The following is a 55,686-nucleotide window of genomic DNA, read 5'->3' on the forward strand; positions in this document are numbered from 1 at the left end:
CTAGCTCCCCCGGCTGTTGTGGGCACAGGGGGGGGTATTTGGCCCGGGGGGCCGCGGCCCGGGGGGCCCCCCCCCCCCCCCCCCCCCCGGGGGGGGGGGGGGCCCCCCCCCCCCCCCGCCCCGCCCCGCTCCGGACACGGATCGCACACGATCCCCGATCCCCGGAGCGTCCCCCGGCGGCCGGACGGGCGGGGTACCCGGGGCACCCCGCCCGTTCCAGCCGCCGGAAGCCGCCCCGCCCGCCGGCCACATGCCCCGCCTGCCTGCTGTACGTCGCCCCGCCCGCCGGCCACATGCCCCGCCTGCCTGCTGTACGCCGCCCCGCCCGCCGGCCACATGCCCGGCCCGCCCGCCGGACGGCCGCCTCACCCGCCGGCCACAGGTACCGCCCCCCACCCCCTCCGGATCCACCCCCACGCCCCGGGCGGGACGCCCAGGGGGACAGCCCACCCTCCGATCATGGGAGACTCGCCCCCATGAACGGCAAGGCGACGACGACCCGGACACGGCTCGACAGGGGGCGCAGCGCGCTCGGCCCCGCACTGGAGCTCGTGCACACCGGAAGGGCACCGACCCGGGCCGTCCTCACCGCCGAGCTCGGTGTCACCCGGGCCACCGCCGGCGCGGTCGCCGCCGAGCTGGAGGCCCTCGGCCTCATCCGCGTCGACTCCAACCCCGGTGCCGCCGCCGGTTCCCAGGGGCGCCCCTCCCACCGGCTCGCCGTCGACGAGAAGGGCCCCGTCGCCCTCGCCGCCCAGGTGCACGCGGACGGCTTCCGGGCCGCGCTCGTCGGCCTCGGCGGCACCATCGTCGCCACCGCCCCCGGCTGCGTCACCGTCTCCGCCGACCCGGCCCAGGTCCTCGGCGCCGTCGTCGACGCGGGAGCCGCGCTGCTCCGGGAGAGCGGCCGCCGCTGCGTCGGCGCCGGACTGGCCGCGCCCTCCGCCGTGGCCGAGCCCGAGGGCACCGCGCTGAACCCGCTCCACCTCGCCTGGCCCGCCGGCGCCCCGGTCCGGGAGATCTTCGCCGAGCGCGTACGGGCCGCCGGCATCGAGGGCCCCGCCTTCACCGGCAACGACGTCAACCTCGCCGCCCTCGCCGAGCACCGGCACGGCGCCGGGCGCGGCGCCCGCGACCTCCTCTGCGTGGCCACCGGCCACCGCGGTGTCGGCGGTGCGCTCGTCCTCGACGGGCGCCTGCACACCGGCAGTGCGGGCCTCGCCCTGGAGGTCGGCCACCTGACGGTCAATCCGGAGGGGCGCCCCTGTCACTGCGGCAGCCGCGGCTGCCTCGACGTCGAGACCGACCCGCTCGCCTTCCTCACGGTCGCGGGCCGGGACCCCGGGCCCGAGGTCTCCCTGCTCCAGCAGGCCCGCGACCTGCTGAGGACCAGCCGGGACGACCCGGGCGTCCGCGTGGCCGTCGGGGAGCTGATCGACCGTCTCGGCCTCGGCCTCGCCGGGCTGGTGAACATCCTCAACCCGGACCGGATCATCCTCGGCGGCCTCCACCGCGAGCTCCTCGACGCCGATCCCGAGCGCCTCCGCGCGGTCGTCGCCGACCGCAGCCTGTGGGGCCGCAGCGGCGGCGTCCCGATCCTGCCGTGCACCCTGGACCACAACAGCCTGGTGGGCGCCGCCGAGCTGGCCTGGCAGCCGGTGCTCGACGACCCGCTGGCGGCGCTCGGCCGGGAGTCCGTCTGAGCGAACCGGCCTCCGGGCGGCGCCCTCCCGGCGCGTCCCGGTCCGGCGGCCGAAAACCGGTCGCGCGGCGGAAAACCGGTGGGCGGCCGACCTCGTACCGCGTAGCGTTCGGCATCATGATCACTTCCGACTCCGGTCTCCCCCCGCGCCTCGGCAGCCTCACCTTCCACGGGCCCCTCTCCGAGGCCCGTGCCACCCGCATGATCGAGCGGCTCGCCGCCGAGGCTCCCGCGGACGTCCTCGACATCGGCTGCGGCTGGGGCGAGCTGCTCCTGCGCGTGCTGGAGAGCGCCCCGGGTGCCAAGGGGATCGGCGTCGACATCAACGCCGAGGACCTGGCCCGCGGCCGGGCGCTCGCCGAGGAGCGCGGTCTCGCCGACCGCGCGCTCTTCGTCGAGGAGTCGGCCCGCGGCACCGACCGTGGACCCGTCGACGCGATCCTCTGCCTCGGTTCGAGCCAGGCGCTCTGCGACCCCGAGCTGCCGCACGACCCCGCCGCCGCCCTCCGCGAACTGCGCCGGCTGGTCCGGCCCGGCGGCCGGGTCGTGCTGGGCGAGGGCTTCTGGGAGCGCACGCCGACGGACGAGGAGCTGGCCGCGATGTGGCCCGGCGCGAGCGCCGGCGACCACTTCTCCCTCGGCGCCCTGGTGGACCTCGCGATCGATGCGGGCTTCCGGCCCGCGTGGATCGAGACCGCGAGCGCCGACGAGTGGGAGGACTTCGAGTCCGGCTACCGGTACGACACCGAGGTCTGGCTCGCGGCCAACCCCGGCCACCCGCTCGCCGCGGAGACCCGCGAGCGCGCCGACCGCCAGCGCTCGACCTGGCTGAACGGCTACCGCGGGGTCCTCGGCATCGCGTACCTCACGCTCGTCGCCGTGGCCTGAGGCCGCGTCACCACAGGCGCCGTCCGGCCCCCAGCACTCCACGGCCCGGGGCCGAGAGGTGCAGGACCCGGAAGCGCTCGCCCTCGTCGGCGGGCGCTTCCGCGCCGGCCCACAGGGTGAAGGCGAGCAGCTCCCAGTGGCGCGGATCCACGGCCAGGGCCGAGGCGACCACCCCGTCCCGGCGCGCCTCCCGCGCGTGCCGGGCCACCGCCTCCGCCACGGCCTCGCCCGGCGGCACCGTCTCGCCGAGCGGCGTCCTGCGGCGCGTCGCTGCGAGCGGAGCCGACGCGGCCGCCGGCCCCTCCTCGTACGCGAGGCCCGTCCAGTGCTGCACCACCGGCCGACCGAAGTCCTGCACGATGCCCTGGAACCCGGGTCCCCAGAGGAAGCTGTTCATGCCCTCGGGGGTGGCCCAGAGATAGAACGGCGCGTACTGGTTGACCGGCGATCCGGCCTCCCGCTCCCGGATCAGATAGGCCTTCAGCCCGAGCCCGGGGAAGGCGTCGAGGAGATGGCCCCGCGTCGCGACCCGCTCGCGGACGATTCCCATGTCGTAGTCGGCGGGCAGGGTGATCTCGTACTGCATCGCGTGCACGGAACGGCCTTTCGGAGCGGGGGTCAGGGAGCGGACAGCAGCGAGAGCAGGCCGCGTACGGCGCTGTCGAACGGCGCGCGCGAGCCCGTGGCGCGGGCCAGGACGTAGCCGCCCTGGAGGGTCGCGACGACGCTCGCCGCGATCTCCTCGGGATCGAGGCCGCTCCTCAACTCGCCGCTGTCCAGGCCCTCCTGGATCACCTCGGCGATCCGGCCGCGCAGCCGGCCGAGCGCCTCCTCGACGGGCGCGCGCAGTACGGGGTCCGCGATCACCTCCGGGTCCATGGTCAGCCGCCCCACCGGGCAGCCGCGCAGGACCTCGCGCTCGCGCAGCAGGTACGCCTCGATCCGGGCGTACGCCGAGCCCTCGCCGCCCAGCACGGCCTCGGCCGCCGCGCCCGTCTCCTCGGCCGTGCGCCGGATCGCCGCGAGCGCCAGGTCCTGCTTCCCGGCGAAGTGGTGGTACATGCTGCCCTGGCCCGCGCCCGCCGCCTGCTGCACGGCCTTGGGGCTGGTGCCCACGTAACCGCGCTCCCACAGCAGCTCGCGGGTGGCCTCGACGAGCCGCTCGGACGTGGTCTTCGGAGTGCTCATGACCGCACTGTACATACCAGTAGGTACAGAGTGGAAGATCCCCGCACCCGCCCGCCGTACTCCCGCTGTCGTACACGCGAAGCCGCTGCCCGTACGACGCCCCGGACCCCCTCCCGGGGCGAGTCTCGAACCACGGACACACCACCACCGCGCACCGAGGAGCTGAACCCTCATGAACACCCTCGCCCACGCGGGCCCCGGCCCGTGGATCCTTCTCTTCCCCCTCTTCTGGGCCGCCGTCGTCGTCGGGATCGTCACCCTCGCCCGCCGCGCCGGACGGCTCCCGGGACGCGGCGGGCGCCCGTACCGGGACGGCCGCCCCGACGAGCACTCGCCGATCGCCCTGCTCGGCCACCGGTTCGCCGCAGGGGAGATCGACGAGGACGAGTACTGGCGCCGGCTCACCGTCCTGGAGGAGCAGTTCGGCCGCAGCGCGACCGGCAAGGAGCGCCGGGCATGACCACCGCCACCCACGCCCCCGCGGGGTACGCCGAAGCGCCCTGGTCCTCGACGCCGTCAAGGTCCACGGGCGCGGCGACACCGAGGTCAGGGATCTCGACTTGGAGCGGTGCCGGCCGGGGCCGTGCCCTGACCGTGACCGACCCGGCCGCGCTCGCCCGCACCCCCGGCCTCGGGGAGGTACGGGGCTCGCTCGCCGCACTCGGTACGGCGGCCTCGTCGCCGCCGTGGCGGCCCGGCGTCCGGCGCGCCGCGCCGCGCGGCCTGCCTGGAGATCCTCCGGGCCATCGCCCAGGAGTGACCGGGGCACGCCCCGGCGGAGTCAGCCCGGGTGGCCGGCGAGGACCGGGAACGGGTCGTACTCCGAGTACGCGCGCTCGGTCGGCGGGACGTGCACGAGGCGGACGCACTCCTCGACCGGCGGGGCGGACGGCGGCGCCGAGAGGGTGAACCAGACGACCTTGCCGTCGGCGCCGCACGGACGGACGCCCCAACTCTCGCTGACGGCGCCGACGATGGCGAGGCCCCGGCCGGAGGTGGCGAGCCCTTCGAACTCGTCGGCCCCGTCGCCGTACGCGGCCTCGTCCACCTCGTCGAGGGGGCCGGCCTGCGGTATTCGGGGATCGTGGTCCCTGACCGACACGGTCAGCCGGTCGAGCAGCAGCTCGATCTCGACCGTGCACCGCTTGTCCGGCTGCGCGTGCCGGTGGACGTTGGTCAACAGCTCGGTCACCCCGAGCACGGCATGGTCGACCAGGGTGTCGAGATGCCACTGGCGCAGATGTGCGGAGACAATCTTGCGGACCTGACCGATCCGCGACGGCAGGGCATGGAGCTCCACCGCGTAATACCTGCTCGGCTCGCTGATCACGGCTGCGACTCCCCGAAGTAGTCCGGAAGAAGACGAAGATTCGGATCTCACATGCGGTACTGCGGCACTGCGGTACAGAGGTGCACCGACCCACCGGACGAGGACCGTCGCGTGACGTCACCACCGGTGGACCCTCGGTGAGGTGGTTCCAGCGTGAGCCAGCGGTGACCGCCCCGCAACTCGCGGCGAGCCGTGGCAGGTCAGCGCCCCGCGGCCCGCTTCAGCGCCGCGAGGAAGCGCCCCGACTCCGCGGTCCCGTCCCCGCCGCGCCCGTCCTCGTCCCCGTGGTGCAGGGTCAGCCGGTACCGGGTCCCGTTCACCGTCGCCACCGTCTCGTCGGCCTTGGCGAACCACGGCCGCCCGGCCCGCACGGCGGTCACCGGCGCGCTGTCGATCTCGCTGCCGTAGCTCGTGAGCAGCGCGAGCCGGCCGTCCTCGATCCGTACCTCTCCGGCGCGGGTCAGGGAGCGCGGCCAGCGTGCGATCCGTACACCCCTCGCGCTGAACTCGGGTTCCGACATGCCGTCCGCCCCTTTCACCCGGTTGCCGTCACCAGTGTGCCGGGCTGTCCGCGAACGCACCAGTAGCCTCCCCACAAGGGATGCCTATGGAACGTCAAAGGGAACGTTTGCCCAGGTGGGAGGGGTATTGTCGAACTCGCGAAGCAGTGGCAGTGAACGAGGAGCGGTACGGATGAGCACCACCGAGAACAGTGTGAACGCCGCGCCGGCGACCGTGGACGTCGACCGCAGTGACGCGGCCTACCGGGCCTGGCTGAAGGAAGCCGTCCGCAAGGTCCAGGCCGACGCCAACCGCTCCGCCGACACCCATCTGCTGCGCTTCCCGCTCCCCGAGAAGTGGGGCATCGACCTCTACCTCAAGGACGAGTCGACCCACCCCACCGGCAGCCTGAAGCACCGGCTCGCCCGCTCCCTGTTCCTCTACGGGCTCTGCAACGGCTGGATCCGGCCGGGCAAGCCCGTCATCGAGGCCTCCAGCGGTTCGACCGCCGTCTCCGAGGCGTACTTCGCGAAGCTCGTCGGCGTCCCCTTCATCGCCGTCATGCCCCGCACGACCAGCCCCGAGAAGTGCCGGCTCATCGAGTTCCACGGCGGCGAGTGCCACTTCGTCGACGACTCGCGGACCATGTACGAGGAGTCCGCCGCCCTCGCCGCGCGCACCGGCGGCCACTACATGGACCAGTTCACCTACGCCGAGCGGGCCACCGACTGGCGCGGCAACAACAACATCGCCGAGTCGATCTACCAGCAGCTGAGGCTGGAGCGCTACCCGGAGCCCGCCTGGATCGTGGCCACCGCCGGCACCGGCGGCACCTCGGCGACCATCGCGCGCTACGTCCACTACATGCAGCACGACACCAGGATCTGCGTCGCCGACCCGGAGAACTCCTGTTTCTTCGACGGCTGGACCCACAACGACCCGGGCGCGACGGCCGACTGCGGCTCGCGCATCGAGGGCATCGGCCGCCCCCGCATGGAGCCGAGCTTCGTGCCCGGCGCGATCGACCGCATGATGAAGGTCCCCGACGCCGCGAGCATCGCCGCCGTCCGCGCCCTGGAGACCGCCATCGGGCGCAAGGCCGGCGGCTCCACCGGCACCGGCCTGTGGAGCGCCTTCAAGATCGTGGCCGAGATGGTCCGGCAGGAGCGCACCGGCAGCGTCGTCACCCTGATCTGCGACCCCGGCGACCGCTACCTCGACAAGTACTACTCCGATGCCTGGCTGGCCGCCCAGGGTCTGGACATCGCCCCGTACAGCGCCGCTATCGAGCGGTTCCTGGAGACGGGGGTCTGGCCGGAGTGAGCCGCTGGTCCAGGCGGCGCGCCGCGCCCTGGAACGACAGTCCGAGGCCGGGGCGGGCGAGACGGAACCCCAGCCGTATCGCCGCCGGGCCGTCGACGGCCATGGTCCACCGCAGCCGGGTGCCCCGCCCGGCGGGGAAGAGTGTCCATTCCTCCGCCATCGCCGTGATGCCGGGCGCGTTCGTGAGGTCCACCCGGTAGCCGTACCGGGTGTCGGGCTCGGTGGCGAGGATCGTCTCCTCGAAGACGATCCCCCCGCGCAGCCGGACGGTCCGCCCGGCCCCGTCCCCCGTCGGGACGGCGGAGGAGACGGCGGTGAACCAGGCGGGCATGCTGCCCACTTCGACGGCCAGCGACCGGTAGACGGCCGCCGGCGGTGCGGCCAGGTTCGCCGAGTGGACGAGACGGACGGGCGCGGTTGCGGTGAAGTCGAGCTCCACCGGCCTCAGTCGGCGTGCCATGGACCGGACCTCCCAGGACGGACGCGGAAATGAACCCTAGCTGACAGGATGTCAATGGCACAGGGGCCCGACGACCCCCGTCCATGATGGACTCCGCAAGGATCTTGCCACGTCGGAAGGGGAACTCCCTTGTCCATCAAGCCCACCGCGTCCCGCACGCCCACCACTGCGCCACACCGGTCCCGCCGCACCGTGCTCACGCTCGGCGCCGGCACCGCGCTCGCCTCCCTCCTTCCGCTCGCGGGGACGGCACACGCCTCGACAAGCCGTATCACCGGCCGACTCCGAGAACTGGAGCAGGAACACTCCGCGCGATTGGGCGTGTTCGCACACGACGTCCGCACCGGCCGGTCGGTGGCGTACCGCGCCGACGAACGCTTTCCGATGTGCTCGGTCTTCAAGACCCTGGCCGCCGCGGCCGTCCTCCGCGACCTCGACCACGACGGCTCCTTCCTGGCGAAGCGCATCCGGTACACGGCGGCGGACGTCGAACGGTCGGGCTTCTCGCCGAGGACCGGGCTCCCCGAGAACCTCGCCGCCGGGATGACCGTCGCCGGACTCTGCGACGCGACCCTCCGCCACAGCGACAACACCGCTGCGAACCTGCTGCTGCGGGAGCTGGGCGGGCCCACCGCCGTCACCCGGTTCGCCCGGTCGATCGGGGACGGCGTCACCCGGCTGGACCGCTGGGAGCCCGAGCTGAACTCCGGTGAGCCCTGGCGCGACACCGACGTCACCACCCCCCGTGCCATCGGCCGGACCTACGGGCGCCTCGTCCTCGGCGCCGCGCTGACGCTCCGGGACCGCGACCGGCTGACCGGCTGGATGCTCGCCAACACCACCAGCGGCGAACGATTCCGCAAGGGGCTGCCCGCCGACTGGATCCTCGCCGACAAGACCGGCGGCGGGCGGTACGGCGGCAACAACGACGTGGGGGTCGCCTGGCCGCCGGCCGGCGGTCCGGTCCTGCTGGCCGTCCTGACGGCCAAGCCCGAGGAGGACGCGGAGGCGGACAACCCGCTCGTGGCCGGGGCGGCGGCCCTGGTGGCGGCGGAACTCCGCCCGTAGGACGACGACAGGACCTAGAGGCGGAGCAGGCCGTCCAGTGCCCGGCCGAACAGGAACCGTCCCGCGCGGGCCAGGAGGGGGTCGAAGGCGCGCGGGAGGCCGCGTACCGCGAGCTCCTCCGTCCACTCCACCCGGCAGCCGCCGCCCGGGGCAGCCGTCACCGCTACCTCCGCCCAACCCAGCACGACCCGGCCGGACTTGTGGAGCCGGCACACGCCCGGTCGGCCGTCCGACGGGGGCTCCCAGCGCACGACCTCCATCGGGTCGTCGAAGGACAGCCGGCCCAGCCCGGTCCGCGCCGTGAACCGCGTCCCCGGCCCGTTCGGGCCGGGCGTCAGGACCTTCGTCCGGGTCAGCGGCACCTGGCGGCCGTGTGCCGGCCAGTCCGTCAGCCGCTGCCACACCTCGGGCGGCGGCAGCGGGACGGTCCGCTCGACCCGGAAGAGGGTCACGCGGGCTCCTCGCCCGCCACCACGAGACCGGGCAGGTGCTCGGTGACCTCGCCCCGCACGCTCTCGCCCAGACCGCGGTCCGTCACCCAGGTGTCCACCTCGCCCAGGTCGGCGAAGGAACTCAGGCCCACCGTCCCCCACTTGGTGTGGTCGGCGACGACCACCACCCGGCGCGCCGACCGCATCAGGCACCGGTTGGTCTCCGCCTCCGCGAGGTTCGGGGTCGACAGGCCGGCCTCGACCGAGATGCCGTGCACACCGAGGAAGAGCAGGTCGAAGTGGAGCGAGCGGATCGCGCGGTCCGCCACCGCACCGACCAGCGCGTCGGACGGGGTGCGCACCCCGCCCGTCAGGACGACGGTCGGCGCCCCGCGCCGCACCTCGCCCGTGCCGCCGGTCAGTTGCGCCTCGTGGAACACGTCCGCGACCCGCACCGAGTTCGTCACCACCGTCAGGTCCGGTACGTCGAGCAGCTGCCGGGCCAGCGCGTACGTCGTCGTCCCGCCGGACAGGGCGATCGCCGTGCCCGGCGCGACCAGCGCCGCCGCGGTCCGCGCGATCTCGTCCTTGGCGCTGGGTTCGAGCACCGACTTGGCCTCGAAGCCCGGCTCGTGGGTGCTCGCCTCGACCACCGGAACGGCCCCGCCGTGCACCTTCGCCAGCATGCCCTGCCGGGCGAGCGCGTCCAGGTCGCGGCGGATCGTCATGTCCGAGACGTTCAGCCGGCGGGTCAGTTCGTTGACCCGTACACCACCGCGCCGCCGCACCTCGTCGAGGATCAGGGCGCGCCGCTGCTCCGCGAGGAGGTTCTGGTTGTCAGTCACCGCCGGGGCCGGTCCTTCCGCAGGGGACGAGGGGATCAGTGTCGGATTCGGTGAGAGACCGTGCGCGGGCGCACGGACGTCAGCGATCCTGTTTCCGACGTCGCATCCTCCCACTCAGAGAGGAAGTCCCCTAAGTGTCCCCTGCCACACCCGCCCCGGAGACCGGGGGAGCGGCGCTCGAACTCCTCGTCCACGGAGTCGGCGGAGCCACCCCGCAGTCCATGCTCGACGACCCCAGGACGGTACGTGTCACCGGTGACGCGACCGCCGCCGTGTACCGGCGGACCGAGGACCTCGACGCCGAGAAGCACCCGGAGAGGTATGCCGCGGGGCCGGTGCCGGAGGCGTACTGCTGGTCCAACCTCACCTCGGGCGACGGAACCCGCGCCTTATGGCTGCTGCTCCTGCCGTTCATGGTGGCCAACCTGGCCCACTGGATGCGTCCGCCCGCCCAGGGCATGCCGGGGCTCGTCCGGCTGTACGGGGTCCTCGTCCGGCTCGTCGCCCTCACCCTCACCGTGCTCCTCACCGCCGCGGCCTGCGAGGTCGCGCTCGATCTGACGGCATGGCAGTGCGCGGGCGCCGCGGCCTGTTCCGACGCGTACTCCTGGCTCGGCTTCCTCGCCGCCGACCGGGGCGGGTGGTGGTCGACGCCCGGGCGCCGGCTCGCCCTCGCCGCGCTGGTGCCGACGGCGCTCGTCGGGCTCCTCTGGTACCTCTCCAACCGGACCTGGAGCGCGTACGAGGCCCAGCGCCCGCCCACCGGCCACGACGCCCCCGCGCCCGAGACGGCCCCGGCAGGACCCGCCCCGGCCGGACCCGCCCTGGCCGGACCCGCCCCGGCAGGGCTCGCGGACGACCGGACCGCGCCCACCCCGCACGGGCTCATCCCCACCCAGGGAGGGCCCGGGTCCGCCCCGGACGCGGCGGGGGCCACGCCGGCGGCTCCCGCGCCCCACCCCGTCGTGCTCCGCCCCGCGCTCGGGCGCCCCGGCTTCTGGTACGGGCGGCGACTCGTCGCCCGGCTCCGGGGCGCGCACACCGCCGCCGGGTTCCTCACCGTCGCCGCGGCCCTCACCACCGCGACCTCCCGCCACGACACGGGGGCCCGCGCGGCCCTCGGCCTCGCCCTCCAGGCCGTCCTGGCCGGCCTCGGCGCCGTCGTCCTCTGGGTCGTCTGCCGACGGGGCCGCAGCGAGCGCCGCGTCGACCTGCGCGTCGAGCGCGCCCTCGTCTCAGGGCTGCCCGCCGCCGCGCTCGGCGTGCTCGTCCTCACCGCCCTGCACGCCGGCTGGTCCCGCCCCGGCTGGGTCTCCACCGGCACCCTCCCCGGAGACGCCGCCTTCGGCGCCCTCACCCTCGCCCAGGGCGCCCTCGTCGTCGCCCTCGGGGTCGTCGCCCTGCTCCTCCAGCGGCCCCGCCGGGACCCGCGCACCGCGCTGCGCGGCCTCGGCGGCCCCGCCGTCGCCATGCTCGCCTGCGCCCTCGCCGGCGTCATGTCCGGAGGCGTCGCCCAGCGCGTCGCCGACTGGCTCGACGGCCCGGGGGCGGGCCACGGGCCCCGGATCGGCCCGCCCGTCCTGCTCAGCTGGCAGGCTTCCGTGATCCCCGTCCTGCTCCTGATGCTGCTCGCGCCCGCCGCCCTCCTCGCCGTACGGACCGTGCTCGACGCCCGGCGGCTGCGGCCCGCCGTCGAGGCCGACTACGACGCCGAGGACGAACCGGACCCGGTCCGCACCGGACAGATCGCCGCCGGCCGGGCCCGCGCCGGCCTCACCGACTCCGCGCCCGTCCTCGTCGGCGTCGTCTCCGGAGCGACCCTGCTCCTCGGGGCCGCCTCCGTCGCCGGCGCCTGGGCCAGCGGAAACGTCCCCGGCCGGGCCTTCGACGGCGCCCACCCCGCCATCGCCTCCGCCGCCTCCGCCGCCCAGGCCCTCGGCTCCTGGATGATCGGCTTCGGCTTCCTGCTCTTCGTCACCTGGGGCCGCCGCGCCTACAAGGACGCCTCGGCCCGCCGCACCATCGGCATCCTCTGGGACGTCGGCACCTTCTGGCCGCGCGCCGCCCACCCCTTCGCCCCGCCCTGCTACGCCGAACGGGCCGTCCCCGACCTCACCTGGCGCATGAGCTCCTGGACCCGCCGCACCGGCGGCCGGCTCGTCATCTCCGGACACTCCCAGGGCAGCGTCCTCGCCGCGGCCGCCGTCTGGCAGCTGCCGCCCGCCACCCGCGGCCGGGTCGCGCTGCTCACCTACGGCTCACCCCTGGAGCGGCTCTACGGACGCTGGTTCCCCGCCTACTTCGGCCCCGAGGCGCTCCGGGCCCTCCACCGCACGGTCCACTGCTGGAGCAACCTCCACCGCGCCACCGACCCGATCGGCGGCCCCGTCCGCGTACCCGCCGAGGCGGACCGGCCGGCCGTGGACGCGGAGGTGCTCCTCGACCCCGTCGCGTACGGCCGCACGCGCGAACACCCGCTGCCGGAACCGATCCTGGGCCACTCCGACTACCAGGCCGACCCGGAGTTCGCCCGGCGGCGCTCCGCCCTCCTCGACCGGCTGCCGTCCGCCGTCCCCCGCCGGCGCGACCCGGACGGGCCGGGCCTTCAGGGGAGTTCGGGCAGGTCCTCCGGGTAGAGCAGGGTCAGGTCGTCCGTGCTCGGCTCGGCGAGCGCGGCGACCCGGCCCGCGTGCCGCTCCACCATCGACTCGAAGGTCTGCCGCGCCGTCCGGCCGTTGCCGAAGGCCGGGCCCTTCGGCAGCTTCGTGAAGTACGTGAGGAGCGCCTCGTCCGTGCCCGGCACGAGCCGGTACTCGTGCTCGTCGGCCTGCTGGCCCACGATCCGCAGGAGCTCCTCCGGTTCGTAGTCGCCGAAGCTGATGGTCCGTGAGAAGCGGGACGCCACACCGGGGTTGACCGTGAGGAAGCGCTCCATCTCGGCCGTGTACCCGGCGACGATGACGACCACCGCGTCCCGGTGGTCCTCCATCAGCTTCACGAGCGTGTCGATCGCCTCCCGGCCGAAGTCCCGGCCGGAGTCCTCCGGCGACAGGGCGTACGCCTCGTCGACGAACAGCACGCCGCCGCGCGCCCGGTCGAAGGCCTCCTGCGTGCGGATCGCGGTCGAGCCGATGTGCTCGCCCACCAGGTCCACCCGGGAGACCTCCACCAGATGGCCCCGCTCCAGGACGCCGAGGGACGCGAGGATCTCTCCGTAGAGCCGGGCCACGGTCGTCTTGCCGGTGCCGGGGTTGCCGGTGAAGACCAGATGACGGCGGACCGAGGCCGCCTTCAGGCCCGCCTCCTGACGCCGACGCCCCACCTCGATCATGTTGGTCAGCGTCCGCACCTCGTGCTTGACGCTCTCCAGGCCCACCAGGGCGTCCAGTTCACCCAGCACGTCCTGCGAGGACCGGGCCTCCGGGACGGGCGCCGGGGCCACCGGAGGGACGGCGGAGGGCTGGGTACGGGGCACGGGAACCGACCCGAGGAGCCCCGCCGGCTGCGTGGCCGTCAGCACGGTGCCGCCGTCGGGCACGGAGGAGCGGACCGAGCTCTCGTCGCTGGTGCAGTCCTCCGCGACCGCGCCCTCCTCCGGGAACTCGTACCCGCCGCGCGCGCACCGCTCCGTGCGGCACTTGCGCAGGCTCGTCCGGCAGCCGTCCGTGACGTGGAAGCCGTATCCGCCGCTGCCCGTGACCCGGCAGCCGTGGAAGGAGCCGCGGCCCTCGGCCGACACGTAGAAACCCGCCTCGGCGGGCGAGGTGACCGTGCACCGGTCGATCGTCGGGTCGGCGCCCTTGGTGACGATGACCCCGGTCTGCACGGCGTCGATCGTGCACCCCGCGAGGGTGCCGCCGCTGCCGTGGTCCCGGAACCAGGCGCCCGTGGACGCCTCCCGGATCCTGCAGTCGTCGAGCTGCGCCGTCGCCCCGTCGCTCACCGACACCGCCGTGTTCCGCACCTGCGACAGATCGCTGTCGACCACGTCCACGCGCGAGCCCCGGTCGAGGACGAAGAGCGCGTCCGGCACGTCGTGCACCCGGCACGCGTCCAGGACCACGGTGGCGCCGTCACTCACCCACACCGCCGGGTAGTCGCCCGTGCTGTCGTGGATCTCGCACTGGTTGGCGTCCACCCGCGTGCCCGGGTCCCACACCGACAGGCCGTTGCGCCCGAAGCGGCGGACGGTCGAGCGGGTCAGCGTCAGCACCGAGCGGGAGCGCAGGTCGACCGCGTTCTCCGGGACGTCGTGGATGTCGCAGTCCGAGAGCGTGAGGACGGCGTCCGTGTCGAGCGTGATGCCGTCCGCCGACGTCCGGTGCACCGAGGAGTCGGTGAGGTGCGCGGTGGCGCGGGCCGCGATCTGCAGTCCGGCACCCTTGATCTCGTACACCTCGCAGCCGAGGCCCTCCAGGCCGCTGCCCTCGCCGGTGACCGCGATCCCCGCCCCGGACGCGTGGTGCACGCGGCAGCGCTCCAGGCGCGGATGCGCCCCGCCGCGCACCGAGACGCCGGCCTGACCGGCCGAGACCACCTCGCACTCCTCGAAGACCCCGCCCGCGCCGTCGACGACGGCGATGCCGACCCCGGCGGGGTTGTCGATCGTGCAGCGGCGGACCGTCGGGCGGGCGGCGCCCCGCACCTCGATCCCGGCGGCCGAGCGCGTCATGATCCGCAGGTCGAGCAGTTCGGGCGTGCCGTCCTCGACGAGGAGCGCGGGCGCGGCGACGTCCTGCCCCTCGATGTGCAGGTCCTGGACGGTGACGGAGGCGCGGACGGTCAGCGCCACCCCGTCCGGCGGTGCGATCCGCACCGAGCCGACCGAGCCCTCCGGGCCGCGCAGGGTGACGGCCCGTCGTACGACGAGGTTCTCCCGGTAGGTGCCGGGGGCGACGGTCAGGACGTCCCCGTCGCTCGCGGCCTCCAGGGCGGCGGCGAGGGAGGCGTACTCACCCGTGCGGCGCCGCCACCGCGATGTGCCGGTGTGCGTCACCTGGACCGTGCCCTGTGCCATGGGTGTGCCCTGCCCCCGCCTGATGCCTTGCCGCTGAACCGATGCCCCACCGTAGCGCGCGCGGCGGCTCGGGGTTGACGGGTCGTGAGGGCTTCCCCCTACGGGGACCGGGGGAGGGGGTACGGGTCAGCTGCCGGTGTCCGCGCGGCCCCAGTCCGGCCCGGCCGCCGCCCACGCGCGGTCCAGGCGCGCGTACCGCCGCAGGACGAGCCGGCGGACGACGAGACGGCGCACGGTCTCCACCGTCAGACCGGTGAGGAGCGCGGCCATGAGGCCGGCGATGAGTGCGTGCGCGCGGGCCGTGCCCGGCGGCATCGGCGGCGACACCGGGCGCCCCGCCCGGTCGGTCCACAGGGCGAGGGTGTCGCCCGGCGTGGCGTGCCGCCTCGCCGTGGGCAGCGTGCCCGTCCGGGTCGTGCCGTCCGGGGCGGTCCAGCGCGCCAGCACGGCCCGGCGCAGCCGCTGCTCCCCGGCTGTCTCGGTCGTCCGGGGACCGCTCGCCGGTACATCGACGAGCCGCAGGACCCGGGCCGCCGTCGGCAGCCGCTGCTCCTGCTGGGCGCGGACCGCGCGCTGGAGCGAGCCGTGCGCGGACGAGCCCGCGGCCCAGCCGGTCAGGGGCACGAGGAGGCAGAGGAGGCCCGCCGCCGTGAGGGCGACCCAGGCCTCGACCAGGTCCGTGGTCCGGCGCAGGGGATTGCGCCGCCAGCGCCAGACTCCGGTGGCCGCACGCACGTCAGGACCCCCTCGTTGCTCGCCGCTGCTCCGACGAGTCTGCCCCGGGCGGGCGTTCCCCGCCTGTCGGGCGCCCCGGCGGCGCCACCCGGCGGGGGATCCTCAGTCGAGGATCTTCACGGGGTCGCCGACCCGGACCGTGCCGCGGTGCTCGGGGACGAGGTTCTGGCCGAAGATCGCGCGGCCGTCGCGCCTGCGGTGCAGGGCGAGGGAGCGCAGCGGCTCCTTGCCGCGCTCGGCGGTGGACTGGTCCGTCGTGGTGACGACGCAGCGCCCGCAGGGCCGCGCGACGCGGAAGGTGACCTCGCCGACGGCGAGCCGGGTCCAACCGTCCTCCGCCCACGGCCCGGTCCCCTCGATCACGAGGTTCGGGCGGAACCGGTTCATCGGCAGGGGGCCCTCGTGGGCGTGGTCGCCGGCCGCGATCAGGGCGTTGAGGGCGTCGAGCGAGGCGGTGGTGGCGGCGAGGAGCGGATAGCCGTCGGCGAAGCTCACGGTCTCCCCGGGCAGCGCGTACGCGGGGTCGACCGGCCGCCGGTGCTCGGGTGCGTCCATGTGGAAGAGCCGGGCGTCGGTCTCCAGGAAGGCGGAGAGCCAGGCGGCCGCCGCCTCGCCGGCGGGTACCGCCTCCACGTACTTGTCGAAGATCTCCACCGTGGCCGTGACGGTGGGGTCCGGCACCGCGACCTCCAGCGTCGGCAGGCCGGGTGCGGACAGCGCGACGCCGCCGTCCGCCAGGAGCTCCGCCGCGGCCAGCGCCATCCGGGGGTGACGGCGCTGGGTCACGACCTTGCCCTGGGCGTCGACGACGGTCCAGCGGCGGTCCCCGGCGAGCCCCCAGGGCTCCACCTCGGCCTCCGAGGGCGCCAGCGCGCGCATGGCCTTCACCGGATGGACGTGGACGGAGCGGAGTACAGGATTGGACATGCCGTCATCCTGCCAGCCGCCCCGGCCCTCGTCGGCCGGTATTTCCGCCCCTGTCAGTAACCCCCGCCCTGGTAGGGGCGGTTGTACGGGTCGCTGTACATCGGCGCCGCGGGGGCCGGGGCCGGTACGGGCCGCGGGGCCGCGGGACGCATCGCCTCGTATCCGGCGGCGGCCGGGCGGGGCTGCTGCGGGTACCCGCCCTGGTATCCGGCGGCGGCCGGGCGGGGCTGCTGCGGGATGTACGGGGTGGGGGCGTGCTGGAGGGGTGCGGGGGCCATCTGCGGGGAGGGCTGCGGATAGCCGTACCCGCCACCGCCGCCGTAGGAGGGGGAGGGCTGCGGGCTGGGCGCCGCCGGGAGGGCGGGCAGGGCCGCGGGGAGCGCCGGCAGATAGGAGTTGCTCACGGGGAAGCTGCTGCCGGTGTCATAGGCGGCGGGCACTCGGATCGGGGCGATCTGAGGCGTGCCCCGCTCCGCGACCAGGGAGTCGTAGATCGGGGTGTCCGGGAAGGACGGCGCGGTGTGGAAACCGCCTCCATAGGTGGAGCGGGGGGAGGTCATGGCACATAAGTTAAGCCCACGATGTGCTGGTTGGGGAGACCCCATCTTGCGGTTATCCGTTTTACGCTGGTTTTGTCGGGCTGACCTGCCAAAACGTTGTTAAAGGCTGCGTTAACTCCGGGGATTTTCCGCGGGGCACGGCATGCTGATCTTGAGGGATTGAAACTCAGCATTATGAAGCTATTACCGACCGTAACGGGAGTTCGTCGGTGCTCGGTCAAAACCGATTGCCCCCGCGGGGGCCGGCGGCCTCGTGGTGAGCGCCAGGACGATCCCCAGACCTTCGCAGAGCCTCCGCAAGCGGGTCAGAACACTGAGCGAGGCCACCGTCGGACGGCAGGGCGGCATGTACAGGCGCACGAACCGCGGTTGGTAGGTGAGGACCAGCGTCTGCAGGTGCAGGGCGGCCATGGCGCGGCCGGTCACGTCCAGGTCGGCCGGCAGGCTCACGAGCAGGGTGTGGCCGTCGGTCCTGTGGTCCAAGGTCACGACGGGCTGCTTTCCGCCGGACCGCGCGCACCGGCACACCTCCGCCGACGGGGAGAGGGGTACGGGTGCGGGACCGGTCCGGCCGTCTCGGCTCCTGTCCCCGGCCTCTGCCCCGCGTCGGCGCCGCCATGCGCTCCTCCGGTCCGGTCGCTCCGGCGCGCACGTGTCGGGCCGTGCGGAGCGGGCAGCAGCACGGCGTGAGGTGAACAGTCGTGATGGCCAACCTGGAACACGAAGCGACCCGACTCCTGCCGGGCGGACCCCCGAAGTCCTGCGTGGTCCGTGTGTCCGGCGAACTGGACATGCACCACACGGAACGACTGCGGTCGACGCTGCGGCGGGCGATCACCGAAGCGCCCTCCGGGGCCGAGGTGACCGTCGACCTCACCTACTCGTCCTTCTGCGACTCCTCGGGCCTCAACGTGCTCCTGGCCGCCCGGCAGTGGGCGGCCGACACGGGACGCACGCTTCGGCTGGGGGCGCCCTCCCACCAGATGCTGCGCCTCATGGAGATCACCGACACGATCGGGCTGTTCCCGATGGGCCCCGTCCTCCAGGACGCCGCGCCGGAACTCTGACGGCCCGAGCCCAGCGGTGGTGACGGTGTGGGTCTACTCCCTGTACTCCCCGTACTCCCCGCGACCGAACTCGGCTCCGCCGACGTACGTACGCCCCTTCCACGCCGACCCGCGGCCCCGGTAGTGCCGCACGGCCGAGTCCACCGTCATCAGGAGATAGAGGAGAGCGGTGAAGGGGAGCAGCGGCGCGAGCCAGGCCGGCTGACGGTAGTAGCGGAGCATCGGCAGGTACGTCCCCGCCATCACCGCCCACGCGGCGCCCCCCGCCCAGGCGGCCGCCGCGTCCCCCGTCACCGCGCCCGCCGCCAGCGTCACCGGCGGCACGAGATAGACCAGGACGAGACCCGCCACCGTCCCCGCGAGCACGAGCGGGCTGTACCGCAGCTGCGCGTACGCGCTCCGCGACACCATCCGCCACAGCTCGCCGAGGCCCGGGTAGGGGCGGACGCTGTCGACCCGCTCCGCGAGCCCCAGCCAGATCCGGCCGCCCGACCGCCGGACCGCCCGCGCCAGCGACACGTCGTCGATCACCGCCCGCCGGATCACCTCCGGCACCCCCGCCGCCACCGCCGTCTCCGTCCGCAGCAGCACACAGCCGCCCGCCGCCGCCGTCGCGCGGGGCCGCGCCCGGTTGATCCAGCGGAAGGGGTAGAGCTGTGCGAAGAAGTAGACGAACGCGGGCACCACGAGCCGCTCCCACCGGCTCGCGACCCGCAGCCGGGCCATCTGCGAGACCAGGTCCAGGCCGTTGGCCCGCGCCGCCGTGACGAGCAGCCGCAGACTGTCCGGCTCATGGGCGATGTCCGCGTCCGTCAGGAGCAGGAACTCCGGCTCACGCGCGCGTGCCAGGGCGATGCCGTGCCGCAGCGCCCACAGCTTCCCCGTCCAGCCGGGCTCCGGCTCGCCCGGCGACACCACGGTCAGCGGCAACCCGCCGCGCGGCAAGGGGGCCACGCCAGACGGCCCGGCCGTCCCTCCGCCGGCCGTGACGGCCCCGCCGTGCGGCCCGGCGTCCCCGTCGGTCGTGGCCGACCCGGCGGGCCGCACGCCGGCCGCTCCGTACCGCTGCGCGAGCTCGGTCGCGAGGGGGCCCGTGCCGTCCGTGCTGCCGTCGTCGACCAGGATCACCTCGGCCTCGCCGGGATAGTCCTGCGTCAGCAGCGACGGCAGACTCAGGGGCAGCACCTCGGCCTCGTCCCGTGCCGGGACGACGACCACCACCCGCGGCCACCCGCCCCCGGCGGGCACGCCACCGTCCCCGCCGACCCGTGGCAGACGCTGGTCCGTGCGCCAGAAGAAGCCCTGACCGAGCAGCAGCCAGAGCCAGACGGCCAGGGAGGCGGTCGCGAACCAGGCAAGGGGGCTCATTCCTCGCAGTCTGCCCCAGATCGGCGGGTGTGCGAGGGCCATCGGCTAGGGTGACCGGGTGAAGATCGCGCTCATGGATTCCGGAATCGGCCTGCTCCCGGCGGCTGCCGCGGTGCGCCGGCTGCGGCCGGACGCCGATCTGCTCCTCTCCAACGACCCCGAGGGCATGCCGTGGGGTCCCCGTACCCCCGAGGACCTCACCGAGCGCGCCCTCGCGGTCGCCCGCGCCGCCGCCGAGCACGGGCCGGAAGCGCTCATCGTGGCCTGCAACACCGCCACCGTGCACGCCCTGCCCGCCCTGCGCGCCGCGCTCGAACCGGGCATCCCCGTCATCGGCACCGTCCCCGCGATCAAGCCCGCCGCCACCGGCGGCGGCAAGGTCGCCATCTGGGCCACCCCGGCCACCACCGGCAGCGCCTACCAGCGCGGGCTCATCCGCGACTTCGCGGAGGGCGCCGAGGTCACCGAGGTGCCCTGCCCGGGGCTCGCCGACGCCGTGGAGCACGCCGACCGGGACGCCGTGGACGCGGCCGTCGCCGCCGCCGCCGTCCTCACCCCGACGGACGTCCGTGCCGTCGTCCTCGGCTGCACCCACTACGAGCTGGTCGAGGAACGCATCCTCGCCGCCCTGGAGGCGCGCCGCCGGGACGGGCTGCCGCCGATCGTCTTCCACGGCTCCGCCGACGCCGTCGCCGCCCAGGCGCTGCGCCGGATCGGCGCCGAACCCGCGCCCGACGCGGACCCCACCGGCAGCCTCTCCGTGCTGCTCAGCGGCCGGCCCGGACAGCTCCCCGCCACCGCCCTCGGCTACGCCGAAGGCCGCCTCCTCGCAGCCGCCGCGCCCGCTCACTGACCGTGAGGCGGTGACCGCGCTCCGACGGGCTGAGCCTGCCGATCCTGGGTACTCTTCCTGGCATGAGGGAGTTCCCCCGGGACCAGCACGCCGACAAGCGGACACCCGCCGTCTGGACCGGCCGCGCCACCAACCGCGTCCAGTGGATCGCGGCCCTGGCCGGCGCCGCCTGCATGGCCCTCGGCATCACGATCGCCGTCGAGTCGGCGTGGACCTCCGGGATCGCGGCCCTCCTCATGGCCGTCATCGGCTGCGTCGCGGCCGGACTCCTCGTCCTCTTCGGCACCCTCGCCTTCGTCCATGTGGCCGTGAAGGTCGACGACCGCGCCATGGAGGTCCGCTGCGGCCACATCGGGGTGCCGCGCCGCCGCATCCCCCTCTCCCACATCGTCGGCGCCGACTTCGTCGCCAGCGTCACTCCGCGCCACTGGGGCGGCTGGGGCTACCGCTGGCGCCCCGAGATGGGCACGGCCGTGATCGTCCGGCGGGGCGAGGGCCTCGTCCTGCGCCTCGGCGACGGCCGGACGTTCACGGTCACCGTCGACGACGCCGAGTCCGCGGTCCGGGTCATCCGCGACCGCCTCCGCCACCCGGCCCCGCCCGGCCCGCCCGCCACGACGGGCGTCTGAGCCCCGCCTGACAGCGGGCGGAGAAGGCCCGGTCACCCGGCTCGTACCGCCCTCGGTGCCGACAGGTACGCCCCGTAGACTCCGCAAGGTGAGCGCCACCATCACCCCCGCACCCGCCCCCGCGTCCGGGGCCGACGGCCCGCCCGCGAAGGGCTCCCCGCTGCGCCGGTTCGTGCGGCCCGCCACCGCCCTCCTGTCCGGGTTCCTGCTCTTCCTGAGCTTCCCGCCGCGCCCCCTGTGGTGGCTCGCCCTGCCCGCCTTCGCGCTGCTCGGCTGGACCCTCTGGGGCCGTCGCCTCCGCGCCGGCTTCGGCCTCGGCTACCTGGCGGGTCTCGGCTTCATGCTGCCGCTGCTCGTCTGGACCGGCGAGGAGGTCGGCCCGGGCCCCTGGCTCGCCCTCGCCGCGATCGAGGCGCTCTTCGTGGCCGCCGCCGGACTCGGCGTCGCGGCCGTCTCCCGGCTTCCGTGGTGGCCCTTCTTCGCGGCCGGCGTGTGGATCCTCGCGGAGGCGGCACGCGCGCGCGTGCCCTTCGGCGGCTTCCCCTGGGGGAAGATCGCCTTCGGCCAGGCGGACGGCGTCTTCCTGCCGCTCGCAGCCGTCGGCGGCACCCCGGTGCTCGGCTTCGCGGTCGCCCTGTGCGGCTTCGGTCTGTACGAGGCGTACCGGCGCGTCCGCGCGTACCGCGCCACCGGCACCGTCCCGCGCGGCCCGCTCGCCGCCGCCGCGCTCGCCGTGCTCCTGCCGGTCACCGGCGCGGCCGCTGCGCTTCCGCTCGTCGACGACTCGGCCGAGGACGGCACCGCGACCGTCGCCGCCGTCCAGGGCAACGTGCCCCGCCTCGGCCTCGACTTCAACTCCCAGCGCCGGGCCGTCCTCGACAACCACGCCGCCCGCACCCGCGAGCTCGCCGAGGCCGTCAAGGAGGGCCGCGAGCCGCAGCCCGACTTCGTCCTGTGGCCGGAGAACTCCTCGGACATCGACCCGTACGCGAACCCGGACGCGGCCGAGGTCATCGACGACGCCGTCCGGGCCGTCGGGGCGCCCACCGTCATCGGCGCCGTCCTCGCCCCGCCGACCGGCAAGCTCCGCAACACGCTCATCGAATGGGACCCGGAGCGCGGCCCCGTGGCCACGTACGACAAGCGGCACGTCCAGCCCTTCGGCGAGTACATCCCGATGCGGTCCTTCGTCCGGCTCTTCAACAGCAACGTCGACCGGGTCAGCCGCGACTTCGGCGCCGGCACGAAGGTCGGCGTCTTCGACCTCGCCGGCACCAAGGTCGGCCTCGCCACCTGCTACGAGGCGGCCTTCGACTGGGCCGTGCGGGACACCGTGACCCACGGCGCGCAGCTCATCACCGTCCCCAGCAACAACGCCACCTTCGGCCGCAGCGAGATGACCTACCAGCAGCTCGCCATGTCCCGGGTGCGGGCCGTCGAGCACAGCCGGTCGGTCGTCGTGCCCGTCACCAGCGGCGTCAGCGCGGTGATCCGGCCCGACGGGGAGATCGTCGCGCAGACGAAGATGTTCACCCCCGACGTCCTGGTCGAGAAGGTGCCGCTGCGCTCCTCGCTCACCCCGGCGACCCGCATGGGCACCCTGCCCGAGGCGGCGCTCGTCACGCTCGCCGCCGCCGGCCTCCTCTGGTCGGCGCTCGGCTCCGCGCGGGCCCGGCGCGAGCGGGCCGCGGCCGCGGGGACCGAGGGCGCCGCGGGCGAGGGGCCCGGAACCGCCTGATCCGAGGCTCCGGCCCCGGATGGCGGATGATCTAGGGTCGGAGTCATGGCTACCCCTGACTTCATCCGTGCGCTGCGCGAGACCGCCGGACACCAGCTCCTTTTCCTGCCGGGGGTGAGCGCCGTCGTCTTCGACGACCGGGGCCGGGTCCTCCTCGGCCGGCGCGCGGACAACGGCATATGGGCGGTCATCGGCGGCATCGTCGAGCCCGGCGAGCAGCCCGCCGACTGCGCGGTCCGCGAGGTGTACGAGGAGACAGCGGTGCGCTGCGTGCCCGAGCGGATCCTGCTCGTGGAGACCCTGCGCAAGCCCGTCGTCTACCCCAACGGCGACACCTGCCAGTACATGGACGTCGCCTTCCGCTGCCGGGCGGTCGGCGGGGAGGCCCGGGTCAACGACGACGAGTCGACCGAGGTCGGCTGGTTCGAGGTGGACGCCCTGCCGGAGATGAAGCGCTTCTCGTACCTCCGGATCGAGAAGGCGCTCGCCGACGACCCCACATGGTTCCGCACCACAGAGACCAGCTGAACTGTGGGCGGGGACCACATCGGTGGGGGACCGGCCCGTTCATAGGGTGCCGAGCATGAGCGCCCCGATCGGCACCACCCCCGGCCCCGGGTCCCACCCGGCCCCGCCCGCCCCGCAGCCCGCCGTCGTCGCCCTCGACCTCACCGGCCGCACCGCGCTCGTCACCGGCGCGGCGAGCGGCATCGGGCGGGCCTGCGCACTGCGCCTCGCCGCCGCAGGGGCCCGGGTCAGAGCCGTCGACCGCGCGGCCGAGGGGCTGGAGAGCCTGGTGGGCGAGGCCGCCGGCCTCGCCGGGAGCGTCGAGGCCCGGCACCTCGACCTCACCGACCTGGACGAGGCCGAGCGGGCCGCCGCCGGAGCCGACATCCTCGTCAACAACGCCGGACTCCAGCTCGTCCGCCCCCTCCAGGACTTCCCGCCGGACGTCTTCCACACCGTGCTCACCGTGATGCTGGAGGCGCCCTTCCGTCTCATCCGGGGCGCGCTCCCGCACATGTACGCCCAGGGCTGGGGGCGGATCGTCAACCTCTCCTCCGTCCACGGCCTCCGCGCCTCCGCCTTCAAGTCCGCCTACGTGGCCGCCAAGCACGGACTCGAAGGCCTCTCGAAGACCGCCGCCCTCGAAGGCGCCCCGCACGGGGTCACCTCCAACTGCGTCAGCCCCGGCTACGTACGCACCCCGCTCGTCGAGCGCCAGATCGCCGACCAGGCCGCCGCCCACGGCATCCCCCGCGAGCGGGTCCTCTCGGAGGTGCTGCTCCAGGACTCGGCCCTCAAGCGGCTCATCGAGCCCGAGGAGGTCGCCGAGGCCGTCCTCTACCTCTGCACCCCCCAGGCCTCCTTCGTCACCGGCACCTCGCTCACCCTCGACGGCGGCTGGACCGCCCACTGAGCGACCCCCGCGGTCGCGGTGGCGAAGGTCGTCCACAGGGGTGGTGCGACCACACGTCCGGCAGGTATCCCTGTGTCCATGTCCCACGAACACGTCTCCTACCTGGAACTCCTCGCGCGGGGAGCCGCCACGGAGGCCTACGACCGGCCCGCCCTGCTCGCCCGCGCGAGCGGCGCGGGCCCCCAGGAGCTGGCCGGGCTCGAAGAGGCCAAGGTCCTCGCCCTGCGCGTTCGGGCCGAGCTGGAGGGGCGCCGCCGCCGCGAGGCGGAGCTGTCCGCGCTCATCGAGACCGCCCACGACCTCGCGGGACTCCGCGACCTCGACGCCGTGCTGCGCGCCATCGTGCAGCGCGCCCGCTCGCTCCTCGGCACCGAGGTTGCCTACCTGAGCCTCAACGACCCGGTCGCGGGCGACACGTACATGCGGGTCACCGAGGGCTCCGTCTCCGCGCGCTTCCAGCAGGTGAGGCTCGGCATGGGCGAGGGCCTCGGCGGGCTCGTCGCCCAGACCGCCCGCCCGTACGTCACGGACGACTACTTCCAGGACGAGCGCTTCCAGCACACCCGGACGATCGACACGGCGGTACGGGACGAGGGCCTCGTCGCCATCCTCGGCGTCCCGCTCAGCCTCGGCAGCCAGGTCATCGGCGTCCTCTTCGCCGCCGACCGCCGGGCCAGGGTCTTCGAGCGCGAGCAGGTCGCGCTGCTCTGCTCCCTCGCCGCGCACGCAGCCGTCGCCATCGACACGGCCAACCTGCTCGCCGAGACCCGCTCGGCCCTCGCCGAGCTGGAGCGCGCCAACGACATCATCCGCGAGCACAGCGGTGTCATCGAGCGGGCCTCCGAGGTCCACGACCGGCTCTCCGAGCTCGTCCTGCACGGCGGCGGCGTCCACGACGTGGCCGAGGCGGTCTCCGAGGTCCTCGGCGGCACCGTCGAGTTCACCGAGGCGCACGCCGGCTCGGCCCGCCGGGCGGAGGGCCACGCCGTCCGCGAGGGCGACGACTGGGTGGCCGCCGTCTCCGCCGGCGGCGAGCCCCTGGGCGCCCTCGTCCTCCACGGCCGCCCCGAGCTCGACCCCGTCGACCAGCGGACCCTGGAGCGGGCCGCGCTCGTCACCTCCCTGCTGCTGCTCGCCCGCCGCTCCGCCGGCGAGGCCGAACAGCGGGTGCGCGGCGAACTCCTCGACGACCTCCTCGACGCCCCCGACCGCGACCGCCGCCTGCTGCGCGAGCGCGCCGCCCGGCTGCGCACCGACAGCACCGCGCCCCACGTCGTGCTCGCCGCCCGCGTCGACCGGGCGGGCGGCGCGGCCGACACCGACACCGGCCGCAGGGAGAGCGCCGACCGGCGGCGCCTCGGAGCCGCCGCCTCGCACCTCGCCGCCACCCGGCACGGGCTCGCCTCCGCCCGCGACGGCGGCACGGTCCTGCTGCTGCCGCTCGGCCCCGGCGAGAGCGCCGCCGACCTGGCCCGCCAGACCGCCCGCCACCTCGGCGACACCCTGCGCGAGCCGGTCACCGTCGGCGCCTCCGCCCCCGTCGGCGCGCCCCTGGACCGTCCGGACGAGGTCGGACCCGCGTACGAGGAGGCCCGCCGCTGCCTCGACGCGCTCCGGCTCCTGCACCGCACCGGCCAGGGCGCGGCCGCCGAGGACCTGGGCTTCCTCGGGCTGCTCCTCGCGGACAGCCGCGACATCGACGGCTTCGTCGAGCGGACCGTGGGCCAGGTCGTCGCCTACGACCGCCGCCGGGGCACCGACCTCGTCCGCACCCTGGACGCGTACTTCGCGAGCGGCATGAGCCCCGCCCGCACCAAGGAGGAACTGCACGTCCACGTCAACACGGTGGCCCAGCGCCTGGAGCGGGTCGGCCGGCTCCTCGGCCCGGACTGGCAGTCCCCGGCCCGCGCCCTGGAGATCCAGCTGGCCCTGCGCCTGCACGCGCTCGCCGGGGCGGTCCCGGGGACCTGACACGGAAAGCGCCCCCGTGCCACGCCCGTGAGGGCGCGGCACGGGGGACTTCGGGCCTCCGTCAGACGTCGGCGCCGACCCGGGGCCGGTCGGCGGTCCGTTCGGCGATCTCGCCGAGGTCGCGCTCGCGGGTCTCCTGGGCACAGGCGACGGCGACGACGGTGAGCAGCGCGGCGGCGATCACGTACAGCGCGATCGGGGTCGAGTTCCCGTGGTCGGCGAGCAGCGCGGTCGCGATGAGCGGCGCCGGCGCTCCGGCGGCCACGGAGGAGAACTGGGCGCCAATCGAGGCGCCGGAGTAGCGCACGCGGGTCGCGAACATCTCGGAGAAGAACGCGGCCTGCGGTGCGTACATCGCCCCGTGGAGGACCAGGCCGACGGTCACGGCGAGCAGCAGAGAGCCGAAGGTGCCCCGGTCGATCAGCGTGAAGAACGGGAACATCCAGGCGCCGACGCCGATGGCGCCGATCAGGTACACGGGGCGGCGGCCGAGCCGGTCGGAGAGCGCGCCCCAGAGCGGGATCACCGCGAAGTGGACGGCGGAGCCGATGAGGACGGCGTTCAGGGCGGTCTGCTTGGAGAGACCGACCTGGGTGGTCGCATACACGAGGATGAACGCGGTGATCACGTAGTACGAGATGTTCTCGGCCATGCGGGCGCCCATCGCGACGAGCACGTCCCGCCGGTGGTGACGCAGGACCGCGACCAGCGGGAGCTTCTCGGCCTGTCCGGCGACCGCCTCGCGCTCCGCGGCGGCGGCGAGCGCGGCCTTGAAGACGGGCGACTCGTCGACGGAGAGCCGGATCCAGAGCCCGACGATCACCAGGACGCCGGAGAGCAGGAACGGGATGCGCCAGCCCCAGGAGGCGAAGGCGGCGTCCGAGAGCAGCGCGGTGAGCGCGGACAGCACACCGGTCGCGAGCAGCTGGCCGGCCGGCGCGCCGGTCTGCGGCCACGAGGCCCAGAACCCGCGCCGCTTCGCGTCGCCGTGCTCGGACACGAGGAGCACCGCCCCGCCCCACTCGCCGCCGAGCGCGAAGCCCTGCACGAGGCGCAGGACGGTCAGCAGCACCGGGGCGGCGGAGCCGATGGCCGCGTGGGTGGGCAGCAGCCCGATGGCGAACGTCGCCCCGCCCATCAGGAGGAGGCTCAGCACGAGCAGCTTCTTCCGCCCGAGCCGGTCCCCGTAGTGCCCGAACACCAGCGCCCCGAGCGGCCGGGCGGCGAACCCGACGGCGTACGTCAGGAAGGACAGCAGGGTCCCGACGAGCGGATCGGACTCGGGGAAGAACAGCTTGTTGAACACGAGCGCCGCGGCGGACCCGTAGAGGAAGAAGTCGTACCACTCGATGGTGGTGCCGATGAGGCTGGCGGCGACGATGCGCCTGAGGGAACCGGGTGGCGTCGGGGAGGTTGTCGAGGCGGCCATCTGCACCACTTCCAGGCAAGGGCGGGGACGATTCGGTGTCGCCACACCGTAGGAAGTGGCAGGTCAGCGTCGTATGTGCGGGGACACCATAGTTCGGTTCCCCGGCATGCGCCCTGCCGCCATGGGTGCGCTCGCGTCCGGAGTGACGGTCCTGACGAGGCGAGGGACGGCAGCACGGGCGGGTACGGAGGTGGCGCGCGTGACCCGTGAGGCAGAGTGTGACCATGTCTGCATTCGAGAAGATGACGTACCACCTGGAGACCGAGCGACTGATCCTGCGGCCGTGGGCCGAGTCGGACGCCGCCGAGTTCACCGAACTCCTCCGCGAGCGCGACAAGGGGACCTTCACGGTCGAGCGCACCCGGGAGGGCATCGTGGAGCTGCTCGCCGCGACGGAGGAGACGGGGATCGCCCTGCTGCCGATCCAGCGCCGCGAGGAAGGCGACTTCATCGGCTACTGCGGGCTGATCATAGGCAGGGCCTCCCTGGAGGAGCCCGAGATCGCGTACGAGCTGTTCCGCCACGCGCACGGGCGCGGCTACGCGACGGAGGCGGCCGCCGCGATCGTCGAGGCCGCCGCGGCGACCGGGCGGAAGCGGCTCTGGTCGACCGTCGGCACCTGGAACGCGCCGTCGCTGCGGGTCCTGGAGAAGCTCGACTTCGAGCGGGACCACAACTCCGTGGAGGAGAACGGCGAAGTGGTGTGGCTCACGCGCTCGTTGCCGTGAGGTCCGAGCCGCCCGAGCCGTCCAGGGCGGCGATCGTCTCGCGCAGCCAGGCGAGTTCGGCCCGGGACGTCGCCCGGGCGATCAGCAGGATGCCGCTGCGGAACGGATCGGTGATCCGCTCGGCGTCGAGCGGCCCGGCCTCGTCGTGGAAGAAGCTGGCGGGTTCCTCGAGGAACGCGAGGCGCCTTCGGAGTACGGCGGCCTGACCGGCGGTGTCGTCGAGGTGGCGGAGGAAGGCCAGCACGGTGAACCAGCGGTTCTCGTCGCTGATGTCCAACTGCTCGGGCGCGCGCAGCCGTTCGAGCAGTTCGGCCCGTCCTGCCGGGGTGAGGTGCAGGGTGTGCCGGGGGGCGGCGGTCGATCCGGGCTCGGTCTCGCGGACGAGCAGCCCGTCGGTTTCGAGGCGCTTGATCGCCGGATAGAGGGTGCCGTCACTGAGCGGGCGGACGTGGCCGGTCAGCGCGGTCAGGTGCCGGCGCAGTTCGTAGCCGTGCATCGGCCGGTCCCGAAGGAACCCGAGGATCGCGAGCTTGAGCATGGGCCCATGGTGACAGAAGGTGCGAGGTGCCGAGGTATATCGATGTCGCTATACCTCGGCATCGATGTATTGTCGCTCGGTCAGTCCACGAGCAAGGAGTCGGCCATGCGCCATGCCCCCGTGACACCGAACGGCGACCTGATCCGCTGGGTGGAGATCCCCGGCGCCGAGCCCACCCGGCTCTATCTGCACGGACTCGGCGCCACCTCGCCGGTCTACTGGGCAGCGGCCGCCGCACACCCCCTGCTGGCCGGCCGTCGGTCCCTGCTGCTCGACCTGCTCGGCTTCGGCATCAGCGACCGACCCACGGACTTCGGCTACACGCTGGAGGCGCACGCGGACGCCGTGGCGGCGGCGCTGGAGGCCGCCGGCGTGACGGACGCCGAGGTCGTCGCGCACAGCCTGGGCGGGGCCGTGGCGATCCTGCTCGCCGCCCGGCACCCGCACCTCGTCGCGAACCTCGTCCTGGTCGACTCCGTCCTGGACCCCTCCCCTCCGGAGCCGGCCCCCGGCAGCAGCGGCATCGCCGCCTACACCGAGGAGGAGTTCCTGGCCGAGGGGTGGGACCGCACCGCGGAGCGGGTCGGTCCGTTCTGGTGGTCCACGATGCGGCTCGCGGGACGCGAGGCGCTGTACCGCACCACGGTCCACCGCGCCCGCGGGACCACGCCCACCCTGCGCGAACAGCTCGCGGGCCTGTCCGTCCCCCGCACCTGCCTCCACCCGGAGGCCGACGGCGAACCGGCGGACGCGGCGGGCCTGCGTGCCTCGGGGGCGACCGTCCGGGCGATCCCCGACTGCGGCCACAACATCATGCTCGACAACCCCGAGGCCTTCGCGCGCGCGGTCGCCGAGGCCCTGACCGGCGGCTGACGCCCTGAACGGCGGCTGACGTCCGCCGACGCCGACGCCGACGCCGACGCCGGATCCGACCCGAAACCGACCGGCCCCGCGCTCTCCTCGCTCGGGGCCGCCACCTCTCGCGGCGTCAATTCCGTTGCCGTCCTTGCCGACGGCGGTCTACCGTCGGCCGGTCCCGCACCGCTCGTGCCCCGCTCCCGCCCCGGAGACCGCCCGTGCCCGTCCGCCCCGCCACCGCCCGCGACGCCGACTTCCTCCGGCGCATCCTGTGGGAGGCGTACAACTGGAACGGTGAGCATCGGTTCACCGCGGAGGAACTCGCGGCCGACCCGCGCGCCGCGCGCTACGTCCACGGCTGGCCCCATGGCGGCGATTTCGGGGTGGTGGCCGAGACCGACGCCGGCGACCCGATCGGGGCGGCCTGGGCCCGGTACCTTCCCGAGGACCGGCCCGGGTACGGATTCGTCGCGGCGGACGTCCCCGAGCTGACCCTCGGGGTGCTGTCCGCGCACCGCCGCCGAGGACACGGCCGGACACTCATGGAGGCCCTCGTCCGGGCCGCCGCGGAGCAGCCCCGGCCGGTCGCCCGGCTCAGCCTGAGCGTCGAGGACGGCAACCCCGCCGCGCACCTCTACACCTCCCTGGGATTCGTCAGGGCCGGGCGCGAGGGCGGCTCGGACACGATGGTCCTTCGTGTCCCACCCAGCGGCTGACGACTGCGGTCGGAGTCCCGGGGCGGCCGGTCACTCCGGGCGGCTGAAGCGACGCGCGGCCCACAGCAGGGCGACCGCGCCGCCGGCCAGGAGGAGGGCCGCCTCCAGAAGGAGCGGGGGCTGCCAGTCGGCCCAGGTGATGCCGGAGGTGCCGGACCCGCCCGGTACGTACCGGGCGACGCAACGCCGGAGCAGGTCCACCGCGTACGCCAGAGGATTGACGGCGGCCAGACCCGCGGCCCAGCCGGGCAGCGCGCTCAGGGGGAAGAAGCCGCCCGAGAGGAAGAGCAGCGGCATCATCACCACGCCGAGGAGCGTGTGGAACGTCTCCGCCCTGCGGAGCGTCACGGCCAGTGCGAGCGCGAGCGCGGTGATGGTGAACGAGGCCAGGATCATCCCGGCCAGGAGCGAGACCAGGAGCAGCGGATCGTAGGGCAGTCCGACCGCGCCGACGAGGCCGAGCAGCACGGCCCCCTGGACCGTGGCGGTCAGCGTGCCGCCGGCGCACTTCCCCAGGAGGATCGTCGAGCGGCCGACCGGAGCCATGAGGAGCTCGCGCAGATAGCCGGTCTCCCGGTCGGTGATCAGACGGATGCCGACCATGACGGCCGGTGTCTGCACCGTCATCATCAGCATGCCGGGGAAGAGGTACGTCCGGTAGTCGACGCCCAGGGAGGCACGGGGGATGAGGGCGGCGAGTCCGCCCCCGAGGACCAGGAGGTAGAGCACGGGGTGGAGCAGCATCAGCGCGGTGCCGACGCGCTGCCCGGCCAGGCGCAGCAGGTCACGGTGGACGAGGGCGTGGATCGCGCGGAGCTCCCGCCGCAGCCGGGCCGTCCGTCCGCCGCCCGACGGGGAGGCGCCGGCGGAGGCGGCGGTGTCCGGGGCGCCGGCCGCGTCCTCCGCCCGCAGCGCGGAGGTGGTCATCGGCCGCCTCCCGCGGTGACGAGGCTGCGCCCGGTGTGGTGGAAGAAGACGTCGTCGAGCGTGGGCCGGGACGCGGAGGCGGTGTGGACGGCGATGCCCGCGTGCTCGAGTGCCGTGCAGAGGCGGGGAATCCAGGCGCTCCCGTCCGGCACGCGCAGAGCGATCCCTTCGGCGTCCACGGTGACGGCCCGGTCCGGCGGCGTGATGCCGCACACGACCTTCCGCGCCGTCGTGTCGTCGCTCGTGCGCAGCACCACCCGGTCGTCCCCGATCGCCGCCTTCAGCGCGTGGGGCGTTCCCTGCGCCACCAGACGCCCGCGGTCGATGATGCCGATCCGGTCGCAGTTCTCCGCCTCCTCCAGATAGTGGGTGGTGACGAAGAGCGTGCTGCCGTACCGCTCGCGCAGCCCGCTCAGATGCTCCCAGACCTCGGCGCGGGCATGCGGATCGAGCCCGGTCGTCGGCTCGTCGAGGAAGAGCACCCGGGGCGCGTGCAGCAGGGCCCGGGCGATCTCGAGGCGTCGCCGCATACCGCCCGACAGGGTGCGCACCGGCGCGCGCCGCCGGTCGGTCAGCCCGGCCGTCTCCAGCGCCTCGGCGGTACGCCGGCGGATCTGGCGGCGGGGAAGTCCGTAGAGCCGCGCGTGGATGCGGAGGTTCTGTTCGGCCGTGAGGTCCGCGTCCAGCGTGCTGTGCTGGAACAGCATGCCGACGTGGCGCCGCACCTGGTGGGGCCGGGTGAGCACGTCCGCGCCCGCGACCGTCGCCTGACCGGAGGTGGGGCGGGCCAGGGCGCACAGCAGGGCGATGGTGGTGGACTTGCCCGCGCCGTTGGGGCCGAGGAAGGCGAAGGTCTCGCCCTGGGCCACGTCCAGGTCCAGGCCGCGCACGGCATGGGTGGTGGTGCCCCGGGGGCCCGGGTAGCTCTTGACCAGACCGCGGGTGCTGACGGCGGGGGCGGGCTCGGGAGGAGCGTTCGGCGCGGGGGATGCGGGGCCGTCGTCGCCCGTGGATGGCTGCATGGTGGTCCGGTCCTCTCGTCGCGGGAGCGGGCGGGACGCGTCACGCGTCCCGCCCGCGCCGTCACTCCGGCCGGCGGCTGCCCGGGACAGCCGCCGGCCGGACGGTGCCTGCTGTCTAGGCGCAGCTGATGCCGATACAGACGGTGTTGAGGAGGGTCAGCAGGCCGACGCACTCGCACGTCGCGGCGTACGGGGCTCCGTCGACGCCGACGGGGTCGGTCTCGGGAAGGGCGTGGAGTCGGGCCAGCAGTTCGAGGTCGTTGTTCTCCATGCGGATCTGCTCCTTCTTGTTACTGACGAGCCCTGAGGGCTTCCTGTGGTGGGAGCGGCGGACGGTCCGCCGCTCAGCCCGGTACCTGGACCGTCCAGTGCCGGGAGTCGTGGTGCCGGAGCCGTACGAGGAAGGCCAGGATTCCGGCCGATCCGTCGCTCCAGCTGGTCGAGACGTCCCCGTACTCGTTGGGGAAGACCACATGGCCGTGCCGGTGGGTCCGTTCGGCGAGGAGCAGGCGGGACACGTCCTCGGCCATGGCGCGGTAGACGGGATCACCCGTGGCCTCGGCCATGTCGAGGAGGAAGTCGCCGTTGCCCGCCAGCCCGTGGCACTGGGTGAGGGCGGCGCGGGAGGCGCGCTCCATGACGGCCCGCGTACTGCGGCGGGCCAGGTCACCGAACCGGTCGTCGCCGGTCGCCTGCCACAGGCGTACGAGGAAGGCCCCGATGCCCGCCGAGCCGTGGCACCAGTACGGGGCCGTGGGCAGGTCCGAGGCCTGGGCCGGCCACTGGGCGGCCTCGCCGACGAGTACGGCCTCGGCCAGCAGGTGCTCGCCGGCCGCCTCGGCCAGTTCCCGGTGCTCCGGTCGCCGCGAGACGGCCGAGACGGCGAGCAGGAAGCTGGCGATACCGGCCAGGCCGTGGGCGAAGCCGAGGTAACGCTTGCCGGACTCCGGGGAGGCGGCGGGTGCCGTGGCGTCGGCCTCGGAGGCAGCGGCATCCGGCGGAGCGCCCTCCGAGGAGGCCGCTTCCTCGGATGCGGCCTCCGCGGGGACCGGCCAGCTCACCGCCGTCGCGTCGCGCTGCACGGCCGCGGTCAGCCGGTCGGCCGCGTCGACGGCCAGCTCGGCGAAGCGCGGGTCACCCGTCCGGTGCCACAGGTGGAGTGCGGCGAGGCCGCTGCCCGCGGTGCCGTGGGTGATGTCGTGATGGGGCGTCACCTGCTGCGGCGCCAGCGCCAGGGCCAGCGCGTGGTCCGTGAGCCCGCCGTCCCCGACGGCGCGCCCGGCCTCGTACAGCGCCCAGGCGGTGCCGCGGCCCCCGAAGTGCAGGCCGGGGCGCGGCGCGGAGAGGGGATCGGTGCGGGCCGCGATCCAGCGTCCCGCCGTGGCGATCGGGCCGGGCAGCCGCGGGTCTCCGGTGAGTTCCCAGTACCGCGTCAGCACCGCCAGGACTCCGGCCGCACCCTGCTGCACGGTGCACGGATCGCTCTCCCCGGCCATGGTGGACACGGGCCACAGGCGCCGGTCGTCCTCCGGGGTCATCGAGTCGACGAGGTGGCCGACGATCCCGGACACCGGATCCTCGGGCGCGTCCGCCCGCGCCGCCCGGGGGACGCGAGGGCTCACCGGTCGGACCAGGTCCGTCCGCCGGAGGGCCTCGCGGGCCCGGTCGGGGTCCCACCGCTCGGCCGGGTCGTCCTTCATCAGCCCGAGGACCAGCTCGACCAGGCCGGACGGCAGCCCGAGCGGCCGACTGCAGGAGGTCAGCCACGCGGCGAGCCGCTCTTCCGGGGGCGTGGTGGCGGGCTCCTCGGGCAGCAGGTTGGGCACCTTCCCCGCGAGGACGAAGCACACGGTGGCGCCGAGGCTGTAGTAGTCGGCCGTCGGAGCGACGGGTGCGTCGACCAGACGCTCGGGGGCGCTGAAACCGGGGGTGCCGACCCGGCTCGGCAGCGCGGTCCCGACGTCCAGGACGGCGAGCTCCAGGTCGATGAGGCGGAGCTCCCCGTCCGGGCGGACCATGATGTTGCCCGGGGTGAAGTCCCGCAGGACGCAGCCGTGGGCGTGCGCTTCCGCGACCAGGTCCACCAGACGGGCGACCTGTGCGAGGGCGTCGGCGCGGTAGCGCTCGGCCCCCGCGTCGCGGAAGTGCTCGGCCACCCAGGTGCGCAGGGTCACGCCCGGCACCTCGTCCTGGGCCAGGAACAGGTGCCCGCCGTGCTCGAACAGCGCCCGCGGCTCCGGGGCCAGGCCCGTGCCCCTGAGCTTCTCCAGGGTGCGGGCCTCGGCGCGCAGCCAGTCGCGGACGTCACGGCCGGAGGCGTCTGCCTCCACGTGCGGCCGGGCCTCCTTGATCACCACCAGGTCGCCCGTACGGACGTCGCTGCCCCGGTAGACGCCGCCCTTGTTGGTGTGGCGGATCGCCTCCCGTACCGCGAAGTGACCGCCGAGCACCACCGGCCCGCCCGTCGCGCTCCCGCCGGCCGTGCTCCCGGTGGTGCGCGCGGGCCGTGGCGCCGCCGGTACGGGGGCGGGGAACGGGGAGACCGCCCAGGAGGGAGGGGAGTACCGACCTGTGCGCTTGTCCTCCACGGGATTGCCGTCGGGGTCCTCGATGAACCACACCAGCAGGCCGTCGTCCGAGAGCCGGCGCCGGCCGACGAAGGAGCCGTACCGGTAGTGCACCAGGGAGTGCGGGGCGTAGGGCTGGTCGGACAGGATGCGGGGGCCGGACAGCCCCGCCGTGGCCCGGTGCAGGTCCCGGGCGAGCCGAGCCGCCTCGGCGTCGGACGCCGGGTACACGGTGAGGAACTTGCCGGAGCTTCCCCTCGGCGTGGCCCGGGAGTTGAGCGCGCTCACCTGCTCCAGCGAGCGGGCGAACTTGAACGCGGACCCCTCCCGCAGGAGCACCTCCAGGGCCTTGTCGAGGACCGCCGCCGCCGAGGCGGTCGTCGCCGACAGGTGGAGCTTCCAGCCCTGCTCGCGCCGCACCCTGGCAGGGGGCGTGACACGGCACCACATCTCGTCCGAATCGGCCGTCCAGCGCGCGTCGGCGTCCATCGCGCGCAGGGCCTGACCGAGCAGGCCTTCCAGCTCAACTCCGGTAACGTCGCTCGTCATTGACCGTCCCTCTCAACGGTGAGTGCCGCTGATCGGAAGGTGCCCGATGGAATAGGCAGACCAACGCGCAGACCCCCGGATTCACTTGATCCGGCGAGCGCACACGGCGCTGCGGCGGTCCTCACGGACGCGCCCCGGCGCAGTCGGCGGCGCACGGCGCCGGTCCCGCCGACCGGTTACTCCGCCCGAGGGGACCGGCTCGCCGCGCCCCGCCTCAGGACACCAGGCCCTGCCCCTCCAGCTCGGTCAGCCGTACGGTGCACAGGCCCCCGCGCTCGGCCTTCACCTCGGTCACCTTCAGCTGCGTGCCCGGCGCGAGGAGGTACTCCTCCTCACCGGTGAACGCGGAGAACCGCCGGATCCCCACCGCACGCGCCGGCGTCACCTCGAACAGGGTCCGCCTGCCACGGCTGCCGAGGAACGCCTTGGCCACACTCAGCTCGGACGTGCACGAGGACACGCCCCACCACGTCACCGTCCGCCCCAGCGGGTACTGGGACCGCAGGTCCAGCGCCACGCCCCGCCACAGCGGCTCCGTCCGCGCCGGCAGCCCCGCCACCGCCGAGAACAGCAGACGCAGGTACGGCAGGTACGGCACGAGCCGCTCCCGGTCCGGGGAGCGCAGGACGGCGTTGATCTCGCGGTAGAAGGCCGACTCGCACGTGTACAGGTACAGCGCCGAGATCGCGTCGGCGGACAGCCCCTCCCCGGCCGGCCCGTCCGCCGCCTTCGCCGCCTCGGCGAGCTTGGCCTCCGCGAACCGGCTCGACCGCTCGATGTGCCGGTCCAGGTTCGCGAGGACCTCCGACACCGGCTCGACGGCCTTCCGGAAGTCCATCACCGGCGTGTCGAACACCCCGGTGATCGGCGGCAGGACGAGCCCCTCGTCCTTGACGCTCGTGAGCCGCTCCAGATAGAGCTGGTGCAGCTCCATCGTCGACGCGATGAACGCGCCCATCCGCTCCGAGACGGCGGCACCGCCGGCCGCCCCGTCCGCACCCCCCGAGGCCTGGTCCCAGCCCTTGCTCGGCAGCCAGTCGACCGGCTCGGCACCCACCGCCGCCAGGGCGTCGTTCACCCGCGCGAAGTGGTCGCCCTCGCAGAAGAGGTCACCCTGCGCCGCCGGGTTCGCGTGGTCCAGGTGCCGGACCTCGACCCCCGGGTACTTCTTCTCCAGCCGCTGCACGACCCGCTTCAGGCTGCGGGCGTGGGCGCCCCACCAGGCGAACACCACACCCCGGTCCTCCTCCGGGCCGTCCTGCTTCGCCCGCAGGATCTCCTCGACGATCTGCTCGGCCACGGGCCGCCAGAACGACGTGTGCCGGTCGGTCGGGAGCGCCCCGTCGGCGCTCGCCGTGAGGGAGGCGTTCAGCAGGAGCACGCCCTGGGTGAGCATCGCCTGGAACCACTCCGGCGGCTGGACCGTGTCCTCCTTCTTCAGCAGCGCCCGGAGGTCGGCGATCGGCGTCTTCTTGGCGATGCCGTACTTCCACATCGCGGCCGCCTTGATCAGGCAGCGCATGCTGACCACCCGGCCGAACTGGCTGTCCTTCCAGTCGCCGAAGGTGTTGTCGAACATGGCGATGCCCGTCGCGCTCTCCGGCCGCGGATACGGGTTCTGGCCGAAGGCGACGACCTTCCACTTCTGCGGCGGATGCGGCTTCAGCGCCTGGAAGGTCAACTCCCGCACCGGAACGACCTCCGGACTCCGCTTCGGGCCGATGAAGCCGGCGGCCCCCGGCTGCGCCTCGATCACCGGAGCCAGCAACGGCAGCCACGGCTCACCGCCCCCGGCGAACAGCTCGGTCAGCCCCAGCGGATCCCCGGCGGACACCCCCTTGGGCGCGGACGTCTCGGAGGGCACGGAGACCCCCGCGGACGCGGTCCCTTCCGAAGGCGCGGACTCCTCCGAGGGGGCGGACGTCGCCCCGCCCGTGGCCGGAACGTTGATCCGCACCCGCTGCGACGGTCCCGCACCCTCGATGTCGTCGAGCTGCCCCAGCACCGCGGCCCGCAAGGCGTCGTAGTCCGCGAACCCGTGGTCGTGGAACAGGGTGTAGCCCGTCCACATCAGATTGGCGCACACCGTCGCCGGCACCCGCCCCGTCCGCGCGCCCATCCCGACGAGCGCCACGGACCGGATGCTGCCGGGCAGCGCCAGGTTCTGCAGGTGCACCGCCTGGAACGCGGCCGCGCAGGCCAGGGCCACGTTCATCGTGTCGCTGACGTTCTGCGAGGACTCCCGCATGGTCGGCGTCGAGATCAGATACCGCGGCACCGCCGCCCCCGACGGGACGCACACCGCGCTGCCCACCGGCAGACTCCCGCCGAACCCCTCGCGGATCGCCCGCTGCACCCGCACCTGGATCCCGGCGCCCAGCCGGCGCTTCACCAGCGCGTCGACACCACCGTCCATCCGGCCCCGCGCGTTGGTCGGGGACACCCAGGCGTCGACGTCCACGTCGAGGAGGGAGCCCTTCCGGATCTCGACCTGGGGCGTGTCCGCGAAGGCGGACCGCCACGCCGCCACCACCTCGTCGTTGACATCGACCAGAACGACCTTCAACGCACGCTCGACACCCACGAATCCACCTCTCTCGCACACGCTCTCGAACATCTCCGAAGCTACCGCCGCCCACTGACAACGCCGCCGCACGGCCGAGAGGGGACCCGGCGTCGACCGACGCCGGATCCCCTCCTCGCCGCGGCCTGCGGCTACTCCGCGGCCTTCGCCGCCGGGTGGGCCTTGGAGAGCGTGCACACGCCGTCCTCGCACTGCCGCTCCAGGCGGCCCCGCGAGACGGTCTGCGCCAGCCCGACCAGCCAGCAGGTCGGGCAGCCGCGGAAGGCGATCAGGGCCAGCGGGGCCGCGAGCAGGGTGGCCGGGCCGGCCACCGGCACCAGGGCGATCGAGCCGACGATCAGCCCGAACCCGACGGCACCGCGCGCCAGATGACGCGGGACGGACCTGCTGGCGAAGTCCCGCACGGGCGCGGCGGAGCGCTCCTGCCGCACGGGGGTCACGGTGTTCACGGTCGTGGGTCTCCTCCCCATGGTGGGTCGACGGCGGCACCGGGTGTCCGGCCGGTCGCCGCCAGGGATCGGCGCAGCGTCGTACGCGCCCTGTGCAGACGGGACTTCATGGCCGCGCCGCTCAGGCCGAGCGCGTCGGCGACGGCCCTGCCGGGCAGGCCCTGGATGTCCCGCATGATCAGGACCTGCCGCTGGTCGCGGGGGAGCGCGCCGACCGCCGCCGCGATCCGCTCCACCTCCAGCCGGTGCAGCACCGACTCCTCGGCGGACGGCCCCTCACCCGCCTCCGGTTCGTCCGGCGCCCCGTCGCGCCGCGTGGCCAGCAGCCGTACCTGCCGCAGGCATTCGTTCCGGACGATCCGGAACATCCACGAGGCGAGCGCGCCCGTCGCCCGCAGGGTGCCGATCTTCCGGTAGAGGATGATCAGCGCCTCCTGCGCGGCGTCCTCGGCGTCCTGCGGCGAGGCGCAGAGCGACAGGGCGAACTTGCGCACGTGCGGCTGCGACTGCACGACGACGGTGGTGAGCGAGCTGAGGTCGCCGTCCTGGGCGGCCTTGATCAGCCGCTCGTCCGGCCAGGTGAAGCGTCGGTTCATGTCCTACTCATAACTCATGCGCGGCGGGCGGTCCGTGGCGCGGGCGCCGGTCAGCCCCGGCTCCTGTAGCGGCGCGTCAGATGCCAGCTGCACGCGCCCACGAGCACGACTCCGACGACGACGAGTGCGGTGACCACGATGGGTGTCTCCTCCGGGTTCCACCGGCCCGGTCGGCCGGTACACGCCCATAGGAGCCGCGGAGGTCCGGAAAGGATTCACCTTCTTTTCCGCAAGACGAGCGGACCGGCCGCGCCACGTACGTCTTCGGCCAACATTCCTTCCCTATCAAGTGAGTTGGGAATGTTGCCGACCCGCCTTCCGTTGTCGCGGGCATGACTGCGTCCAACAGCGAATTCATCCGTGGCACCGCGCGGGGAACCGCCCCCGTACCGCTGTCCGTACTCGACCTCGCGGCCGTCGGCGAGGGCACCACGGCCCGGGAGTCGCTCCAGGCCTCGGCCCGACTGGCCCGACTGGCCGAGGCCCGCGGCCTCCTCCGCTACTGGGTGGCCGAACACCACTCCATGCCGGGCATCTCCAGCAGCAGTCCGGCCGTCATCCTCGCCCACCTCGCGGCCCAGACCCGCACCCTCCGGCTCGGCTCCGGCGGCGTCATGCTGCCCAACCACGCCCCGCTCGTGATCGCCGAGCAGTTCGGCACCCTGGAGGCGCTCGCACCGGGACGGATCGACCTCGGCCTCGGCCGCGCGCCCGGCACCGACGGCGCCACGGCGGCGGCGCTGCGGCGGGCCGGCGGAGGGGAGAGCGACGACTTCCCGGCCGAGGTGGCCGAGCTCATCCGCTTCCTCCGCGACGACTTCCCCGACGGGCACCCCTACCGGCGCATCCACGCGGTGCCCGGGCCCGTCCAGGGCGAGGTGGGACAGCCGCAGGTGTGGCTCCTCGGCTCCTCGGGCTTCTCCGCCCGCCTCGCCGGGCAGCTGGGCCTGCCGTTCGCCTTCGCCCACCACTTCTCCGCGCGCAACACGCTCCCGGCCCTGGAGCTGTACCGGTCGAGCTTCCGGCCCTCCGCCACCCTGGCCGAGCCGTACGTCGTGCTCGGCGTCTTCGCCTTCGCCGGGGACGACGCCCAGGAGGCACGGCGGCAGGCCCTCACCGGGGCGCTCGCCACGGTACGGCTCCGCAGCGGCCGGCCGGGACTGGTCCCGACGCCCGAGGAGGCCGAGCGGCACGTCTTCACCGAGCAGGAGCGCGCGGTCCTCGGCACCTGGCTCGACAACGCCCTCTACGGCACGGCCGACGAGGTCAGGGCCGGGCTCGACGAGCTCCAGAAGCGGACCGAGGCGGACGAGCTCATGCTCGCCATGAACTCGCACGGCCCCGACTTCCGCGTGCGGTCCTACGAACTCATGGCCGACGCCTACGGGTTGCCCGCCGACGCGACGACGGACTGACGCGACGGCTGCAGACGTGACGACGCCGGGCCGATGAGCCGGCCCGGCGTCGTCACCCCTCCCTCGACCTCTCAGGGACCCGCCGCCACCGTGACCCGCCAGCCGTCGTCGGCGAGTCGGCGGCGGACCGCCTCGGCCGTGGGCGCGGGGGCGGCGAGCAGCGCCGACAGCTCCGTGTCCGCGTCGGACCAGCTCAGCCGGATGCCGTCCGCGTCGATGCCCGAGCCCTCCGCCGCGTCGATCAGCCGGTCCACCTCGCCCGGCCCGCCGTCGAGCGGGACCGTCAGCGTCACCCGCTCCACCGCGACCCGCCCGCCCGGCTCGTACACCGCCTCCCAGCCCTCCCGGCCCCGCTCCAGGAGGTCCACGAGCGAGGCCAGGGCCTCCTCCGACTCCGGCCCCGACACCTCAAGGGCGTTCAGCGCGCGCGTCAGCGCCTCCAGGTCCTTGCGCAGGTCGCCGAGGATCTCCGCGATGGCCGGCCCGTTGGACCGGACGATGTCCGTCCACAGCACCGGAGAGCCCCCGGCGACCCGGATCACGTCCCGCACCCCCTGCCCGGCCAGGGCGAGCGCCTCGCGGGACGCCCCGCCGAGGCGCGCCGCCATCAGGGTCGCCACGAGGTGCGGCGCGTGGGAGACGAGGGCCACCGCCCGGTCGTGCACGCCCGGCTCCATCACCAGGGGCACGGCACCGCACAGCGCGACGGCGGACAGCACCCGGTTGAGCGTGCCCGACGAGGTCTCGGGGCCGGGGGTCAGGACCCAGGTGCGCCCCTCGAAGAGCCCGGCACGGGCGGCCAGCGGCCCGGACCGCTCGCTCCCCGCCATGGGGTGGCCGCCCACATAGCTCGGACGGTGCACCCCCGTGTGCGAGACGGCCAGCGCCGTCGCCGACTTCACGCTCGCCACATCGGTGTAGGCGTGCGCGAGGCCTCGTCGCTGCTGCTCCGCGAGCACCTGCGCCACCCGTGTCGGCGGTACGGCGACGACGGCCAGGTCGACCGGCTCCGGAGGCGGCCCGAAGACGCCGGCGCCGCGCGCAGCGGCCACCCGCGCCGCCGACTCGTCGGCGTCGAGCAGGTGGACGTGGACGCCGCGGCGGGTCAGCGCGAGTCCCATGGACGTGCCGATCAGCCCGGTTCCCACCACTGCCGCAGTGCGAATCACTGTTCCCCCTCATCGCCGGTTCGTCGGTGCGCGGGAGCGCCCGCCCCGGCGCAGCACCGGTCCGGCCGCTCCTTCTTCGCGACGCTCGCAGTGTGACCGCAACCGGGTGCCCGGTTCTCGGCCGACCGCGCACGGCAAGTACCGCATCAGCGCACTTCGGGCATTCGCGAACGCGACAGAGCGCATGCGCGGGGACAGCACAGTCGCCCCTCGGCGGCCCATAACTTGCAGTCGCCAAGGGCCGTCAGCGAACGAAGGAGGAACACCGTGGAACTCGATCTGCGCACGGTGATGCGGCACTTCGCCACCGGCGTCGGGGTGGTGAGCACCTGGACCGGGACCCCGGGCGGCCCGGACGGACGTCGCCACGACGCCATCACGGTCAACTCGCTCGTCCCCGTCTCCTTCGACCCCCCGCTCGTGTCGCTCTCCCTGCGCCACGGCTCGGCCTTCCTCGCCGACCTCCTCGCCTCCGGGCGGTGGGGCGTGTCGATCCTGGCCGCGGACGGCGCCGAGACCGCGCGCCGCCTCGCCGGTTCCCGCGAGAGCCGGACGGAGGCCCTGGCCGACCTGCCGGCCGTGCCGGGACCGCACACCGGGGCCCTGCTCTTCGACGGGCCCGGCTGGATGGAGTGCGAACTCGCCGACTCGTTCACCGTCGGCGACCACCTCATGGTGATCGGCACCGTACTGGCCACCGGCGTGCGCGCTCCGCAGGACCCCTTGGTGTTCCTGCACGGGGCGCTCACCTCCGCCACCGGCCTGTGACCCGCGCCGGGTCCCACGCCCCACACCGTCCGTCCAGGGAGACCACCATGACCGAACAGTCCAGGGCCGTCGACGGACCCGCCGCCCCGCCCGCCCCCGTGAGGCCCGCACTGCGCAAGGCGCTGGACGCGGCCGTCCGGATCCTCGGCGCGGACCGGGTGTCGCTCCCCGAGGGCGACGAGCGGGCGACCCGCCTCCTCGGCCCCAACGCCAGTCTCTTCCGCGCCCGCCGGATCGCCGCGGTGCTGCGGCCCGCCACCGCCCGGCAGGTCCCCGAGCTCGTCGAACTCTTCGCCGGGGACCCCGAGTCGGGCAGCCTCCACGTCGTCAGCACCGGCCGCAACTGGGGCCTCGGCTCCCGCGAACCGGCCGACGACGACGTCGTCGTCCTCGATCTCGGCGGTCTCGACCGGGTCCGCGAGCTCGACCTGGAGGCCGGCTGGGCCGTCGTCGAGCCCGGGGTCACCCAGGGCCACCTGTCCCGGCTCCTCGCCCACACCCCGCGGCTCGTCAACGTCACGGTCTCCGCCGCCGCCACCAGCGTCCTCGGCAACGCCCTGGACCGCGGCGTCGGCCTGCGCGGCCAGCGCACCGACGACCTCGCCGGCCTGGAGGTGGTCCTGCCGGACGGCGAGACCGTACGGGTCGGCTGGTGGCCCACCGAGGGCCGCACGGCACCCGTCTACCCGCACGGCCTGGGCCCGTCGCCGCTGCCGCTCTTCGTCCAGTCCTCCCTCGGCGTGGTCACCGCCGCGGTCGTCCGGCTGGCGCCCCGGCCCGAGGCGCTGCGCGTGGTCCGGCTCGACTTCCCGCAGTCCGCGCTGAGCGAGGCGACCGACGCGGCGCGCCGCTGGGTCGCCCAGGGCCTCACCCGGGGCGTCCCGAGGATCTACGATCCGGCGGCGGCCCGCTCGTACGGAGGCTCCGAGGGCGAGTTCCTGGTGCACCTCCCCGTCGACGGCACGGCCGAGGCCGTCGAGGCCCTCACCGGCATCCTGACCGCCGAGGCCCGCCGCTCGGGGCTGTTCACGCAGGTGACGGCCACCGAGGCGATCGACCCCGCCCACCCGAACCACGAGGTCACCCGGCTGGTGGAGCGCGGCTACGCCGGCGACCCCGACATCGCCGACGTCCTCTTCCGGGCCAAGATGGGCGTGCCCGCCGACCGCGTCGACACCGAGGCCGGGTTCGTCTTCTTCCTGCCACTGCTGCCGTTCACCGGCGCGGACGTCTCCCGCGCGGACGGACTGCTCCGGGAGGCGGCCGCCGCGACCGGCACCCGCCTCTCGGCCACGCTGCACCTCCTCGGACCCGACCTCATCGACTGCGTGGTGGCGATGAAGTTCCCCCGCGAGGGCGACGCGCCCGAGCGGGCCCACCGCGCGCTGGACCTGCTCCACACCTCGTTCGCCGACGCCGGCTTCGGGCCCTACCGGCTGGACGTCGACCACGCCCACCTGCGCGACGCCCTCGCCGCCGATCCCGGCGCCCTCGCCCTGACCCGTCGGCTCAAAGCCGTACTCGACCCCAACAACGCCATCGCGCCGGGACGTTACCGCTGACCGCGGCAGCCCACCGGACACCAGTGAGACAGGGGACTACAGCACATGGTCACTTCACAGGAGGTCGCCGCCCGGCGTCCCGTCACCGCCCGGCCGACCACCCCGGAGGAGCTCCTCAGGCGCGCCGAGGGCCTCGTCCCGGTGCTGCGGGGCCTCTCCGACGACATCGAGAGGGCCCGCAGGCTGCCCGACGCGGTCGTGGAGAAGCTGCGCGACGCGGGCGTCTTCCGCATGGGCGTGCCCACCGAACAGGGCGGCCCGGGCCTCGACTCCGTCCAGCAGACGGAGGTGGTGGAGACCCTCGCCCGCGGCGACGCCTCCGCCGCCTGGTGCGCCATGATCGGCATGGACACACCCCTCTACGCCCAGTTCCTGCCCGAGTCCGTCGCACGGGAGGAGCTCAGCGATCCCGACGCCATCACGGCCGGACTGATCCTGCCGCTCGGCCGGGCCGAGCGCGTGTCCGGCGGCTACCGGGTCACCGGGCGCTGGGGCTTCGGCAGCGGCATCACCCACGCCGACTGGGTCGTGGCCGGCTGCTTCGTCCACCGGGACGGACGCCCCGAGCCCGGACCCGACGGCTCGCCCCGGCACTGGCGGATCATGCTGGCCCGCCGCGACGCGTTCGAGGTCCTCGACACCTGGCACACCACCGGTCTCGCCGGCAGCGGCAGCAACGACTACCAGGCCAAGGACCTCTTCGTCCCCGAGGAGCACTCCTTCAGCCTCGGTGCCCCGCGCGTCGAGGGCCCGCACTCCACGGCGGAGGCGATCCTGCGCAACATGCCCGGCGTGCCGCTCGGCGTGGCCCGCGCCGCGCTCGACCACGTACGGGAGCTGGCCGCCGGCCGGACCGACCGTGCCGCCGGCTCGCCCTGGGCCGACACCTACCGCGTCCAGATGGCCATCGCCGAGTCCGAGATGGAGCTCGGCGCGGCCCGGCACGCCGTCTACGGCAGCCTGCGCAGGCAGGCGGAGATCCTGGAGAAGGGCGGCGAGATCGGCCGCGACGACCGGGTGGACACCGTCCTCGCGCGCGTCAACGCCTTCCGGGTCGCCCGGAGCATCGTCTCCCGGCTGTACGACCTCGTGGCGACGACCGCCGTCTACCGGCCCTCGCCGCTGGACCGCTGGCTGCGGGACCTCACGACGATGCGCCAGCACGTGATCGCCCAGGACCAGGTCCTCCAGTCGGCGGGTGCGCACCTGCTCGGCGGCACCCCGTCCAACCCCTTCAGCCTGGGCATCGTGGCATGAGCGGACACCCGCGCGCGAAGGCCGCGGACCGGGCGGAGCTGAGCGGCGGGCCGCTGCCGGCGCCCTCGGTCGGCACGCTCGGCGAGGCGCTGCGACGGGCCGCGCGCGGCCCGCACGCCGTCGTCGTCGTCGACGGCACGGGCACGGCCGTCCGCAGGTCGTACGCCGAGCTGTACGCCGACGCGGCACGGAAGGCGGCGGAACTCGCCGCCGCCGGCGCCCGGCCCGGCGCGCGGGTGCTCCTCCGCACGAACCGCACCGGCGACCTGCTCACCGCCTTCTGGGCGTGCGTGCTCGCCGGACTCGTCCCCCTGCCCGTGTCGTACGGCTCCGGTGCCGACGGGCTCGCCGAGGCGGTCGAGGCCGTCGGAGAGGCCTGGCTGCTCGGCGACGCACCGCCCGGCCCGCATCCCCCGGGGCTGCGCCCCTTCACCGCGAACCCCCGCCCGTCCACCGGATCGCCGGCGCCGCTCGCCGCACGGCCCGACGGGACGGCGGTGCTCACCCTGACCTCGGGCAGCGGCGGCCTGCCCAAGGCCGTGCCGCTGACCCACCGTCAGATACTGTCCCGGGCCCACGGCACCGCGCTCGTGCGGGGCCTCGGCCCGGACACCCGCAGCCTCAACCGCATGCCGCTCGACCACGTCAGCGGCATCGTCATGTTCCACGTACGGGACGTCTACCTCGGCTGCCACCAGGTGCACGCCGACGCCGGCTGGGTCCGTGCCGACCCGCTGCGCTGGCTCGACCTGGCCGAGGCCGAGCGCATCGACACCACCTGGGCGCCCAACCGCGTCCTCGCGCTCCTCGTCGACCGGCTCGCCGAAGCGCCCGGCCGGTCCTGGGACCTGAGCCGGCTCCGCTACGTGATGAACGGCGGCGAGGCGGTCAAGGACCGCGTCGTCCGGCGGTTCGTCGAGGCGCTCGCCCCCCACAGGCTGCCGGCCACCGCCGTGCACCCCGGATGGGGCATGCCGGAGACGGCCTCCGGGGTCGTCGACGGGGTCTTCCGTCCGGCCGACGGGCCGCCCCGGCGCCATGTGCCGGTGGGGAAGCCGCAGCCCGGCGTGTCCGTGCGGGTCGTCGACGACGCCGGGCGGGTGGTGCCGGCCGGCGTCGTGGGCCGGCTCCACATCACCGGGGCGCCGGTCGCCGACACGTACCTCGTGGGCGGGACGGCGCGCCCGGCCCCGCTCTCGGCCGACGGCTGGCTGGTCACCGACGACCTGGCCTACGTGGCGGACGGCGAACTCACCGTCACCGGCCGGGCCGACGGCCTCATCGAGGCCGGCGGCGCACGGTGGCACGGGCACGAGATCGAGGACGCCGTCGAGGAACTTTCCTGTGTGCTCCCGTCCTTCACCGTCGCCCGCCCCCTCGCGGCGCTCGGCGCGAGCGGGGCGGGCGGTGCCACGGGCTCCGCCTCCGGCACGGGCTCCGCCGGGCTCGCGGTGCTGTTCCGGCCGCGGCCCGGGATCCCGCCGGACGAGGCGACGGAGCGGGTGCGCGAGCGGGTCCGGCGGCGCTTCGGTGCCGACCGGGTGCACGTCGAGGTCCTGACCGGCCACGAACCGCCCAGGACCGCCACCGGGAAGCTCCGCCGCCCGGCCGTCACCGCCGCCGGTCCGCCCGGCACACCGGCACCGGACCGACCACGTCCCTCCCACCGAGAGGCCTGACATGTCCCTGGACCTGACCGCGACCATGCGCACCTTCGCCACGGGCATCTGCGTCGTGACCACGTACGAGGAGGAGGGCGACCGGCGGCGCCACGACGCGGTGGCCGTCCGCTCCTTCACCTCCGTCTCCCTGGACCCACCGCTCGTCTCCCTCGCCGTCCCCCGCGACTCCGAGGTCCTCGCCACGCTGCTCACGACCAAGCTCTGGGCGGTGTCGATCCTCGACGTCGCCGGCCTCGACATGGCCGAGGCACTGGACGGCGACCGGGAGACCCGGGCCCGGGCCCTCCTCACCTGCACGGCCACCCCCGGGGAGCGCACCGGGGCGCTGGTCCTCGACGCACCCGGCTGGCTCGAGTGCACCCTGTACGACCGCCACGACACCGGCGACCACACGGTCCTGATCGGGGAGGTGCAGGCCACCGGCGGCCGGTACCGGCGGCCCCCGCTCGTGTTCGTCAACGGCGGCCCGCGCGCCCTCTCCCAGGCCTGACCCCCCGTCTCCCTTCCGAACTCCGAGGAGAAACAGTGAAATTCGGCATCTGGCTCGACTTCCGCAACCCGGCCGGATGGCGGCGGCCCTGGACCGACGTCTACGAGGAGACGCTGTCGCTCGCCACCGACGCCGAGACGCTCGGGTTTGAATCCGTCTGGCTGTCCGAGCACCACCTCACCGACGAGGGCTACCTCCCGTCCCTCTTCCCGGCGCTCGCCGCCATCGCCGCCCGCACCAGCCGGGTCCGGCTCGGCACCGCCATGGTCCTCGCCGGCCTCACCCATCCGCTGCGGCTCGCCGAGGACGCGGCCGTCACCGACCTCCTCTCCGGCGGCCGGCTGGAGCTCGGCATCGCGCCCGGCTACCGGGAGAAGGAGTTCGAGGCCCTCGGCTTCGACCGGGCCAGGCGCGGAGCCCGGACCGAGGAGACCGTGGAGATCCTCCGCCGCGCCTGGACCGGCGAGCCCTTCTCGTACGCCGGGAAGCACTTCGACCTCGACGATGTGGTCGTCACCCCGGTCCCGCAGACCCCGCCGCCCGTGTGGATCGGCGGCGGCAGCGAGGCCGCGGCCCGGCGGGCCGGCCGCCACGGGCTGCGCTTCCTGCCCGACCTCGGCACCCCGCCGGAGATCCTCGACCTCTACCGGCGCACCCTCGCCGAGCACGGGCACGACCCGGCCGGCTTCGGCCTGACGGCCATCGTCACCCCCGGCGTCTACGTGTGCGAGGACGCCGAGGAGGGCTGGCAGGAGATCAGGGAGCACTACTGGTACCTGCTGAACAAGTTCCAGGAGTGGTTCGGCAACCCCGGGCTGCCGTCCGTGGACGACCTGCCGCGCGAACTGTTCCTGGTGGGACCGCCGGACGTGGTCGCCGAGGGGATCCGTGACCGGATCAAGCCGCTCGGCGACGTCGAGCGCGTCATCTTCTTCGGCCGCGCCCCGGGGCTGCCCGCCGACCGGGCCCGCCGCTCCCTCGAACTGTTCTCCGAGCACGTCCTCCCGCAGTTCGCCTGACAGCCCCCGGGAGCGCGCCGGCCGCCGGCCGCTCCCGTGCGCGCCCGACCCAAGAAGGAGCACCATGTCAGACATCGCCATCGTCGGCGCAGGCATCTCGGGCCTGCACCTCGCCCTGCGACTCCAGCAGGCAGGAGTGACCACGACGGTCTACGCCGAGCGCAGCTCCGAGGATCTCGCGGCGGGGCGCCCGCTGAGCCTCCCCGTCCGGTTCGGCCGGACCCTGGAGCGGGAGCGCGAACTGGGCGTCTCGCACTGGGAGGGCGGGGACAACGACACCCTCGGCGTCCGCCTCGTGGCGCGCGGGGAGCCGGAGATCGGCTTCCTCGGCCGCCTCGACGCCCCCGCGAGCGGCGTCGACCTGCGCCTCTACCTGCCGACGCTCACCGCCGACTACCTGGAGCGGGGCGGCAAGGTGGTCGTGCTGCGCCCCGACGCGGCCGAGATCGAGCGGATCTCCCGCGACCACGACCTGGTCGTGGTCGCCACCGGACGGGCCGCCACCACCGGCCTGTTCCCGCGCGACCCGGAGCGCTCGCCGTACACGGCGCCCCAGCGCGTCCTGACGGCAGGCCTCTTCCACGGCATCGCGCCCGTCGACCCCGGCCACATCCACTTCCAGGTCTCCGAGGCGGGCGAGATCTTCTCCACCCGGATCCTGACCGCCGAGGGACCCGTCCACGGCATCGTCGTGGAGGGCCACCCGGGCGGCGCGCTGGAGCAGCTGTCCTCGTACGACCACGCTGAGGACCCGGCCGGCTTCGAGAAGACCCTCCTGTCGCTCGTCGCCGAGTACGCGCCGGACCTGCGCGAGCGGATCTCCGACCGGGACTTCGGGATCCGCCGCCCCGGCGACGTGATCCAGGGCGGTCTCACCCCGGTGGTGCGGCGCGGCTGGGCCGCGCTCGACTCCGGCAAGATCGCGCTGGCTCTCGGGGACGCCTGGATCGTCAACGACCCGCTCGCCGGGCAGGGCGCCAACCTCGGTTCCCGCATCGCCTTCGAGATCGCCGAACTCGTCGTCGCCGGAGGTCCGTTCGACGAGGCCTTCGCCGAGCGGGCGGCCGAGCGGCTGTGGCGGATCGCCGAACCGGTCGTCGCCTGGTCGAACCTGAACGTCGCGCCTCCGGTCGAGCACCTGGGCGGGATCTTCGTGACCGCCACGGCCGACCAGCGCGTCGCCGACGCGTTCGTCGCCAACTTCAACCACCCGGCCGACATGTGGGAGGCGGTGAAGACGCCGGAGGCCACGCGGGCCTGGCTCGACGGGATCACGCCCTAGGGCGAGACCGCCTGGTCGTGGTCGGCGGGTGAGTGCGGACGGCCGGGCCGTGCCGCCGGGAACCGCCCCCCTGTGCGGGGGAGCGGGCCCGGGCGGCACGGCCCGGCCGTCTCCGTCCTCCGGCGGGCGGGTTCCCGCCCCGGGTCAGGCGGCGACGAGCGGGCCCGTCCGGGCGCTCCAGACGGACATCGCCATGTCCACCAGCTCGTGCAGCTGGGTGCGCTCGGCCCCGTCCCGGGCCTGCAGCGAGAGACCGTTGAGGAACGTGGTGTAGAAGGCGGCGATCCGGTCCGTGTCCGTGTCCTCGGCGAGCTCCCCGTCCGTCACCGCGGCGTCCAGCCGGGCCTTGAGCGTGGACTTGGTCCGGGCCCGGCAGCGCAGCGCGAAGTCCCGCACGGACTCGTGGTCGGTGGTGCAGCTGCTTGCGGCGTGCACGATCATGCAGCCGCGCGGCTTGTCGGCGGCGGTGAAGCGGTCGACGCTCCCGTGCAGGAGCGCGGCGATCGCCTCGCGCACCGTCGCGGCCTCGTCCATGGCGCGGCGCGAGGACTCCGCCTCCGTGCGCTCGTAGAGCTCGATGGCCTCCCGGAACAACTGCTCCTTGTTCTTGAAGGCGGCGTACAGGCTGGGCGGGTTGATGCCCATCGCGGCGCTCAGGTCCGTCGTCGACGTGGTGGCGTACCCGCGTTCCCAGAAGACGAGCATCGCCGTGTGCAGTGCGGCGTCCCGGTCGAAGCTGCGGGGGCGTCCGGTGCGGGCCACATGTCCTCCTTGACGGCCGATCAGCCGGTGGATAGCCTCTTCTGTAGAGGTTAGTACAGAAGTGGTGTTGTCCGCTGCCCCCAGTACGGGAAATCCGCGGTCACTCCGTCCTGCCCTCGTCCTTCCCCTCGACTGTACGGTCGGTCCGATAAGGAGATCCAGTTCATGACTATCGCGGACGACGCCACGGCGGGCGGCGCGTTACCCGGTACGAGCGACCCCGAACCCCGAGTGAAGTGGGGCCTGCGGGAATGGCTGATGCTCGTGGTGGTGTGCGGGGCGTTCTCCCTCGACGCTCTCGACAACATCATGGTCGGCATCGCCACCCCCCAGATCAAGGACGAGTTCGGCATGAGCACGTCCGCGGCCCAGTGGGTGGTGAGCGCCTACGTCCTCGGCTTCGGCGGCTTCCTCCTCCTCGGCGGCCGGATGTCCGACCTCCTCGGCCGACGGCGGGTCTTCCTGGTCGGCCTCACCGTCCTCGCGGCCGGCTCCCTCCTCGGCGGGCTGGCCAACAGCGGCCTCCTGGTCATCATCGGCCGCCTCGTGATGGGCATCGGCGCCGCGCTGACCGCTCCCTCCGCCCTCTCGATCGTCGTCGGGAACTTCCCCGAGGGACCGCAGCGCAACCGCGCCCTCGGCATCTACACGGCCTGCGGCGCCATCGGTTACTCGATCGGCGTGGTCGTCGGCGGCGCCCTCACCCAGGCCAGCTGGCGCTGGACCTTCGTCCTCGGCGTGCCGGTCGCCGTCGCGGCCCTGATCGGCGCCCTGATCCTGGTCCCCAAGGACCCGGAACACGACGGCTCCAAGCGGCACTTCGACGCCGCCGGCGCGGTCACGGTCACCGCCGCGATGCTGCTCCTCGTGTACGGCATCGTGCAGGCCCCGTCCTCGGGCTGGTTCTCCGGAGTCACCCTCGGCGTCCTCGCCGCCGCCGCGCTGCTGCTCGCCGCCTTCGTGGCGATCGAGTCCCGCAGTCCGCAGCCGCTGCTGCGGCTCGGTCTCCTCCGCAACAAGTCGCTCGTGGGCGCCAGCCTCATCGCTGCGGCGATCCTCGGCACCTACATGAGCTACCAGTTCATCGGCAGCCTCTACCTCCAGTCCTACCGGGGCTGGTCCCCGCTGCAGATGGCGTTCGCCTTCCTGCCGATCGGCCTCATGATCCTCACCTTCGCGCCCCGCGCGGGGAAGTGGCTCGGCCGCACCGGACTGCGCTGGCCGGTGTTCGGCGGCATGTTCGCCTACACCGTCGCCTTCCTGCTCTTCCTGCGGGTGGGCGAGGGCTCCTCGTACTGGCTGGTCATCCTGCCCAGCATGGTGCTCATCGGCGTCGGCTTCCCCTTCGCCTTCACCGCGGCCAACGTCGCGGCCACCTCGGGCGTCGACGAGTCCGAGCAGGGCCTCGCCGCGGGCATCCTGCAGACCGGCTACCAGGTGGGCGCCGCGGTGGTGCTCGCCGTGGTGACCGTGCGCATGGGCGGTGAGGAGAGTCCCTCGCACGCCGAGTCGCTCACCGGGTACCACCAGGGCATCTGGGTGATCGTCCTGATCGCGGCCGTCTCGGCCTTCTCGGTGCCGATCGCCGCGGCCGCGGCCCGGCGGAAGGCCGGCCGCACGGCACCGGCCGGCGCCCCGCAGGCCGCCGCGGCCGACGGCGGCGGTACGGAGAAGGCGGACGGCCGTACGGCGGAGTCCGCCGGCCGGTCCGGGCGCTGACCCGGCCCCCGGAGCGGACCCCGGTGACCGGTCGTCGGTGGTCGGTCACCGGTACGCGAAAGGCCGCTCCCCCCACCGGGGAGCGGCCTTTCACGCAGGTCGCGGCGGAACGGTACCGCGTCCGCTCGCTCGGGCCCGGTGCGGGCCGGCCCGGGTGGCCGGCCCGGCTCCGGTCACTCGTCGAGCAGGTCCGGCTGCTCGTGCACGATCTCGTCCCACAGCAGCTGGAAGCTGAACCAGCCGAGGTGGCGGTCCCCGAAGCCGTCGCGGGCCGCCTCGGCCTGCTCGTGGCTCATCGGCCGGACCTTTCCGGCCGCCGCGGCGAGCAGCTGCACCTGGGCGGCGGCCTCGTACGTGAAGAACCAGTGCACGGCCTCGTCGACCGAGCCGCCGACGGTGATCAGCCCGTGGTGCCGCAGCAGGATCGCCCGCTTGTCGCCGAGCCGGTCGGCGATGTCCTCGCCCTGCGCGAGGCTGATGGAAGGGCCCTCGTAGTCGCTGTAGAGGACCTGGTCGCCGTAGAAGGCCGCGGACTCCTGGTCGAGCGGTTCGAGGAGCCGGCCGAGCGCGCCGAGCGCCCGCGAGTGCGGGGTGTGGCCGTGCGCGGCGGCGACGGCGCCCGGCTGGGCGCGGTGGATGGCGGAGTGGATGACGAAGGCGCTGGGGTTGAGGCGGTGCCGGCCCTCGACGACGCGGCCCTCGGAGTTGACCAGGATCAGGTCGCGGACCTTCACCCGGCTGAAGGGCACGCCGAACGGGTTGACCCAGAACAGGTCGTCTCCCTCGGGGTCGCGCACCGAGATGTGGCCCGACACGCCTTCCCCGTACCCGTACTTGCCGAACAGCCGCAGGGCGGCGGTGAGGCGCTGCTTGCGGTGCCTGCGGTCGTCCTCCACGGAGTCGAAGACGGGCTCGGTGGGCATGGGCAGGCCGGTGTGGGTGTCGGCCAGGTAGTCGGCGCGCTCCTGCGTCGCGATGTCAGTCATGCGGGAACTCCTCGTCATGTGGGGCGGCCGGTGTCCGGCCGGTGGCGGGGGAGGGCGTGGGGGCGGTCAGGGGTGCTGTCGCGGGACGGGACCGCCGCGTCACAGGGCGCGGACCGGGTCCACGGAGCCGACGGGCGTGCGGGCCGCCTCCGTGTGGACGGCGTCGGCTATGTCGACGGCCCGGTCCACCAGGGAGGGCACGCCGAAGGTGAAGAAGAGCGAGCCGGAGGCGAGGTCGCCGAGGACGTGGATCCGACGGTCGGTCTCGCCGGCGACGAGCAGCCCGCTGGTCGACCGGGAGACATGGACGCCGCCGCGCGGATGCCGGACGGCGAGTCCCCTGCGGGTCAGGGCGTCGACCAGTGCCGACGCCCCGCGCGGGACGCGGTCCGAGGCCGGGCTGACGGCGTTGACGACGACGTCGGCGTCCTGGACGCCTGTCTCGCCGAGCACCCGGAAGCCCCCGGCGGGCCGGGCGGTGATCTGCTCGACACCGCGGACGATGCGCAGCAGGCCGCGGTCGGCCCGGTCGAGCAGCGTCGCCGCGCTGGCCGGCGGCATGGGGCAGCACAGGCTCATCACGGTCCGGTAGTGGTCCCGGAGCAGCCGGGTCCGTTCGTGCTCGGGCAGCAGCGGCCAGACGTCGGGGCCCGTGTCCGGGACGGCGTGCTGGAGGAGCCGCAGGCCCGGGTCGGAGCCGTCCACGAGTCCGGACTGGCGGCGCAGCCGCTCGACCGGGTCCTCGGTGTTCGTCGTGGCGATCTCGGCCGCGACGGAGTCGAGCGAGGAACCGGCGTCCGCAAGCTCGGCCGCCATCAGGGCGACCACGTCGGCGACGGTGAGCCGCTCGCCCCGCGCGGCCACCGCGCGGAAGTGCGCGGCGGTGAAGTGGCGCGGGTGGCGCTCCACCGGCCGCTGGCGGACGCTCGGCAGCACCCCGCGCCGGGAGGCCATGAGGATCTCGCCGGTGTGGCCCGCCGCGGTCAGCTGGAGCACCACGTCCACGGCGGTGAGCCCGCTGCCGACCACGACGACCCGGTCCCGCTCGCCGATGCCGGCGAGCCGCCGCGCCACCGGGTACGGGTCGGCGACGAACCCCGGCGTGCCGGTCAGCCCGTGCGGGTCGGCCGGCTCCCCGGTGCCCACGCAGAGCACGGCGTGGTCGAGGGCGTACGGGGTGCGGTCGGCGGTGTACGCGACGAGGGCGCCGTCCTCGCGCGCCACGTCCACGACGGCGGCCCGGACCAGCCGGATGTCGCAGCCCCGGGCCGCGAGCCGGTTCAGCGCGCTGCGGGCGCACTGCTCCAGGTAGTCGCCGTACAGGGCCCGGGGCGGGAAGGTGATGCCCGACCGGGCGTCGACGTGGTCGGCGCCCGGGCCGAGGACCACGGCCCGCGCTTCCAGCCAGCGGGTGAAGTGTTCCGGGTCGCCGGCCCGCACGGTCATGTCCTCGGGTGGGGCGTTCACCCGCAGGGTCGCGGCGTCGGGTTGGTAGGCGCGGCCCCGCCACAGGTGAGGGGAGGGGTCGAACACGGTGACCGCCTCGGGAATTTCGTCGCGCTGGCTCAAAGTGTCGAGCAGGCATACGGCGGAGGCGCCGCCTCCGATGATGCCGATTCTCGCAGGAAACAACATTCGAGCGAACCCCGTTCAATGGCGCGGATGATGTCCGTTCTTTTACCTGGAAAACCGATCGGAACAGGTACGGAAAGAAATGCGGAAGGCATGGGCAGGACCATCGGGAGAACCGAACCGCAAAACCTGTGAAATCGGGCTCCAGTCTCCTGGCTTCCCGTCCGTGCCGCTGGCGCGAACACGCATGCGGCATAACAGGTTTGCGCACGCCCGTTCGGCGTGCGTGCCGCTGTGGGAAGCGAGGAGAAGAAAGGTTTCGGTGGGGAAGAGGGTGCGGATGTGGCGGGCGGGACGTCCCTCAGGGGAGCTCGCGTGTCGCCTGGCGGCGCCACTCTCGGGGGGCCACCCCGTAGCGCTCGCGGAACAGCTTGCTGAAGTGCGAGGCGCTGTCGAGTCCCCAGCGCTCGGCGATGCCGGCCACCGTCAGATGGGCGGTGCGCGGATCGGACAGGTCGTCCCGGCAACGGCGCAGCCGCTCGTTGCGGATCCACAGGGCGGGACTGCTGTCCTCGTCCTGGAAGAGCAGCTGGAGGTAGCGCAGCGAGATCTTGTGCGTCCTGGCCAGCAGCCGGGGACTCAGATCGGAGCAGCCGAGCCGCGCCCGGGCGAAGGTCTTGATCCGGTGCAGCAGGGCGCGGCGGGCGAGGACGGGGTCGGACACCGCCTCGCCGAGCTTCTCCGAGCAGACGGCGCCGACCAGGCTGGCTACGCTGCTGCCCAGGTGGTCCGCTATCGCCGGGTCGAGCCGCGACATGTTGCGCGCGGCGCTGCGGAGCAGGTCGGCGAGGAGCACGCTGGCCCCTTCGGTGCCGGACCAGGTGGCCGCCCGGAGCGGGTGGTCGACCCCGGCCCTGAGGTCGACCAGCTGGTGGTCGAACTTCACCGTGACCATGTGGATCGGCTGCCGCATCCAGAGGGAGAACGGCAGGGAGCTGTCGTAGCAGAAGAGGTTGCCC

At 74.3% G+C, this 55,686-nt stretch carries 52 protein-coding genes (1 of these 52 only partly in view); 25 read left to right on the forward strand and 27 right to left on the reverse strand.

Annotated features, from left to right (window positions below; translation table 11 throughout):
- The first annotated feature begins 476 nt into the window (after positions 1-476).
- Together ACF08F_RS28205 and ACF08F_RS28210 are read left to right on the forward strand one after the other, a co-directional pair.
- Complete coding sequence (locus tag ACF08F_RS28205) at positions 477-1,703, forward strand: ROK family protein (protein WP_392301332.1); 1,227 nt, start codon at positions 477-479, stop codon at positions 1,701-1,703.
- 116 nt (positions 1,704-1,819) lie between these two features.
- On the forward strand, positions 1,820-2,590 hold the full coding sequence (locus ACF08F_RS28210) for an SAM-dependent methyltransferase (RefSeq protein WP_392301333.1): 771 nt from the start codon (positions 1,820-1,822) through the stop codon (positions 2,588-2,590).
- A 7-nt stretch (positions 2,591-2,597) separates the two neighbouring features.
- Here ACF08F_RS28210 and ACF08F_RS28215 read toward each other — a convergent pair whose 3' ends face one another.
- Both ACF08F_RS28215 and ACF08F_RS28220 read right to left on the reverse strand, forming a co-directional pair.
- Entirely contained in the window at positions 2,598-3,185 is a 588-nt protein-coding gene (locus tag ACF08F_RS28215) for a DUF4865 family protein (RefSeq protein ID WP_392301334.1), read from the reverse strand.
- A 23-nt stretch (positions 3,186-3,208) separates the two neighbouring features.
- Positions 3,209-3,793, reverse strand: a complete 585-nt coding sequence (locus tag ACF08F_RS28220) for a TetR/AcrR family transcriptional regulator (RefSeq protein ID WP_392301335.1) — start codon at positions 3,791-3,793, stop codon at positions 3,209-3,211.
- 157 nt (positions 3,794-3,950) lie between these two features.
- Between ACF08F_RS28220 and ACF08F_RS28225 the strand changes: the two genes are divergently transcribed.
- Positions 3,951-4,238, forward strand: coding sequence for an SHOCT domain-containing protein (locus ACF08F_RS28225; protein WP_392301336.1), 288 nt, complete (start codon positions 3,951-3,953; stop codon positions 4,236-4,238).
- Between the two features lie 321 nt (positions 4,239-4,559).
- Here ACF08F_RS28225 and ACF08F_RS28230 read toward each other — a convergent pair whose 3' ends face one another.
- Together ACF08F_RS28230 and ACF08F_RS28235 are read right to left on the reverse strand one after the other, a co-directional pair.
- Positions 4,560-5,108, reverse strand: coding sequence for an ATP-binding protein (locus tag ACF08F_RS28230; RefSeq protein ID WP_392301337.1), 549 nt, complete (start codon positions 5,106-5,108; stop codon positions 4,560-4,562).
- Between the two features lie 200 nt (positions 5,109-5,308).
- Entirely contained in the window at positions 5,309-5,629 is a 321-nt protein-coding gene (locus ACF08F_RS28235; protein ID WP_392301338.1) for a hypothetical protein, read from the reverse strand.
- Positions 5,630-5,801: 172 nt separating this feature from the next.
- Between ACF08F_RS28235 and ACF08F_RS28240 the strand changes: the two genes are divergently transcribed.
- Positions 5,802-6,932, forward strand: a complete 1,131-nt coding sequence (locus ACF08F_RS28240; RefSeq protein WP_392301339.1) for a PLP-dependent cysteine synthase family protein — start codon at positions 5,802-5,804, stop codon at positions 6,930-6,932.
- On the opposite strand, the gene ACF08F_RS28245 is transcribed toward ACF08F_RS28240, so the two are convergent.
- Positions 6,892-7,392, reverse strand: coding sequence for an SRPBCC family protein (locus ACF08F_RS28245; protein WP_392301340.1), 501 nt, complete (start codon positions 7,390-7,392; stop codon positions 6,892-6,894). The two genes, ACF08F_RS28240 and ACF08F_RS28245, sit on opposite strands and share 41 nt — an antisense overlap.
- 129 nt (positions 7,393-7,521) lie before the next feature.
- On the opposite strand from ACF08F_RS28245, the gene bla reads away from it, so the two are divergent.
- Entirely contained in the window at positions 7,522-8,460 is a 939-nt protein-coding gene (gene bla / locus ACF08F_RS28250; protein ID WP_392301341.1) for a class A beta-lactamase, read from the forward strand.
- 14 nt (positions 8,461-8,474) lie between these two features.
- Here bla and ACF08F_RS28255 read toward each other — a convergent pair whose 3' ends face one another.
- Together ACF08F_RS28255 and ACF08F_RS28260 are read right to left on the reverse strand one after the other, a co-directional pair.
- A complete protein-coding gene (locus ACF08F_RS28255) occupies positions 8,475-8,912 on the reverse strand; it encodes an SRPBCC family protein (protein ID WP_392301342.1) in 438 nt (145 codons plus the stop codon).
- Positions 8,909-9,736, reverse strand: a complete 828-nt coding sequence (locus tag ACF08F_RS28260; RefSeq protein ID WP_392301343.1) for a DeoR/GlpR family DNA-binding transcription regulator — start codon at positions 9,734-9,736, stop codon at positions 8,909-8,911. The genes ACF08F_RS28255 and ACF08F_RS28260 overlap by 4 nt, the downstream gene beginning before the upstream one ends.
- Positions 9,737-9,870: 134 nt before the next feature.
- Between ACF08F_RS28260 and ACF08F_RS28265 the strand changes: the two genes are divergently transcribed.
- A complete protein-coding gene (locus tag ACF08F_RS28265) occupies positions 9,871-12,372 on the forward strand; it encodes a hypothetical protein (protein WP_392301344.1) in 2,502 nt (833 codons plus the stop codon).
- Here ACF08F_RS28265 and ACF08F_RS28270 read toward each other — a convergent pair.
- The 5 genes from ACF08F_RS28270 to ACF08F_RS28290 form a co-directional block, all read right to left on the reverse strand.
- Positions 12,342-14,753, reverse strand: coding sequence for a right-handed parallel beta-helix repeat-containing protein (locus tag ACF08F_RS28270; protein ID WP_392301345.1), 2,412 nt, complete (start codon positions 14,751-14,753; stop codon positions 12,342-12,344). The genes ACF08F_RS28265 and ACF08F_RS28270 overlap by 31 nt on opposite strands.
- Positions 14,754-14,879: 126 nt before the next feature.
- A complete protein-coding gene (locus ACF08F_RS28275) occupies positions 14,880-15,488 on the reverse strand; it encodes a hypothetical protein (RefSeq protein ID WP_392301346.1) in 609 nt (202 codons plus the stop codon).
- A gap of 102 nt (positions 15,489-15,590) precedes the next feature.
- On the reverse strand, positions 15,591-16,415 hold the full coding sequence (locus ACF08F_RS28280) for an MOSC domain-containing protein (RefSeq protein WP_392301347.1): 825 nt from the start codon (positions 16,413-16,415) through the stop codon (positions 15,591-15,593).
- Positions 16,416-16,468: 53 nt separating this feature from the next.
- The gene (locus tag ACF08F_RS28285; protein ID WP_392301348.1) at positions 16,469-16,975 is read right to left on the reverse strand and encodes a DUF6643 family protein; all 507 of its coding nucleotides are present in this window, start codon (positions 16,973-16,975) and stop codon (positions 16,469-16,471) included.
- 183 nt (positions 16,976-17,158) lie between these two features.
- Positions 17,159-17,464 carry a hypothetical protein gene (locus tag ACF08F_RS28290; RefSeq protein ID WP_392301349.1) on the reverse strand — a complete coding sequence of 102 codons (306 nt, stop codon included), beginning with the start codon at positions 17,462-17,464 and terminating at the stop codon, positions 17,159-17,161.
- A gap of 215 nt (positions 17,465-17,679) precedes the next feature.
- Here ACF08F_RS28290 and ACF08F_RS28295 point away from each other — a divergent pair, with 215 nt between their 5' ends.
- On the forward strand, positions 17,680-18,042 hold the full coding sequence (locus ACF08F_RS28295) for an STAS domain-containing protein (RefSeq protein ID WP_392301350.1): 363 nt from the start codon (positions 17,680-17,682) through the stop codon (positions 18,040-18,042).
- Positions 18,043-18,075: 33 nt separating this feature from the next.
- On the opposite strand, the gene ACF08F_RS28300 is transcribed toward ACF08F_RS28295, so the two are convergent.
- The gene (locus tag ACF08F_RS28300; protein WP_392301351.1) at positions 18,076-19,410 is read right to left on the reverse strand and encodes a glycosyltransferase; all 1,335 of its coding nucleotides are present in this window, start codon (positions 19,408-19,410) and stop codon (positions 18,076-18,078) included.
- A 58-nt stretch (positions 19,411-19,468) separates the two neighbouring features.
- Here ACF08F_RS28300 and ACF08F_RS28305 point away from each other — a divergent pair, with 58 nt between their 5' ends.
- The 6 genes from ACF08F_RS28305 (at position 19,469) to ACF08F_RS28330 (ending at position 26,021) form a co-directional block, all read left to right on the forward strand.
- A complete protein-coding gene (locus tag ACF08F_RS28305; protein ID WP_392301352.1) occupies positions 19,469-20,263 on the forward strand; it encodes a glutamate racemase in 795 nt (264 codons plus the stop codon).
- A 62-nt stretch (positions 20,264-20,325) separates the two neighbouring features.
- Positions 20,326-20,892 carry a hypothetical protein gene (locus tag ACF08F_RS28310; protein WP_392301353.1) on the forward strand — a complete coding sequence of 189 codons (567 nt, stop codon included), beginning with the start codon at positions 20,326-20,328 and terminating at the stop codon, positions 20,890-20,892.
- A gap of 88 nt (positions 20,893-20,980) precedes the next feature.
- Positions 20,981-22,630: an apolipoprotein N-acyltransferase gene (gene lnt, locus ACF08F_RS28315; protein ID WP_392301354.1), complete on the forward strand. Its 1,650-nt coding sequence runs from the start codon at positions 20,981-20,983 to the stop codon at positions 22,628-22,630.
- A gap of 45 nt (positions 22,631-22,675) precedes the next feature.
- Positions 22,676-23,158, forward strand: a complete 483-nt coding sequence (locus ACF08F_RS28320) for an NUDIX domain-containing protein (RefSeq protein WP_392301355.1) — start codon at positions 22,676-22,678, stop codon at positions 23,156-23,158.
- A gap of 55 nt (positions 23,159-23,213) precedes the next feature.
- Positions 23,214-24,050 carry a 3-hydroxybutyrate dehydrogenase gene (locus ACF08F_RS28325; RefSeq protein WP_392301356.1) on the forward strand — a complete coding sequence of 279 codons (837 nt, stop codon included), beginning with the start codon at positions 23,214-23,216 and terminating at the stop codon, positions 24,048-24,050.
- 78 nt (positions 24,051-24,128) lie between these two features.
- Positions 24,129-26,021 carry a helix-turn-helix domain-containing protein gene (locus tag ACF08F_RS28330; RefSeq protein ID WP_392301357.1) on the forward strand — a complete coding sequence of 631 codons (1,893 nt, stop codon included), beginning with the start codon at positions 24,129-24,131 and terminating at the stop codon, positions 26,019-26,021.
- A 61-nt stretch (positions 26,022-26,082) separates the two neighbouring features.
- Here the strand turns inward: ACF08F_RS28330 and ACF08F_RS28335 are convergent, their stop codons facing one another.
- Positions 26,083-27,450 carry an MFS transporter gene (locus ACF08F_RS28335; protein WP_392301358.1) on the reverse strand — a complete coding sequence of 456 codons (1,368 nt, stop codon included), beginning with the start codon at positions 27,448-27,450 and terminating at the stop codon, positions 26,083-26,085.
- A 224-nt stretch (positions 27,451-27,674) separates the two neighbouring features.
- Here ACF08F_RS28335 and ACF08F_RS28340 point away from each other — a divergent pair, with 224 nt between their 5' ends.
- Positions 27,675-28,178, forward strand: coding sequence for a GNAT family N-acetyltransferase (locus ACF08F_RS28340; RefSeq protein ID WP_392301359.1), 504 nt, complete (start codon positions 27,675-27,677; stop codon positions 28,176-28,178).
- Here the strand turns inward: ACF08F_RS28340 and ACF08F_RS28345 are convergent.
- Complete coding sequence (locus ACF08F_RS28345) at positions 28,159-28,716, reverse strand: PadR family transcriptional regulator (protein ID WP_392301360.1); 558 nt, start codon at positions 28,714-28,716, stop codon at positions 28,159-28,161. The two genes, ACF08F_RS28340 and ACF08F_RS28345, sit on opposite strands and share 20 nt — an antisense overlap.
- 105 nt (positions 28,717-28,821) lie before the next feature.
- On the opposite strand from ACF08F_RS28345, the gene ACF08F_RS28350 reads away from it, so the two are divergent.
- Positions 28,822-29,589 (forward strand): alpha/beta fold hydrolase, encoded by a 768-nt coding sequence (locus ACF08F_RS28350; RefSeq protein ID WP_392301361.1) that lies wholly within the window; start codon positions 28,822-28,824, stop codon positions 29,587-29,589.
- A 203-nt stretch (positions 29,590-29,792) separates the two neighbouring features.
- On the forward strand, positions 29,793-30,290 hold the full coding sequence (locus ACF08F_RS28355) for a GNAT family N-acetyltransferase (RefSeq protein WP_392301362.1): 498 nt from the start codon (positions 29,793-29,795) through the stop codon (positions 30,288-30,290).
- Positions 30,291-30,320: 30 nt separating this feature from the next.
- Here ACF08F_RS28355 and ACF08F_RS28360 read toward each other — a convergent pair whose 3' ends face one another.
- From ACF08F_RS28360 to ACF08F_RS28390, 7 genes are all read right to left on the reverse strand, one after another.
- Positions 30,321-31,217 (reverse strand): ABC transporter permease, encoded by an 897-nt coding sequence (locus ACF08F_RS28360; RefSeq protein WP_392301363.1) that lies wholly within the window; start codon positions 31,215-31,217, stop codon positions 30,321-30,323.
- Positions 31,214-32,239 (reverse strand): ATP-binding cassette domain-containing protein, encoded by a 1,026-nt coding sequence (locus tag ACF08F_RS28365; protein ID WP_392301364.1) that lies wholly within the window; start codon positions 32,237-32,239, stop codon positions 31,214-31,216. Before ACF08F_RS28365 ends, ACF08F_RS28360 begins: the two co-directional genes overlap by 4 nt.
- A 115-nt stretch (positions 32,240-32,354) precedes the next feature.
- Positions 32,355-32,510, reverse strand: a complete 156-nt coding sequence (locus tag ACF08F_RS28370; protein ID WP_392301365.1) for a VenA family class IV lanthipeptide — start codon at positions 32,508-32,510, stop codon at positions 32,355-32,357.
- A gap of 73 nt (positions 32,511-32,583) precedes the next feature.
- Positions 32,584-35,355: a class IV lanthionine synthetase LanL gene (lanL, locus tag ACF08F_RS28375; RefSeq protein WP_392301366.1), complete on the reverse strand. Its 2,772-nt coding sequence runs from the start codon at positions 35,353-35,355 to the stop codon at positions 32,584-32,586.
- A gap of 214 nt (positions 35,356-35,569) precedes the next feature.
- A complete protein-coding gene (locus ACF08F_RS28380; protein WP_392301367.1) occupies positions 35,570-37,939 on the reverse strand; it encodes an ADP-ribosyltransferase domain-containing protein in 2,370 nt (789 codons plus the stop codon).
- Positions 37,940-38,070: 131 nt separating this feature from the next.
- On the reverse strand, positions 38,071-38,409 hold the full coding sequence (locus ACF08F_RS28385) for a hypothetical protein (protein WP_392301368.1): 339 nt from the start codon (positions 38,407-38,409) through the stop codon (positions 38,071-38,073).
- On the reverse strand, positions 38,385-38,984 hold the full coding sequence (locus tag ACF08F_RS28390) for an RNA polymerase sigma factor (RefSeq protein ID WP_392301369.1): 600 nt from the start codon (positions 38,982-38,984) through the stop codon (positions 38,385-38,387). Before ACF08F_RS28390 ends, ACF08F_RS28385 begins: the two co-directional genes overlap by 25 nt.
- A gap of 332 nt (positions 38,985-39,316) precedes the next feature.
- On the opposite strand from ACF08F_RS28390, the gene ACF08F_RS28395 reads away from it, so the two are divergent.
- Positions 39,317-40,399: an LLM class flavin-dependent oxidoreductase gene (locus ACF08F_RS28395; protein ID WP_392301370.1), complete on the forward strand. Its 1,083-nt coding sequence runs from the start codon at positions 39,317-39,319 to the stop codon at positions 40,397-40,399.
- A gap of 71 nt (positions 40,400-40,470) precedes the next feature.
- Here the strand turns inward: ACF08F_RS28395 and ACF08F_RS28400 are convergent, their stop codons facing one another.
- Positions 40,471-41,568 carry a prephenate dehydrogenase gene (locus ACF08F_RS28400; RefSeq protein ID WP_392301371.1) on the reverse strand — a complete coding sequence of 366 codons (1,098 nt, stop codon included), beginning with the start codon at positions 41,566-41,568 and terminating at the stop codon, positions 40,471-40,473.
- A gap of 267 nt (positions 41,569-41,835) precedes the next feature.
- Here ACF08F_RS28400 and ACF08F_RS28405 point away from each other — a divergent pair, with 267 nt between their 5' ends.
- The 7 genes from ACF08F_RS28405 (at position 41,836) to ACF08F_RS28435 (ending at position 49,628) form a co-directional block, all read left to right on the forward strand.
- Complete coding sequence (locus tag ACF08F_RS28405) at positions 41,836-42,336, forward strand: flavin reductase family protein (protein ID WP_392301372.1); 501 nt, start codon at positions 41,836-41,838, stop codon at positions 42,334-42,336.
- Between the two features lie 47 nt (positions 42,337-42,383).
- The gene (locus tag ACF08F_RS28410) at positions 42,384-43,898 is read left to right on the forward strand and encodes an FAD-binding oxidoreductase (RefSeq protein ID WP_392301373.1); all 1,515 of its coding nucleotides are present in this window, start codon (positions 42,384-42,386) and stop codon (positions 43,896-43,898) included.
- A 45-nt stretch (positions 43,899-43,943) separates the two neighbouring features.
- Positions 43,944-45,155: an acyl-CoA dehydrogenase family protein gene (locus ACF08F_RS28415; protein WP_392301374.1), complete on the forward strand. Its 1,212-nt coding sequence runs from the start codon at positions 43,944-43,946 to the stop codon at positions 45,153-45,155.
- The gene (locus tag ACF08F_RS28420; protein ID WP_392301375.1) at positions 45,152-46,834 is read left to right on the forward strand and encodes an AMP-binding protein; all 1,683 of its coding nucleotides are present in this window, start codon (positions 45,152-45,154) and stop codon (positions 46,832-46,834) included. The genes ACF08F_RS28415 and ACF08F_RS28420 overlap by 4 nt, the downstream gene beginning before the upstream one ends.
- A 1-nt stretch (position 46,835) precedes the next feature.
- Positions 46,836-47,327, forward strand: coding sequence for a flavin reductase family protein (locus ACF08F_RS28425; protein ID WP_392301376.1), 492 nt, complete (start codon positions 46,836-46,838; stop codon positions 47,325-47,327).
- A 35-nt stretch (positions 47,328-47,362) separates the two neighbouring features.
- A complete protein-coding gene (locus tag ACF08F_RS28430; protein WP_392301377.1) occupies positions 47,363-48,346 on the forward strand; it encodes an LLM class flavin-dependent oxidoreductase in 984 nt (327 codons plus the stop codon).
- A 64-nt stretch (positions 48,347-48,410) separates the two neighbouring features.
- The gene (locus ACF08F_RS28435) at positions 48,411-49,628 is read left to right on the forward strand and encodes a styrene monooxygenase/indole monooxygenase family protein (protein ID WP_392301378.1); all 1,218 of its coding nucleotides are present in this window, start codon (positions 48,411-48,413) and stop codon (positions 49,626-49,628) included.
- Between the two features lie 144 nt (positions 49,629-49,772).
- On the opposite strand, the gene ACF08F_RS28440 is transcribed toward ACF08F_RS28435, so the two are convergent.
- On the reverse strand, positions 49,773-50,390 hold the full coding sequence (locus ACF08F_RS28440; RefSeq protein WP_392301379.1) for a TetR/AcrR family transcriptional regulator: 618 nt from the start codon (positions 50,388-50,390) through the stop codon (positions 49,773-49,775).
- A gap of 165 nt (positions 50,391-50,555) precedes the next feature.
- Here ACF08F_RS28440 and ACF08F_RS28445 point away from each other — a divergent pair, with 165 nt between their 5' ends.
- Positions 50,556-52,109: an MFS transporter gene (locus ACF08F_RS28445; RefSeq protein ID WP_392301380.1), complete on the forward strand. Its 1,554-nt coding sequence runs from the start codon at positions 50,556-50,558 to the stop codon at positions 52,107-52,109.
- A 173-nt stretch (positions 52,110-52,282) separates the two neighbouring features.
- Here ACF08F_RS28445 and ACF08F_RS28450 read toward each other — a convergent pair whose 3' ends face one another.
- The 3 genes from ACF08F_RS28450 to ACF08F_RS28460 all read right to left on the reverse strand — a co-directional run.
- Entirely contained in the window at positions 52,283-53,095 is an 813-nt protein-coding gene (locus ACF08F_RS28450) for a class II aldolase/adducin family protein (protein ID WP_392301381.1), read from the reverse strand.
- Positions 53,096-53,194: 99 nt separating this feature from the next.
- Positions 53,195-54,730, reverse strand: a complete 1,536-nt coding sequence (locus ACF08F_RS28455) for an FAD/NAD(P)-binding protein (protein ID WP_392301382.1) — start codon at positions 54,728-54,730, stop codon at positions 53,195-53,197.
- A 298-nt stretch (positions 54,731-55,028) separates the two neighbouring features.
- Positions 55,029-55,686, reverse strand: the 3' portion of a protein-coding gene (locus ACF08F_RS28460; protein ID WP_392301383.1) for a helix-turn-helix domain-containing protein. Its footprint extends 335 nt past the window's final position; the window shows 658 of its 993 coding nt (coding positions 336-993); its start codon lies off the right edge, out of view — the gene reads right to left on this strand; the stop codon is at positions 55,029-55,031.

The organism is Streptomyces sp. NPDC015130, from assembly GCF_043080005.1.
GTDB lineage: Bacteria > Actinomycetota > Actinomycetes > Streptomycetales > Streptomycetaceae > Streptomyces.

What these genes read in the sequence shown, in the direction of transcription:
- ACF08F_RS28450 (WP_392301381.1), bottom strand. Translation starts at nt 53,095, where the DNA reads ATGACTGACATCGCGACGCAGGAGCGCGCCGACTACCTGGCCGACACC.
- ACF08F_RS28445 (WP_392301380.1), top strand. Translation starts at nt 50,556, where the DNA reads ATGACTATCGCGGACGACGCCACGGCGGGCGGCGCGTTACCCGGTACG.
- lanL (WP_392301366.1), bottom strand. Translation starts at nt 35,355, where the DNA reads ATGACGAGCGACGTTACCGGAGTTGAGCTGGAAGGCCTGCTCGGTCAG.
- ACF08F_RS28285 (WP_392301348.1), bottom strand. Translation starts at nt 16,975, where the DNA reads ATGACCTCCCCCCGCTCCACCTATGGAGGCGGTTTCCACACCGCGCCG.
- ACF08F_RS28270 (WP_392301345.1), bottom strand. Translation starts at nt 14,753, where the DNA reads ATGGCACAGGGCACGGTCCAGGTGACGCACACCGGCACATCGCGGTGG.
- ACF08F_RS28245 (WP_392301340.1), bottom strand. Translation starts at nt 7,392, where the DNA reads ATGGCACGCCGACTGAGGCCGGTGGAGCTCGACTTCACCGCAACCGCG.
- ACF08F_RS28390 (WP_392301369.1), bottom strand. Translation starts at nt 38,984, where the DNA reads ATGAACCGACGCTTCACCTGGCCGGACGAGCGGCTGATCAAGGCCGCC.
- ACF08F_RS28210 (WP_392301333.1), top strand. Translation starts at nt 1,820, where the DNA reads ATGATCACTTCCGACTCCGGTCTCCCCCCGCGCCTCGGCAGCCTCACC.
- ACF08F_RS28300 (WP_392301351.1), bottom strand. Translation starts at nt 19,410, where the DNA reads ATGAGCCCCCTTGCCTGGTTCGCGACCGCCTCCCTGGCCGTCTGGCTC.
- ACF08F_RS28320 (WP_392301355.1), top strand. Translation starts at nt 22,676, where the DNA reads ATGGCTACCCCTGACTTCATCCGTGCGCTGCGCGAGACCGCCGGACAC.
- ACF08F_RS28205 (WP_392301332.1), top strand. Translation starts at nt 477, where the DNA reads ATGAACGGCAAGGCGACGACGACCCGGACACGGCTCGACAGGGGGCGC.
- ACF08F_RS28370 (WP_392301365.1), bottom strand. Translation starts at nt 32,510, where the DNA reads ATGGAGAACAACGACCTCGAACTGCTGGCCCGACTCCACGCCCTTCCC.
- ACF08F_RS28340 (WP_392301359.1), top strand. Translation starts at nt 27,675, where the DNA reads ATGTCTGCATTCGAGAAGATGACGTACCACCTGGAGACCGAGCGACTG.
- ACF08F_RS28425 (WP_392301376.1), top strand. Translation starts at nt 46,836, where the DNA reads ATGTCCCTGGACCTGACCGCGACCATGCGCACCTTCGCCACGGGCATC.
- ACF08F_RS28240 (WP_392301339.1), top strand. Translation starts at nt 5,802, where the DNA reads ATGAGCACCACCGAGAACAGTGTGAACGCCGCGCCGGCGACCGTGGAC.
- ACF08F_RS28350 (WP_392301361.1), top strand. Translation starts at nt 28,822, where the DNA reads ATGCGCCATGCCCCCGTGACACCGAACGGCGACCTGATCCGCTGGGTG.
- ACF08F_RS28455 (WP_392301382.1), bottom strand. Translation starts at nt 54,730, where the DNA reads ATGTTGTTTCCTGCGAGAATCGGCATCATCGGAGGCGGCGCCTCCGCC.
- ACF08F_RS28360 (WP_392301363.1), bottom strand. Translation starts at nt 31,217, where the DNA reads ATGACCACCTCCGCGCTGCGGGCGGAGGACGCGGCCGGCGCCCCGGAC.
- ACF08F_RS28280 (WP_392301347.1), bottom strand. Translation starts at nt 16,415, where the DNA reads ATGTCCAATCCTGTACTCCGCTCCGTCCACGTCCATCCGGTGAAGGCC.
- ACF08F_RS28335 (WP_392301358.1), bottom strand. Translation starts at nt 27,450, where the DNA reads ATGGCCGCCTCGACAACCTCCCCGACGCCACCCGGTTCCCTCAGGCGC.
- ACF08F_RS28235 (WP_392301338.1), bottom strand. Translation starts at nt 5,629, where the DNA reads ATGTCGGAACCCGAGTTCAGCGCGAGGGGTGTACGGATCGCACGCTGG.
- ACF08F_RS28395 (WP_392301370.1), top strand. Translation starts at nt 39,317, where the DNA reads ATGACTGCGTCCAACAGCGAATTCATCCGTGGCACCGCGCGGGGAACC.
- ACF08F_RS28295 (WP_392301350.1), top strand. Translation starts at nt 17,680, where the DNA reads ATGGCCAACCTGGAACACGAAGCGACCCGACTCCTGCCGGGCGGACCC.
- ACF08F_RS28310 (WP_392301353.1), top strand. Translation starts at nt 20,326, where the DNA reads ATGAGGGAGTTCCCCCGGGACCAGCACGCCGACAAGCGGACACCCGCC.
- ACF08F_RS28385 (WP_392301368.1), bottom strand. Translation starts at nt 38,409, where the DNA reads ATGGGGAGGAGACCCACGACCGTGAACACCGTGACCCCCGTGCGGCAG.
- ACF08F_RS28410 (WP_392301373.1), top strand. Translation starts at nt 42,384, where the DNA reads ATGACCGAACAGTCCAGGGCCGTCGACGGACCCGCCGCCCCGCCCGCC.
- ACF08F_RS28225 (WP_392301336.1), top strand. Translation starts at nt 3,951, where the DNA reads ATGAACACCCTCGCCCACGCGGGCCCCGGCCCGTGGATCCTTCTCTTC.
- ACF08F_RS28345 (WP_392301360.1), bottom strand. Translation starts at nt 28,716, where the DNA reads ATGCTCAAGCTCGCGATCCTCGGGTTCCTTCGGGACCGGCCGATGCAC.
- ACF08F_RS28415 (WP_392301374.1), top strand. Translation starts at nt 43,944, where the DNA reads ATGGTCACTTCACAGGAGGTCGCCGCCCGGCGTCCCGTCACCGCCCGG.
- ACF08F_RS28365 (WP_392301364.1), bottom strand. Translation starts at nt 32,239, where the DNA reads ATGCAGCCATCCACGGGCGACGACGGCCCCGCATCCCCCGCGCCGAAC.
- ACF08F_RS28330 (WP_392301357.1), top strand. Translation starts at nt 24,129, where the DNA reads ATGTCCCACGAACACGTCTCCTACCTGGAACTCCTCGCGCGGGGAGCC.
- ACF08F_RS28220 (WP_392301335.1), bottom strand. Translation starts at nt 3,793, where the DNA reads ATGTACAGTGCGGTCATGAGCACTCCGAAGACCACGTCCGAGCGGCTC.
- ACF08F_RS28420 (WP_392301375.1), top strand. Translation starts at nt 45,152, where the DNA reads ATGAGCGGACACCCGCGCGCGAAGGCCGCGGACCGGGCGGAGCTGAGC.
- ACF08F_RS28435 (WP_392301378.1), top strand. Translation starts at nt 48,411, where the DNA reads ATGTCAGACATCGCCATCGTCGGCGCAGGCATCTCGGGCCTGCACCTC.
- ACF08F_RS28325 (WP_392301356.1), top strand. Translation starts at nt 23,214, where the DNA reads ATGAGCGCCCCGATCGGCACCACCCCCGGCCCCGGGTCCCACCCGGCC.